This is a genomic window from Janthinobacterium sp. GL_088 (assembly GCF_057837845.1).
In genome coordinates this window covers 4,275,757-4,333,427 of record NZ_CM174453.1, presented here as the reverse complement: position 1 = coordinate 4,333,427, position 57,671 = coordinate 4,275,757, and the positions used below count along the sequence as shown (strand labels likewise).

Genomic DNA, 57,671 nt, shown 5'->3' with positions numbered 1-57,671 from the left:
GTGAATTCCTATGTCGATGTCAAGAAGTCTGGCGGCTGGTTTTCCAGCGACAAGAAGTCCACGAACCTCACGGCCATGGGAGCGGAAACGAACGACCAGTTTACCAAGATCGTGCTGGGCCTGCGCACGAGCATCGTCTCGGCCGCCGACTTGCTGGGAATGGACGGCGATGCCTTTACCTCGCAGCTGAATTCTTTCGTCGTCAACCTGGGCAAGATCAGCCTGAAGGACTTGAAGGGCGAGGAAATGCAAAAGGCCCTGGAAGCGGCTTTTTCCAAGCTGGGCGACGATATGGCGAAGTTCGGTGTGGGCGGTCTGGAAAAATACCAGGCCGTGGGCGAGGGCTATCTGGAAACCCTGGCGCGTGTGGCCAACAACTACATGCAGGTGTCGGACGTGCTGGCCGTGCTGGGCAAGTCCTTCAACACCTCCGGCCTTTCCGCTGTGGCGCTGAGCGAAAGCCTGATTCAGGCGGCCGGCGACCTCGATACCCTGACCAGTGGTACCAGCTTTTTCGTGCAGAATTTCCTGACCGAGGCCGAGCAGATGGACCCGGTCACCAAGTCGGTGCGTAGTGCCATGGCGGCGATGGGCCAGTCCGGCGTAACGACGAGCGAGCAATTCAAGGCGCTGGTGCTGGCGCAGGACTTGAATACTGCTGCGGGCCAGGGCATGTACGTGCAGTTGCTTGCCATCGCCGAGCCGTTCAAGAAGGCGGCCGATTATGCTGCGGACCTCAGCGTCGCCTCGGGTGAGCTGGCCACAGTGAACAAGACGGCCAGCGACATCGCCAGCGAACGCAAGGATATGCAGCAGCAGTTGAACGAACTGACGAAAACTGAAGCGCAGCTGCTGGCCGCGCAGCGCGCCAGCATCGCCGATAGTAATCGCGGATTGTTCGACCAGATCCAGGCCGTCAAGGCGGTGACCAGTGCAAAGGATGCGCTGGCCAAGGCGTATGAAACGGAATCGGCAGCGGCCAAGTCGGCGCTGGAGAAGTCGAAATCGTGGGTGGCGACCTTGAACGGGCTCAATGCCAGCATGGCGCTGGGCGCACAGTCGACGCTCACGCCGGAGCAAAAGTACGCCGAGGCGCGGGCGCAGTTCGAGAAGACCCTGGCGGCCGCAAATGCCGGCGACACGACTGCGCAATCGGGGCTGTCCGCCGCCGAGCAGGCGTTTCTGACGGCGTCGCAAGTGGTCAACGCCTCCGACGCCCGCTATGCGGCCGATTACGCCCGCGTGGTGGAAGCGAACAAGGAAGCGTTGAAATGGGCGGCCGCGCAGGTCGACGTGCAGCAGGCCAGCCTGGATGCGCTCAATGCCCAGGTATCGGGCTTGATCACCATCAACGACAGCGTGCTGACGGTGGCACAGGCCATTGCCGGCCTGCGGGCGGCGATGGGCGGTGCGGCGGACCTGGGCGTGAAACTGAATAATCCTCCCGTGGTCGCTGCACTTGCCGCGATGACTTCTCCCGTGACAGCGGCGGTCTTCGACCCCGTGCGCTACTCGTCGGCGGCGAACGTCGGCTCCGACGTACTGGTGGCCGAAATCCGCGGCCTGCGCGAAGACAACCAGGCCATGCGCGTGGAGCTGGAAGGCTTGCGCGCCGACCAGCGGGCGCAAACGGGCGCCACCATCCAGGCCACCTTTGAATCGAACGCCAACGCCGCCAGGACGGTGGTCGATGGCGTGGACAAATCGTCCCGGGCATCCGCCTGGGCCAATGCAGTGAAAGGAGAATACGCATGACCGATGCGCAATTTCAGGAATGGCTGCAAAGCCCGTCGGCCATCCGCATGGTGCTGATCGAGGCGCAGGTGAATGTGGCCGGCAGCGAGGTGACGCGATATATCGCTTCGCGGCCCTACGTGACCGGGCCGCTTGAGGTGCCGGCGAATACCGCGTACCAGCCGCTGGCCAAGGGCGGCCTGGCCTTCACGGAACAGGTCAGCCTGTCCGGCGAGGCGGGGTTGTCGGGCGGCGATATCGAACTTGATAACGCCGACGGCGCGCTCGATGGCTGGTTGGACGACGTTTGGATGAACCGGCCGCTCAAGGCCTGGGCCGGCGATGCATCGTGGCCACGCGCCGACTTCCGGCTGGTCTTCGACGGCATCATCGCCGACGTGGCCAGTGCGGGGCGCGAGTCGGTCAACCTGGTACTGCGCGACAAGCTGCAGCGCCTGAATACGCCGATTTCCGAGGCGAAGCTGGGTGGCACGACGCCGAACAAGGACGCCATCCTGCCGATACCCTTCGGCGAGTGCCACAACGTGACGCCCTTGCTGACCAATCCCGCCACTTTGGAGTACGGTTTTCTTGGCGCGGTCGAATCGACGTTTGAAGTGCGCACCAACGGCAAGCCGATTGCTGTGGCCTTGAATGACCAGGCGGGTCGCTTCAACCTGACTACCGATCCGTTTTCCACCACGATCACGGCCAGCGTGCAGGGTGACAAGGGCGGCGGCTATGCGCCGCGCATCGCGCCGCTGGTGCAGCGCATCGCCACGGCCTATGGCAAGGCAGCCGACCGTTTTACCCTGGCGGACCTGGACTTGGACAACCTGACCGCTTTCGATGCGTCCCACCCGCAACCGGTGGGGCTGTATGTAGCGGATCGCACGAACCAGGCGCAGGCGATTCAGCAACTGGCGGCCAGCGTGGGCGCCCAGGCGATCATGTCGCGCACCGGCCAGTTGCGCCTGGTGCAGATCGCGTTGCCGGCCGCCGGCGTGCCTGTGGCGATCGGTCCGGAGCAGATGCGCGAACGCTCGCTGCGTCCCGCGCAGCGTCTGCCGGTGACGGCCGCCGTGAAGATCGGCTTCGACCGGAACTGGACGCTGCAAGCCGCCCTGACGACCAGCATTCCGCCCGCGCATGCGGATTTGTATGCCACCGAATGGCTGACGGAAACGGTGGTCGACGCGGCGGTGCGCACGCGTTACCGCCTCTCCGACGACCCGGTGCAGATCGATACGTGCCTGAAGACGCGGGCCGATGCCCGCGCGGAAGCGCAGCGGCGCCTGGCCTTGAGCAAGGTACCGCGCACCATTTACGAATTTGATGGAGAACCCGAGATGATGATGCTGGAACTGGGGCAGCCCGTGCAATTGCGCGCTGAACGCTTTGGCTTGCAGGACGGCGTGCCGGGCGTGGTGGTGATGCTGTCGCGTTTCTGGCTGACGGGCCGAGTGACGGTGGGGGTGCTGGCATGAGCGCGATAGTGGGGGAACGCGACAGGCTGATCATGAATACCGTGCCGCGCTTCGCGCCGGCCAACGACCGCGTGCTGCTGCTGGCTGCCACGGCACAGGCGTTCAAGGTGGCCGCCACGACAATTGCCGCTCCTGCCAGCATCGATTTCACGGCAGGCCTGGTGAATATGCAGGGCCAGGTGACATTCACCGCCAGCAACGCCAGCGTGCTGACGCGCGTCGGCAACGTGGCCACGCTGACATATGCCGGCATGGTGGGCGACAGCGTGACGGTCACGGCCAGCATCGTGGCCGACGGCCTGACTTACACGGCTAGCCAGACGGTCAGCAAGATTTTCGACGGCGTGACGGGAAACTCGGCACGGATATGCTACAGCAAGACCAGTTTGCTGTCACTGGCCAGCGCGCCAGCGACGCTCAGCACGCAGGGCGCAACATCCTATCCGCCGGTTGATACCTGGGGCGCCGGCACGGTGTGGGAAGGTTCGCCGCCGCTGTTTGGCGCCGGCGAATCGCTGTACCGTTCGGACGGTATTTTTAATCCGGCCAGCGGCACCACCAAGTGGTCGGCGCCGTATTTGAATGCGCTCAAGGTGGGGCAGCTGAGCGCGATCAGTGCCGATCTTGGCAAGGTCACGGCGGGCGATATCTACAGCGCGACGCTGCATGGTGGTAGTGGTTATCCCAATAATGCCTATGCATGGCCAAGCAATGGCGGTAGCGGCTTCCACCTGAGCGAGAACGGATTGCTGTTTGGCAATCCAGGACTGGGAAAGTATGTGCAAATCGATGCGGCAGGAAATATCTACGCACCAGGATTTTCCATCGTCAATGGCAGCGCCGTTTTTAGCGGCAACCTGGACGGCGTCAAGGGCACCTTCTCGGGAGAGCTAAAAGCGGCGAAGGGCAGCTTTGCCGGTGTGTTGGATGCAGTCAAAGGAAAATTTTCCGGTGAGCTGGACGCTGTGAAAGGTACATTCTCTGGCGACCTTTCATCTGCGCGCGTGTCTGTTGGCACTGCCTCCGCTGCAACGGCATTTTTTGAACCCGGTTATCCATCGATTTCCCTGCAGTCGTCCGCATCCGGAGTATTCATTGAGGCTTCGTCGCTCAATTCCGCGGCTGTATTTACGAATCTGGAAGTACTGTTCAAGCACAACGCTCCAGGGTGGCCTGCCGCGCTCCGTATCCGCTCTGGCACCGTTTTCTTTTCAATCGTTTGCACGGCGGTGGTCGACGATCAACTGAGCATCTGGTACCGCATCAATGGCGGGAACTGGCTCTGGATGAGCGGAGTCCAGGAGCGGCAGGGCGGCGATGGCCCTGCCGCAACCGTCTACGGACTTACCTTGGACATCAACGTGGGTGACACCGTCCAGTTCGGCGTTTCCGGCACCAATGCTTACCTTACCGCTGCGGACAGAGGCAAGCTCTATGTTAAACAATGTCAGGCGATTGTGATCGCAAGGAATTTTTAATGGAAACAATCATTGTCAACAGTGACGGCACTCAAACAAACGAGCGCACAGGAAGGACGATACAGCCCCAGCCCAGCGAGCATCACGAATACGATGCGAAGGCAGACATATGGATAGATGCAAGAACGCTGGATAGCGTCAAGGCTGCTACCTGGGCGCGCATCAAGCAGGTGCGCGCGCTTGCCGAGTCTGCGGATTTTGTTTGCTGTGGCGCCATGTATCAGGCTGACAAGGACCGCATCGTTGGAGCCGCGCAGCTGGCCCTGATGGCGCAGGCTGCCGGCCAGCCATATAGCATCGACTGGACCTTGTCTGATAACACCAACCTGACACTCGATGCGGCCGGAATGATCGCCGTCGGCGCCGCGCTGGGGGCGCACGTTGCCGAGGCGTTCGCGATTGCTCTTCAGTTGCGTGGACAGATCGCCGCCGCGACTTCCTTCGAAGAGCTTGATGCCATCGTTTGGCCAGTGCAGGGGGACGCATGAGCAACTTGCGCATCATTTACGACAATGCCGGTGATCGCGCGGTGTTGACGGCATCGAGCCAGGCTGGTGCGTTGGGACCGAACAACCTGCAGCGCGAAGGTAAATCTTCAGTGCTGCGTTCGGTAGGTGCGACGCTGACCATCACGGCGATCTGGTTGATTCCAGAAATCGTCGGTGGTGCGGCCCTGCCGTTTTGCAACCTGACCTCAGGGGCTACCATCCGCGTGCGCGGCTACGTCGAGCCTGGCGACGTCGCGTCTGCATTCGATACGGGTGTCATGCCAGCATGTGAGTATGCGAGGCTGGGCATGTGGGATTGGGGGGCACTGCCGCTGGGCTTGAATGCCTATAGTTACGGCGGCGGTACCTACGCCCGTTGCTGGTTCCAGATGCGCAGCATCAGGAAACTGGTGATTGATCTGAGCGACCCCGACAACCCTGCCGGCTACATTGAGGTCGCGCGCCTGGTGGCGGGCGCCTACTGGCGGCCCGAACAGAACGCTTCGTATGGCGCGGGTGTCACGCCGGTCGATACCAGCAGCCAGTACCGCAATGGCGCTGGCGAACAAAGGGTGGAGCGGGGCGTGATGTATCGCAAGCTGTCGCTGGCGCTTGATCACATGACGCCATTGGACCGGGCCGAGTTGTGGCGCATCGTGCGCGGCAACGGCTTGTCGCGTCCGCTTTTCATCAGCCTGTTTCCCGACAGCGACGATGTCGAGCTGGAGCAGGCGCATCAGGTGTACGGCCGCCTGGCCAATCTGGCCGTCATCACCACGCCATCTTTACAGGCATATGCCACTAACATCGAAATAGAGGAGTTGTAATGAGCGATTTTTTTTACTATGGCCAGAAGGATACTATCCAGCGTTTGAACGAGCTGGCGGGGCGCGGCGCTGTGGTGGCGTCGTATGCGCCGAAGGTGGGCATGTCGCCGGTGGGCGGGCCGAATGGATTCATGAATCCGGTGTGGCTTGATCCGAACATCCCAATTGCAACAAATTCTCCTGTGGCGGTGGGCGTTACCAATAAATATGGATACAGCTACATTGGACAAAACCCCCCGACAGACCTCTGGTATCGGATTGCCACATTTGCCATGGATAGCAGCTCCAATGCACAGCATCTGCGCATTGACGGGGTATTGAATGATAGCTGGGCAGCAAACGCCAGTTCCCCCTTCGTCCTCATGCTGGGTGTCCGGGGTGGCTTTTACTACGATTCGACGTTTAATGGCACCATTTCGATAAACGCGCGGATACAGGTTTTTCAGCAAGTAAACGGAACTTTTGAGGTGTACTTGAATTTCCGAGCCGGGACGTTTGGTTCGGCGTCATTTAGTCTGCAGGGCTTTACCGCCACAACATACGCACAGCCAGTATCAGTGACAGCGACGCCCGCTGGAACAATGGTGTATGACTCGGGAAATACTGCGGCCTATCCGCCAAGATACAGGGGGTTTGCACCTGCGGAGACTAATACATCTACTGCAGCCACTATGTTCAGGTCTACCGTATTTGTTGGAAACGGTGGCACCAGCACATCATTCCTTAACTCGGGCAGCGAAGAAAATACAATGGCCGGTGGCGCATATCGGAATATGCTGACACTGGGTATAGGCGGTATAGCTGGGCTTGCGTATCCGGGAACATTTCATTGGGATGTTTCTGCCGGTAACAACGTACCATACTATCAGGGCTATCGTATGCGCCTCAAGGCCTTCGATGCTGGTTCTGGAAATCACTCTGGAACATTGCTTTCCATCTCAGGAGATGGGCAAATCTATATACCGCGACTTCGGGCGGGTACTCCGACTGAAGTAGCCGCGACTTATTCCCATACCATAGCGCAGGATGGGGTGCAGGGCGCTGATATTTTGGTTGTGTCTAATTCGGCTGGGTTCCGAAGGTGCGATGGGGACTGGGGTAACACAGCGAACGCAGCAATGATCGTAATGGCTAATACTGTCACTGGACGCAGCAGTAATAACAAAGGCACGGTCAATACGATGGGTAATGACTATGCTGAATATATTTTCAAAAGCCCGATGTGCGGCATCGTAGCTCCAGGCCAGATTGTCGGTATCACTGCGGGAAATAAGGTCACCGATCTGTGGGCCGATGCCGTTATGTTCTCGATCAAATCGACCGCACCCTCGTTTGTTGGTGGTGATTCCTGGGCGAATGACGTAGGGCAGCGCCCAGCGCCCCAGGCAGGGCCTGTGCCGACTCAACCCCTCCGCAGTAAAGATGTGGTCGCGCAGCAGGCAGTACCTGGCACCAACCCACCCGAATACGAGGACGTGGTAACCGAGCCGGGCGACAGCGACGACGAATGGGCGGTAAAGCAGGCCACCTATGGTGCTGCACTGGCCACCCACAACGTCGCCGTGCAGCAGGACGCCGAAGCCATGGCCACCTTCGACGCGGCGCTGGAAGTTGAGCGCCAGAAGGTCGACCGCATCGCCATCGCCGGCCGCGTGCCGGTGAACGTGCTGGGCGCCCAGCCGGGCGACTACATCGTGCCGGTCCAGGACGGCGCCGGCATCATGGGTATTCCCGTCTGCAAGGCAGACCTCACGCATTCGCAGTACCTCGATGCCGTCGGTCGCGTGATATCGATTGAACCCGACGGCCGGGCCTATGTGATGGTCAAGGTCGTGTAGCAAAACAGCAGTCACCACAAACCCGCTTCGGCGGGTTTTTTCATTTCCACCACCTGAAAGGCAACCATGGCCCTCGAAACTAGCGCCGACGGCGCGTTGAGTTTCCGCTCGCATCTTGTGTAGCAAATGGGGTTGTCATGACGATCCCGCCGCTGATCCCGCCTGTCGTGATGGGCTGCCCAACCTCCGACCCGTCATACGATCCCAGCGGCGGCACCAATCGCTGGCGCGCCGAGTTCTATCGGAGCATGCGGCGCCACACGTCCGGTACCGAGATAGTCGAGGTGATGGTGCCGAGGCAGCGCTGTTGATATACCGCCACCGAGCCTATCGGCGTTACCACTGGGTTGATTTCACCAACCACTTACCTCATCCTGGAAGGGGCAATGCTGCCATGAGAAATCTTCGCATCATCCACGACAATGCCGCTGATCGCGCGGTGTTGACTGCATTAAGTCAAACCGGCGAACTGGGCCCGGCCAACCTACAGCGCGACAGCAAGAATGCCGTGCTGCGCGCCGTCGGCACGGCGCAGACCATTTCAGCTATATGGCCGACACAGGAGTCCATCGCCTGCGTGGCGCTGATTTCCACCAATATGACCAGTAGCGCGCGCATGCGCGTGCGCGGTTATGCCCGGCCGGGCGACGCCGTGCCGGTATTCGACACAGGCAGCATCTTCCCGTGTCCAGCTGCTGTGCATGGATCCTATCCTTGGGGTGTGCTGCCGCTCGGCTGGAACGCTTACCAGTGGGGCGGTGTGAACACCTGGCCGCGCGGCGGCGGCTCTGACGGCGTGACATGGTTCGCGCCGGTGCGCGTGCGCCAGATAGTGATCGACGTGTCTGCGCCACAAAGCCCGGAAGGCTACCTGGAAATCTCGCGTCTGGTGGTGGGCAACTACTGGTCACCGCAATATAACGCCGATTACGGCGCCCAGTTGCAGACGCAGGATAGCAGTGAAAATTACCGAACGGGTGCAGGCAACCTGAAAACCGCGCTGGGCACGACTAGCGACAAGCTGAGCATCAATCTGACGCACCTGACACCGATGGACCGCGCCCGCTTCATGCGCATCCTGCGCGAGAACGGCAAGGGCAAGCCGATGCTGTTCAGCCTGTTCCCGGAAAATCCGGATCCGTTGGTAGAACAGGACTACATGCTGTATGGCAAGGTCAGCAATATCGATGCTGTGGCTACGCCGTACTTTGACACTTATTCTGCCGCACTACAAATTGAAGGAATTTAAATGGCTGATAAATTTTATGACGGTATGCCTAACGTCAACGAGAAATTGAACGAAATGGATCGGGCATTTGCGGCGGGACCGTACAATGCGCTGCCACTGACGGGCGGCAATTTATCTGGGCCGATCGTCAGCTTCAGCAGTCTTGCATTTGTGACTCCTGGCGCCCCGGCCCCCGGGGACGCGCCCACGATGCTGCGTGGTGCGGCGCATCAGGGAGGAACATCGCCATCGCTGGTGGCGGCGCTAGGGGTCGGGGGGACAAATGGTTTATCGTATCAGGGGCAGTTCAGGTGGTACACGTCATCTGGTCGGCCCACATCTAATGGCACGTACACCTGCGTGTCATACGACCTGCGCCTGCGTGCAATTGATGTCAAGAGCAACTTGGAAAGTGCTGATCTGATGGTCATCAGCGGGGCAGGAGATTTAGCAGTTCGAGGCACCCTGTCTTCATCGGCACGGATCGTTTCCAGTGCGATACAAGTCGGCCCCATTTCAGCGATGGAGAGCGAAAGTATCATAGGAGGAGGGGACCAGTCGCAGGGGAAGATTAACCTCAGGATCCCAAACTGCACGACGTTCTATGTTTCGTCAGGGGCAATGGGTTCCGCTTCGGCGTGTAGCGCGTCTATAAATGCGAGCACCATCACGGGGCGTAGCATTAACGTCAGCGGGACGATCAACGCTGGCGGCGCCGACTATGCAGAGTACATGTTCAAGGCACCTGACTGTACAGTCATCGTACCAGGTCAGTTGATCGGCATCGGCGCGGATGGCAAGCTTACCGATCGCTGGGCCGAGGCCATCTCGTTTGTCGTGAAATCCACCGATCCCTGCATGGTAGGCGGCGACAAATGGTCGCAGCGGCTCGGTCCCCGTCCGCCATCCGTGACGCGTACCCCCGGTAGCGTCGAATCGCAGCTGGTCAGCGAGGCGCAACCAGCTGTCGAGGCCGTCTACGATGGCCTCACCCTGATCACGCCGGCGATTCCCGCCAAGGCTGCCGTGTATCGCGAAGTGCCGCTCGCGGGCGATACCGATGAAGAGTGGGCAGCGCGGCAGGCTCCCGGACTTGCCTTCGACGCGGCACTCGAAGCGCTGCGCCAGATGGTGGACCGTATCGCTTTCGCCGGCCAGGTGCCATGCAATATCCAGGGGGCAGTTCCAGGCCAGTTCATCGTGCCGGTACAGCATGGTGATGGCATCGCAGGCACTGCTATCAATGAGGAGGACTTGACACTCCAGCAATACATGCGCGCCATCGGCAAGGTCATCGCAATCGAAGACGATGGGCGCGCCCGTGTAATCGTGAAGGTGGCATAAAGATTGTGCTTGCAACATCCAAACCCGCCTCGGCGGGTTTTTTCATTTCCACCACCTGAAAGACAACCATGGCCCTCGAAACCACCGCCGCCGGCGGCGCATTGATCAAACTGTTTGGCGTGCCCGTGCTGGCCGGCGCCGCCGCCACGTCGCTGGGCTTCATGTTCATGTGGCCCCAGTCCACCAAGGAGGCATTTATTCGTTTTTGTTCCAGCATTATCATTTCCACCTTTCTCGGTCCCGTGCTCGTGGCCGCCGTGCTGTCGTGGTGGCCCAGCCTGTTCGACAGTGCAAAGACCGTGGCGGGCCTGTACGGCGGCGACCCGGCCACGGGGTTTTTGTTCATCGCCGCGCCGCTGATGGTGGCGGCAGGCTTGCCCGCTTGGTGGGTGCTGGGCGCCTGCGTGCGCTGGTTCGACAAGCGGCGTGGCAAGGATATCGGCGAACTGGCGGCTGATGCGGCCGCTGCAGTCAAGGATGTGCGGGGCATGCTGTGACAGGCGCGCAATTGATGCAGATCATGCCCTTGGCCGGCCGCCGCGCTACGCTGTTCCTGGCGCCTTTGAATGCGGCGATGGCCGAGTTCGATATTGATACGCCGCTGCGCCAGGCGTCGTTCCTGGCGCAGGTGGGCCACGAATCGGGACAGTTGCGCTATGTGCGCGAGCTTGCCAGTGGCGCGGCTTATGAGGGGAGGGCGGATCTGGGTAATGTGATCGCTGGCGATGGCGTGCGCTTCAAGGGACGGGGCTTGCTGCAGGTGACGGGGCGCGCCAACTATGCCGCGTGCGGTGTGGCGCTGGGCCTGGACTTGCTGGCGGCGCCGCAGTTGCTGGAAGCGACGACTTTCGCGTGCCGCTCGGCGGGCTGGTTCTGGCAATCGCGCGGCTTGAACGGCCTGGCCGACGCGGGTGACCAGGAACGGGTGACGCGCCGCATCAACGGTGGCGTAAACGGCCTGGCCGAACGTCTGGCCTTGTATGTCGTCGCGCGCAAGGTGCTGGCATGAAGCCGTCGTTGACTATTGTGGCCATGCTGTTGTTGCTGGGCGCGGCCGTGTTTTGCGCGCAGCGCTGGGGACGCGAAGCGGGCCGTGCCGCGTGCGCGGCCCAGGTGCTGCAGGTGCAGGGCGTGTTGCGGCGCCAGAACCAGGCGCTGAATGCCTTGCGGGAAGAGGGCGTGCGACGGTCGGCGCGGGCAAGGCAGGCGCTGGCCACAGCGCAGGCCGGGCAGGCAGACGCGCAAGCGGCAGCGGCGCGCATCCTGGCATTGCAGCCCGAAGGCGATGCCTGCCGCGCTGCCGAGGCGCTGATCGCCCGCGAAACGGCCGGTGGAGCCGCTGGCGGGACGCCATGAACGCGGCAATGACGAGTGTGGCGCCGCTGCTGTGGACCACGCTGTGGGCCTGGAACTATTGGCGTGCTTGCTTGCCGGCCTGTTTATGGGCTTGCCTGCTGATTTGCCTGCTGGGCGGCTGCGCGGCAGGCCGGCCGGCGCAGGAAGCGGCAGTAGAAAGGTTGCCCATTGCCGTGCCCTGCAAGGTTGCTCGTCCTTCGGCACCCGTCTTGCCAGCCGTGCCGCAGCACGGTATTTTTGCGCAGGCGCAAGCCTTGCTGGCGCGCGAGCAGTTGCGCGCGGCCTATGTGCGGCAGCTGGAAGCGCTCGTTGATGGCTGTGCCGGCAGCTAGCACAGGCCGGTAATTCAGCGATGTCGGCGCCTGCGCTGCGGCTTGTTTACGTGCGCCGCGCGCGATTTCCTGGCCGTGTGCGCTTGCTCAGCCGTGCCGCACACGAGATTTTTGCGCAGGCGCCAGCCGTGCTGGCGTGCGAGCAGCTGCGCGAGGCCTATGTGCTGCAGCTGGCAGCGCTCGTTGATGGCTGTACCTGCAGCTAGCACAGGCTGGTATTCGGCGACGTCGACGCCTGCGCTGCGGCTTGTTTGCTCCGCGCGCAATCCCTTGGCAGCGCGCGCCGGCTATCGTGCTTGGCTTGCGCTTGGCTTGGTCTCGGCCTGGCATCGGCCTGGTATTGCACAGGCTATTGTTACCTCGCGCCAGTCTCGGATGGGGCTTCCGCTGCCGCCGTCTGCTGCTGCCTTCTGGTGCAGCTGCGTGGTGCAGCGCGTCGTGGCGCGCCAGAAAACAGTGCACCACAGCGCGTTCAGCGCCTGACTTTCTTGGCCGCGATGATATTTCGGCACAATTTCTGTATACAATCATCGCTGGCACGAAGCGTGCATGGCTTGTTGGAGTCGTCCCATCCAAGGAGCTTCGCATGCATCATCGGCCGCTAATGTCTTCCTGTCATCCCGTTTCTTGTCCCGTTTCTCTCTTGCTTTTCCCTTTCACCTGCGCCCGTCCGGGCCGTGGTAACCCAGGAAATGGAGCGTAAATGGCCACTCCCCGTCTGAAATCCATCCACCGCAGCGTGCCGGGCGCCACGCCTGCCGCGCCATCGCCTGTCGATGAAATATTGCCTGCCGGCAAGCTGTTCACCCTGGGCTTGCAGCACGTGCTCGTCATGTATGCGGGCGCCATCGCCGTGCCGCTGATCGTCGGCCGCGCCCTCAAGCTGCCGCCCGAGCAGGTGGCGGCATTGATCAGTGCCGACCTGTTCTGCTGCGGCCTCGTGACCCTGATCCAGTCCCTGGGCATAGGCAAGTACTTCGGCATCCGCCTGCCCGTCATGATGGGGGTGACCTTTGCCGCCGTCAGTCCAATGTTGGCCATGGCGAACAATCCGGCCCTGGGCATCACCGGCATCTTTGGCGCCGTGATCGGCGCCGGCGTCGTTTCCATGCTGATCGCTCCCTTCATCAGCCGGCTGCTGGCCCTGTTTCCGCCCGTGGTCACGGGCAGCATCATTGCCGTGATCGGCGTGTCGCTGATGCGCGTGGGCGTGAATTGGGCCATGGGCGGGCCGCCTGCCATGGCGCAGATTGCCGATCCGGCCTTCCTCAAGATGGCCGCTGCCGCCACGGCGGCGGGCTTGCCGGCGCCGCCCGGCCCCGTGCCCCTGATCGCCAATCCAGGCTACGGCGCGCTGGATAACATGGGCATCGCCTTCTTCGTGCTGGCCATCATTTTGCTGGTGGCCAAGTATGGTCGCGGCTTCCTGTCGAATATCGCGGTATTGATCGGCATCATCGCCGGCACGGCGCTGTCGTTTGCGCTGGGCAAGGCCGATTTCGCCAAGGTGGCCAGCGCGAAGGCCTTCGCCATCGTCACGCCCTTTCAGTTCGGCATGCCGACCTTCGACGTGGTTGCCATCGTCACCATGAGCCTGGTGATGATCGTCGTCATGATCGAGTCGCTGGGCATGTTTCTGGCGCTGGGAGAGATGACGGACAAGTGCATCACGCAGGCCGATATCAGCCGCGGCTTGCGCGTCGATGGCCTGGGCACCCTGATCGGCGGCATCTTCAACACCTTCCCGTACACCTCGTTTTCGCAAAACGTGGGCCTGGTGGGCGTGACGGGCGTGCGCAGCCGATGGGTCTGTGTGGCGGCAGGCCTTATATTGCTCGTCATGGGCGTGATCCCGAAGATCGCGCAGACGGCCGAAGCCGTGCCGGCGTTCGTGCTGGGCGGGGCAGGGCTGGTGATGTTCGGCATGGTCGCCGCCACCGGCATCCGCATCCTGGCCGGCGTCGATTACAAGAGCAACCGCAACAACCTGTTTATCGTGGCCTTGTCGATCGGCTTCGGCATGCTGCCGCTGGTGGCGGAACAGTACGCGCAGCACATGCCCAAGGCCCTGTCACCGTTGCTGCACAGCGGCATCCTGCTGGCCGCCATCGTCGCCGTGCTGCTCAACCTGTTCTTCAATGGCCTGGCATCGCAGGAAAAGGCGCGGGAGCAGGCGCGCGAGAACACCCATGGCAGCGAGTGAGGCGCCGCCCGGTGCCATGAATGCGGGTTAGCCGGGCGGCAGAGTCCTCAGCACCACGCAATTGCGCCCCGCATCCTTGGCCTGGTACAGCGCGGCATCGGCCAGGCGCAACAGGGCGTCCGGATCGGCGGTACCCGGCGCCGACTGGACCGCGATGCCGACGCTGATCGTCACCTGCTGCGCTTCCGTACTCGCGTGGACGATGTCCATGTCTTCGATGGCGCGCCGCAGCGCTTCGCCGATCTGGCGCGCTTCGTCCGCGCCCGTGTTTGGCAGCACGATCGAAAATTCCTCTCCGCCGTAGCGTGCCGTCAGGTCGCCTGCGCGCCGCATGCCGGCCGCCAGCGCCTGCGCGACCCGGATCAGGCATGCGTCGCCGGCCTGGTGGCCGTGACGGTCGTTGAATAGCTTGAAGTAGTCGACGTCGAGCATGACGACGGCAAGCGGCTGGCCGACGCGCGTGGCACGCGCGCATTCGGCGCGCAGCACGTCGTCGAAATGGCGCCGGTTCGACAGGCCGGTCAGGCCATCGGTGATGGACAGGGTCGCCAGCTTGCGGTTGGCGTCTTCCAGCTGCCCGGTGCGTTCGGCAACGCGCCTTTCGAGGGTGTCATGCAGCCTGGCGCTGGAAATCGAGATCATCGCCTGCGCGCCGAGCATGCGCAGGAACGCCACGCGTTCTTCCGTAAACGAGGCGTCGGCCAGCCGATTCTCGAAGTACAGGATGCCCTCGATCTGGCCGCCGTGCCGGATCGGCAGGCACATGACGGCGCGCGGCAGGTGCGACTGCACGTACGGGTCGGCGGCAAAGCGCGAGGCGCCCGCGATGCAGTCTTCGATCACCTCCGCGCCAGTGCGGATGACGTAGCGCAGCAGCGACAGGGGGAATTGCGGGTCGCTGGCGGCGTTCAGGTCGAGCTGGCGCGCTTGCAGGACGGTGACGCCATCGTCATCGATATTGGCTTCCAGCCGGTAGCTGCCTTCGGACAGCAGCAGCAGGCGCGCCACCTGCCCGCCGGCGTTTTCGCACACGATGGCAATGAGGCGTGTCAGCACGTTGCGCAGGCCGACTTCGTTCGACAGGATTTGTGCTGCCTTCAGCAGCGACACCAGGTCGAGCGCGGAACTGCCGTGCGTGTGGGAGACAGAGTGCCGCTGCGTGCCGCGGCCCTCCATCCTTGACAGCAGCGCAGCATGACGCTCCCGCAGCTGCGCCACCTTGCCGTCCGCGCCCCACTGGCCGTAATGCGCGATGGCGTCCCGGATGAAGACGGCGGCCACGCGCGGCTGTCCCTGGTCGCACCAGCATTCGCCGCACAGCTCATTGCCCAGCGCTTGCATGTTGACGTAGCCGGCCACGCCGGCTGCGTCGATCGCCTGCTGGTAAAGGCGCGTGGCCAGCTGCAGGTCGTCCCGGTAGCGTGCCAGCTCGGCCATCACCAGCAGGTGCTTGGCGGCGCTATTGTCCGAGCCTTGGCTGGCCCATGTGGCGAGATTCGCCTGCAGCGTGCCGATCACGGTCAGCACGGCGCCCGCGTCGGGACGCCCAGGAGCGCGCCGCACCGCGCGGATCAGGATCAGCGCGGCGTAGAAGCTGCACTCGGCCACCTTGGCCTGGCCGCGCATGATCTGCGTGACCATGCCGAGCTGGCCGGCCAGCGGTTCGGCGTCGGCGCCGTCGAACAGGTAGGCGTTGCGGATTTTCCCCTGCAAGAAGTAGGCGCGGTACAGCTGCGAGTCGCCATATTGTGCGAGGAAGCCTGCCTCGCTGAAGGTCGCATCGTCGTAGCTGTCATGACGGGGCAGGAGGCCCGTCAAGCACTTGATCGGCTGGATAGCGGCGGCGACACAGCAATCGGCCATCGCCTGCTGGCCGTTGGCGCGCATCAGCGCCAGGTCGTGCTCGATGTCGTGCATCAGGTGCGGCAGGTAGTCGCCGAGGATGATACGGTCGGTGGCGCGCACGGCCGCCACCACGCCGACCTGCACGAAGTCGGCGATTTCCAGCGCCCAGCCAAACGCTTCCTCGTACAGCGCGTCGGAGCTGCGCAGCGGCTGCGTCCAGTGGTTGCTGAGCGCGCCGAACATCAGGCCCGTGAGCGTGCGCGTCTGCAGGTTGGCACGGCGCCTGGCCAGCGCCATCGCCATCGCGCCGAAGTCGTAGCCGCGTGCGATGTCGCCGCTGTACAGCGCCAGCATCATCGCGTAGCCGACATAGGCGACGGCGCTGAAATCGCTGTTCCCCCGCTGCATGGACAGGCGCGTCATCGACACCACCATCAGCGCGCTGAGATCCTGCTGGCCGGCGTAGTAGCTGGCCATCCACAGTCCCTGCATCATCTGCATCGCGGCCACCGCGTCCGGTTCGCACATGTCGGCCGCCGCCAGCAAGGTGTCGGGCGCCTGCGCGCCAGGCTGCCGCCCGATGTCGGCGAGAATCTCGGCGAAGCGCGCCTTCATGTGCGCTACCTCATGCGGAATGTCGATGTCCAGCTGCGCCAGGCCGTCGCGCTGCACGGCGATGGCGTCGAGCAGGCGGCCCTGTAGTTGATACTGGTGCGCCTGGATGGCTATGCAGCGTACCTGCAGCAAGGGGTTCATGGTACGGGCGCGCACCAGTGGGTAGATCGCCTCGGCGGCATCGAACTGGCCACACAGGTAGGCCGCTTCGGCGGCGCCGAGCTGCAGTTCGAGCCAGAGGCCGGCGTGGGCATTCCAGGCGTCCGCCGGCAGCAGGCCGAGACCGATTCGCATGTGCTCCAGGGTGGACTGGAACGCGGCGGAACGCCGTGCCTTGACGCCCGCCTGGAGATTGAGCGTTGCCAGCTGCACGCGCTCGCCCGCATCGTCGATCAGCGCGCGGCCGGCGTTGAGCTGCTCGACGATGTCAAACAGCGCCTCGTCCTGGCGTTCCGGCGGCGTATGCCGCAGCAGCAAGCGGCCGAGGAGAAGATGGTTGGCCGCGCGCGCACCGGCGTCGGCGACCAGGTAGGCGGCCTGCTGCACCCGGTCGTGCAGGAAGCGGTAACTGACGCCGCTGCTGCCGGCGGGGGTGTCGCCATTGACGTATTTATAGCGCTCGTCGAGTGGCTGGATCAGGCCCGCCCTGAGCGCGGGCCACAGGTCTTGCTGCGTTTGCCGGGGTGCGCGGTCTACTGCCAGCGCGAGCGTGTCGAGCGTGAAGCGGTTGCCGCTGGAGGCGGCCAGCTGCAGCAGGTGCTGCGTCACGCTGGGCAGGCGGCGGATTTTTTCCAGCAGCACCTCGACCACGTTGTCGGCGTATCCGGCCTGTTGTATCGCGGGCAGGTCCCAGTCCCAGCAATCGTCGGCGGGCCGGTAGCGCAGGTGGCCCGTCTCGTTGAGCGCAGCGAGGAACTGGTTGAGGAAAAAGGGATTGCCAGCCGTCTTGCGGTAGCAAATGCTGGTCAGTGGCGCGCAGTAAGGCGCCGCCACGCGCACGGTGGCCGAGACCATTTGCGCAACCTGCGGCTCGGTCAGTGCGTTCAGTACCAGCGTCGACAGGCGTACCTCACGGGCGATCAGCTTGTCGCGCAGCGCGATGAGCGGATGCGCGGGGCCCACTTCGTTGTCGCGGTATGCGCCGATGAACAGCATGCAGCTCTTGTCGCAGGAGACCATGAGCAGCTCGATCATCCTCAGCGTGGCAGCATCGGCCCATTGCAGGTCGTCGAGGAACAGCACCAGCGGATGCCCGGTGCAGGCGAAGACTTCGACGAAGCGGGGGAAGAGGCGGTCCAGGCGCCACTGAACCTGTGCCGGCGCCGACGCGGGCAGCGGCTCGGTGGGACCGACGATCAGGGCCAGCTGGGGAATCAGTTCGACGATCACGCCCACGCCGCTGCCCAGGGCCTCGTGCAGTTTTGCGGACCAGTGCCGCAGCGTTTCTTCTGGCTGGTCCAGCAACTGGCGCACCAGCCCCTGGAAGGCCTGGATCAGCGAGGCATACGGCACATCGCGCTGGAGCTGGTCAAATTTGCCCGACAGGAAGCGGCCGCGCCGGGCGATGATGGGCTTTTGCACTTCGTTGACGACCGCCGACTTGCCAATGCCCGAATGGCCGGCCACCAGCAGCATCTCGCAGGTGCCGGCGGCACTGCGTTCAAACGCCGCCAGCAGCACGGCGATGGCATCCTCGCGCCCGTGCAGCGTCTGTGGCACGAGGAAGCGGCCGTTGTGGTCGGACAGTTTGAGCGCCTGCGCCGGCTTTTTTGCGCGGCACGCTTCGAGGTCGCTGCGCAAGCCTTGCAGGCTCTGGTAGCGCTGATCGGCATTTTTTTCCAGCAGCCGCTGGATGATCGGCAGCAGCTGGCCGGGCAAGTCTGCCAGCGCCGGGTGCGACCAGTCGGGACTGCGCGCAATGTGGCAATGCACGAGTTCCATCTCGTCGCCCGCCTCGAACGGCGCGTGGCCGGTCAGCAATTCGTACAAGGTGGCGCCGAGCGCATAGAAATCGGCGCGCCAATCAACGCGCCGGTTCATGCGCCCGGTCTGTTCCGGCGCCATGTAGCGCAGTGTGCCTTCCAGGGTCTGGGGATGGGCGATGCCGTGGCTTTCGTAGGGCAGTTCACAGGCGATGCCGAAATCGATCAGCTGCAGCAGGCGCTGCTCGTCATTCCACACCAGATTGGAGGGATTGATGTCCTTGTGGATCACGCCGTGATGATGGACCTCGTCCAGCGCCGCGCACAGTTGCAGCGCGATGTCGAAAAAATCGTCCAGCGCCAACGCGGGCTGCGACGGCGTCCTGCGCGCCGCCACCTGCGCGCGCAATAGCTGGTCGAGCGCCAGGCCGCCGGTATCTTCCTGGATCATCGTCCAGTGCCCGCCGTGCAGCTTCAACGCCAGCGGATGCGCCACGCCAGGATGGCGGCAGCGGCGCGCGATCGCATACTCGCGCTTGAATTGTGCCAGTTGCTGAAAGGAGGGGAACTGCTGATTCGGCATCTTGACGATCAGCGCCGTGCCATCGGCAGTCCGGGCGCGGTAAACCCGCGAGCGGGTGCCGCTGTGCAGCTGTTTGATGATCTCGTGGTCGAAAAGGGAGCGCATGGGCTGGGCTTGGCGGTACACAGACGGTTGCGGGAGCCCTGGGGCGCACATTTCGGAGCATTAGTTGATTGTAAGTATTATATCAGTAGGGAGTCGCGGGGGAGGGAGCGGGGCGATGGGCGCTGTTGTAAAAACGTCAGCGGGGGGGCAGGCGAGTGCAGGAAGGGCGCGAGATGACAGCAGGGAGCTGCGGCGCATCGGGTGGACCGTGCGCCGCAGCCTTATCAAGTCAGGACCAGTTTTTGAGTTATGCACGTCCCAGGGTTGGGTCGCTTACGGAATCCTTGCCATTCTCGATTCGCCCTGCGACGCGGCGCCGGAAAGTCTTCTGAGTATTGCAGGTGACCGAGAAGTCATACCAGTTGCCGCTGTCGGCCAACGACCAGTGAAAGGATCCCACCTCACCGGCGGCTACCTCGATGGTCCAGCCCTCCATGCATATCATTGCTGCGTCCTGCCTGGAAGTTTATTCGTCCTGTAATCGATAATATTGATTAAAAGCAGCTTTTCAGCATTGAAATCATCTTATCCCTGGACCCGGACAAGCTGCGCCAGGTCATGCGCGAAAGCAAGGGGCCGGGCAACGTTCGCAAGCTGTTCATGTGTGCGCCGAATGGCAAGAGGGATGGTATCCAGACCCCCGCCACACCTGTCTTCTATACAGCAGGGCTCTTTGGACTCAAATTTGCGTGATGGTCGAAGGCGCATGAGGACTGACGGTTTTAGCCTATGTCTTGGTGTCTGTACTCCAAGCATCATTTATCTTCACACTCTTGCATCATTGCCGGGTATTGCGACCTCAGGACATGGCACAACCTTGTGACGCTAGTGCACGCTCTTCATCAACACCAGCACGAGGAACACGCCAAGCACGAGGTTGGCCACCAGCAGCAACATGCAAGTGCGCCACAGCGCACCCCATTTGCCCAGGCTGTAGGTGCCGCGTAGCTGCAGAAACATGTGCAGGGGCGGCGCCAGGCACACCAGCAATGCGATCAGCCAGCCCTGGTTGAGCATCGCCAGCGGTATCAGCACGGTAAACAGCAAGGACATGAAGCACAGCGAGTACAGCACGAACACCGCATGGTCGTACATGGCCACGCCAGGCTTCCAGAAAAACATCAGCCACACGAAGGGCAGCGAGATCGGGATCAGCAGGAATGAGAACTTGTAGGCCGTGTTCTTGAACTTGTAAAACGCCAGCTCGGGATTCTCTGCGGCGTGATGAACGCTTTTTTCAAACTCCGGAAACATGGCGTTGGGATTCGGCGGGCTGGCCGCGATTTTGGAGGCAGTCTTGTCGAACCAGCCGGGCTCTGTCAGCTCAAGTGCCTCCTCACTGGTCGCTTTTTCGGGTGACACGACGTGCAGCAGGCGTTGCTCGGCTTCGTGGTGCAGCTTGCGCGAAACGGCCAGCGCCTTCTCGACACCAGCGACGCCGACATCGGCCTTGCGGGCCGCCTCCAACGCCAGCTCATTGCGCTCGACCTTGAGCTTTGCAGACGCGGCGTGATTGGTCAGCGAGGCGATATTGGCATCGCGGGTGAGAAGCTGGCCTCCGCCGAACGAGGTAGCGAAAAAGGTCAGGAACACCATGAACAGGAATAGCGCGAGCGGCGAAACATAGTTCTTGCGCTGGCCATCGATGTAGCGGCGCGTCAGGCGGCCAGGAAAGGCCACCAGCAGCGGGATCGTCTTCCAGCCCTTGGCGTCGAAGTGCAGGATGCCGTGCACGACTTCTTCGGCCAGGTGCAGCAACGAATGGTGGACGTGGGCCGACTGGCCGCAGGCCTGGCAAAACGCGCCGCCCAGCGGCGCCTGGCAGTTGGCGCAGTTCGCAACGTGCGCGGCACTGGCCGGCTGCGGCGTTTTATCGTCCTCAACCTTGCTGGCCGGCATACCTGCCATCGCCAGGGCGCCGACCGCTTTCAGCTCACTCATCGTGCAACTCCCACCAGGAAAATGGCTGATTGTGCAACAAGGCGCCTGTATGTTCAAGTAATACTGGTAAAAACGGCAATCGGTACGCTGCCGGACAGTGCCGCAGCGGCACCGCCAAGGCCATCGAGCATGCCTTCAAGCGCTGGCCGGGGCTGCAGCCCGAGCGAGGGGCAGGTCCGACAATCGCTGGCCTTGATCGGACAAAGGCGAAGAGGGGGCACGCGATTTGACGCACTTTGAGCGGCTTTTCGTGTGCTTAGTTCCACGTGCTGTGAATGATGACTTTCATGCCATGAGCCACTCTATGAAATGGCACATGCGCTACCAAATTATAGTGGGCACTATATTGATCCGACCTGTAAATGCCGGCTGTAATTGTAGAGAGCTGCTGGATTTTTAATGCAGATATTTTTTTGGTGGCCGCCACATAAAAACGCAGCCACCGCATCATTGAACTAAACGGTTACGCCAGTGTTGCAGCCGATATAAATCCATGCATTATTAGTCGCGTTCACACCCAACAAAGCTGCGGAGTAACCAGTACCCCAGTTTTGCCCCGAATTCCAGGAGCCGGCGGCTGAGTTGGTTATCTCTGTCGCACTTAACCATGCTCCCGGATTACTTGGCGGATTGCCACTGTATATGGCAACGGCAAGTCTTACCATGCCTGGAAAGTTTTCTGACCAGTTAATGTACGCCTTGCCTTGATATTCGTGAAGAGTAATGCTGAAGCCGGCTGAAATGCCAGCAGACACAGGATTTATGTTACTTGCTTCTACCTGTTTTAAATCGAAAGATTGGTCGCTCATTTTTTATGCCTCTAATGTTAAATTGATTGGATATGAAATAAATATCAAAGGCCTATGCTGCATGGCCGATCAGAAAACATATTAAAAACATCTACATCTACATCTACATCTACATCTACATCTACATCTACATCTACATCTACATCTACATCTACATCTACATCTACATATGAAAATGAAGAAAAATTCAAAAGAGACCGCAATGTAATATTTTATGTTTAATGTTGGCTAATAGCTGATGAAATATTTCATGGGAGTTGCTATCGATTTTGTACTTGCTCTATGAAAGTTTTTTGGGATGAATAAATTATTGATTCATGTTATCAGTATAAAATCTATGAAATTACACACATTTACACAAATAAGAAAATATTTTTAATTAAGTACGGAGGCCGGAATCAAAGATTTTTGCATGCCCTGAAAGACCTACCGTGAGCCACTCTAAATTGTTGGAACTCTTGCATCTATCCTCTATCGAAAACCGTCACGATGATGGCATCCTTGGGGCGTTAGGATGCATGACATGAACACTAGGATCTACGTAAACAATCTCACCTCAAGGAAGTTGCGTACCAGGTTGATCATCCACTTATCTCATCGCAGAATGGGAGCGAGGTGAAACACGCCGGGCGACGGCGGGCAGACGGCTCGACCACGGCGCTATACCAATTACATAATTGGCTAGCGGTGTATTCGCCAAGGCATGGGGCCACGGGTACCGATCGAATGCGTCGCCGCAGTTTTTCCCGACGACCATGCCACTGTCGGCGCCGCGCCGGACTTCGGTCTCGCGTTCCGACGCCCAGGCCTCGGCCTCGGTACTGAATGTTTTACATTCCCGTGTGCGGAGGATGGCGACTACTGCCCGCCAACCGCCAACCCGTTTCCTGAATGAAGCCATGCATCCCGCTCGTTGAGGCGTAATCAGGCGTAAATTTGGCGTAATCGCTGCTGGTTTTTGTCGGGTTTAATATGGGGTAACAGGAATCTCGGGACGTAAAAAAAGCCATTAATCCCTGGGGTTTAATGGCTTTTTCAATGTTTCTGAATTCTGTGCGCTGGTGCCCGGAGCCGGAATCGAACCGGCACGCCCTTACAGGCGGGAGATTTTAAGTCTCCAGTGTCTACCAGTTTCACCATCCGGGCAGCGCGGCGAGATTCTAGCACAGGTGATGCGCATCACGCCATCCTGCGCCTTAGCCGTGCAGTCCGGTTTTATCTACCCGCCATCAGAACGTCGCCTTGAACTGCACCCCATACGTGCGTGGTTCGTTGATGATGCCTGTCAGGTTATCAAAATCGATGGCGCCCAGCGACTGGATCTGGTTGGTGATGTTGCGACCGTACGCGGAGAGTTCATAGCGATCCCATTTGTAGCCGACGCGCAAGCCGCCTTCCAGCAGTTCCTTGGCCTTGTATTCCTTCGCTTCGTACAGGAAGAAGTTGTAGCTGGTGCGATAGGCCCAGTCCGTGTAGGCGTAGAACTCGCCATTGGCGAGGGGAATGCTGTACTTCAAGGTGAAGTTGGTTTGCCATTCCGGCGCGCGCGGCAGCGGGTTGCCGTCGATGTAGGCCGTGCCCTTGAAAGGGCCCAGCGGATCGGTGACGGTGCAGCCGCTGGCCGGGTTGTTTTGCGCGTTGCCGCAGCTTTGCACGAACAGCTTCTTGTCCTGGATTTCCGTGTGGTTGTAGCTGCCGCCCAGGGTCATGCTGAGCGAATCGCTGAGGTTAGCCTGGAAATCGAGTTCCACGCCACGGCCCGTGGCCTTGTCGGCGTTGATCAGCTGGTTCATGTTGACCGCGCCGCTGCCGGCCGTCAGTTGCTTGTCCTTGACGCGGTACTGGAACACGGCCACGCTCAGGCGCGCGCGCTTGTCGAACAAGTCCTGCTTGATGCCGGCCTCGACGGACAGCGCTTTCTCGGCGCCCGCAAACGAGGGGCGGTCGGCCAGGCCGTTCAGGCGGCCCTGCATCGATGGTGCGCGGTAGCCGGTGGCGATGCGCGCGTAGGCGTTCGTTTCCGGCGTCAGCACATAGGTGCCGCTCAAGTCCCAGCTGATGTTGTGCGAGGTGTCGTTCAGGTTGAAGGGGCCGGCCGTGGTCGCTTCTACCCGCTTGGCGGAGAAATCCTTCTTGTCGGTCGTGTAGCGCAGGCCGGCGCGCAGTTTCAGGGCGTCCGAGACCGTGTAGTTGAGCGAGCCGAAGGCCGCGTACGACTTCGAGCTCTGGTTTTGCGTGGCGTAGGCGCTGTTTTGCGGATTGCCTGGCGCCAGGCTGTCAAAGCTGATGCTGTCGATCTGGATATCTTCCTTGAAGTAGAACAGGCCGGCTATCCATTGCAGCGGGCCGCGGGCAGATGATTCGGCGCGGAATTCCTGCGAAATCTGCTTGTGGTTGGGAATCACGTCGGCCGTTTCCACGACGAAGGGGATGAAGCCGGGACCCATCGGCGGCGCGTACACGGCGCCATAGCCGCCGTCGACGTCGGCGCGGCTGAAGAAATCGAGTTTTTCGTAGCCGGTGATCGAATGCAGGGTGACGCCGGGCAAGTCCCATTTCAGGCGCATGCTGCCGCCCTTGGTTTTCAGGTGCTGGCGGTTGATGCCGTCGGTCGGGTAGTTATCGTAATCAAAGCCGTCGACCAGGTCATTCGTGCCCTGTTTCAGGATGTTGGCACGGAACAAGGTCGCCGTGCCGTCGAGGTTGCGCGCATGCACATTGAACAGGGCCGTGAAATCGCGCGTGGGCTTGACCAGCACCTGCAGGCGGGCGGCGCTGTCTTCATAGCCTTCGAAGTCGCGCGTGCCGGTCGGGCGCGGGTTGTGCACGCGGTCGTCGCGGCGCTGCGTCTGGCCGGAAAAGCGCAGGGCGACCGTGTCGCTGACGGGCACGTTGAAGGCGCCTTCCAGGTTCTTCATGCCATCCTTGCCGAAGCCGCCGCTCAGGTAGCCTTCCGTCTTGAAGACGGGTTTGGCGGAATCGAACTTGATCACGCCGGCCGGCGAGTTACGGCCGAACAAGGTGCCTTGCGGGCCGCGCAGCACCTCGACCTGATCGACGTCAAACACGGGAAAACCTTTCAGCATGGCGTTTTCCTGCACCACGTCGTCCATCACCAGGCCCACGGGCTGTGAGGCGTTCAGGTCGAAGTCGGTATTGCCCAGGCCGCGAATGTAGAAGCGGGGAAAGGTGCGGCCGTAATCCGATTCGACGGAGACGCTGGGCGAGCGGCTGTTGAGGAAGCGGATATCGGCGCCGCCGGCCGTCAGGGTGTCGAGCTTGTCGCCTTTCAGGGTGGCGATCGACATGGGCACGTCCTTGATGTTTTCCGCGCGCCGCTGCGCCGTCACGATCACCGTTTCCAGCTGGCCGGGACCAGCCTGCGCCGCCGGAGCGGCAGGCGCCGGGACGCTGTCCTGTGCCTGCGCCATCGCCTGCAGGGGAAAGGCGGCAGTGATTGCCAGGGTAATCAGGGTGTGGCGTACGGTGCTGGCATGCGGTGTCATCATGAAACGGCTCCTGTCGGTCAAGGTTGTTCGTAAGGTCCAGGCAGGCGCAAGTCCGCTAGACGAAAAATCATGCTAGCACGGAAAGTTTTGGTATTCATGCCATTTTCCAGTGACAACCTTTCATATCCATTTCGACTGAATACGCGAATAAAATCGTATTTGTCGTCAATATCGGGCGGGTGCATAGTGGGATGCCGCCAGGCTTGTGCCTGTGCAAAGGACACCGAGATTGCCAGGCGCACTCCCTGCGGAGGCACAAAATCAGGGCTGATGCGGTGATGCCAATCGCGTCCGGATGTGGGAAATACAACAGGGGAGTGCTGCCTTTTTTCGCGAGTGCCTTGTTGCCGGAATGCGACAAGGTTTCCTGGCTGGCAGGCTGCGCTGAGCCAGTATTGCCTTTCATGCATCGCCACCTATATTCGCAGCAGCGGGCGCCTGGCGGCTTGTGTCAGGCAGCCGCACATTGAGCGGACAGGTCAAATGGGGAACGCACCCGCGCCCGATACATTCAGGCAGGCGACCTTGTCGCTGGAAAAATACTTGATTTGTCCCAGGCCGATGGCGTAGCAGCCGTCGCTGAGCGGGGAAATGGGGCCGGTGAGTTTTTCACCGCTGATCAGGGTCACTACCCAGGGCGTGGTGGCCGGTTTGCCCGCGTGGGCCAGTGCGTGTTGTACCAGGTCTGACATGCTGCCTCCGATGAAAATCAAAGCTTGATGATAGCAGTGCTGGAGCAGCCTATCCTTGTGTGCACGGGCCTGTAGCACGGGTACGACAGAGGCAATCCTGGGCATCATAAAATATTTGCAATTATTATGTTCATAATTGCAATGCTTTGGTATAGTTGATAATTACTCGAGGAAAGAAATCCTGCGAGAAATAATACATTTTTTATATCTTTTCTGTTGCAAGGTGTGCATTTCAGCGGCCACCAGGCACAGTCTCCCTGAAAGCCGCACCATGTCCAGCCAGTATCATGACGCACCGCCCCGCTTTTCCATGCCCCCGCCGCCGGTTACCAATACGCCGCTGGAATTCATGCCCACGCACGATCTGTCCTTCTGGGACAGCGATGTGACGCCAGGCTGCACGGTGTCGCTCGATGCCGCCGTGTCGTTCAAGGATGGCTACCCCTCCTTGCGCATCGACCTGCCTGCCGGATTGCCTGCCGGTACTGTCGTCAAAGTGGGAACGACAGGCGCTGCCGGCAAGGGCCAGCCGCGCATCCCGTTCAACTGGGACTTGCAACGCTTTTCCTTCGCCCTGCGCTCGACGAATGCCGCCATCATGCAGACGGGTGGCATGATTTACCTGGGGAACAGCGATTACAGCAGTTTCTGGTCCGGCTTCCTGAATGCCTTGCATTATGGCGGTTCCGCCGCCGCTGACACATTGATGTTCGTCGACAATGCGTGGTGGGTGCCCAAGCTGGCCACGCCGCTCGATTGCGAGGGCACGCCCACGGCACAAAACCTGTCGCGCGGGAAATTTACCGTGCAGCTGACGGCAGCCACGACGCAGCCGGAAACAATCTGGCTGGGCATGCTTGCGGCGTTGCCGAAGCGTAAATTGCCCACTGTCATCTTGTCCTTTGACGATGGTTATGCCTCCTGGGATACGTATCTGATGGAGCGGCTGAAATATTATGACTTGCCGGCTTCGTTTGCCATCGTCACGTCGCTGCTGGGGCAATCCGATTACATGTCGGCCGAGCGCATGAAGGCGCGTTTCGACGATCCGTCGCGCCTGTTCGACTTTACCCTGCACCAGAGCGTGCACGACAATGTGGCGGTACAGGGTTCTGCCCAGTACGTCACCGCACTGCAGGTGGGGCGCGACCAGATGCGCGCGGCCGGTATCGGCGGCGATGGACCATCGCACCACGCGTGGGTCGAATCGTTGTGGACCAATACGGCCATCGACGCCATGCGCGCCGCCGGCTTCCTGTCGGCGCGCGGCGCCGGCTATACGGCAGAGCGCGGCTTTGACCAGGTGTTTTTCTCTGGCAATGACAAGGATGCGTACATCCTCAATACGTCCCTGGTCAACCTGACAAACGACGCCAGCTTTGCGCAAGTCCAGGCGGCGATCCAGACGGCGGTGGACGACGGCAGCTTTGTGTTTGTCAACGGCCACGATATCGTCAGGACGCCAACGTCCGACTACCAGACTTCGTATGCTGTCATCGATGAGTTGCTGGCATGGCTGGCGGGGCAGGTGGCTGCCGGCGCGCTGCAAGTGGTGTCGCATAGCCGCTGGTTTGCCGATACGACGGGCAGGGTGACGGACCGTCGCTGATCGCCGCAGAAGAAGGCTGCGCCGGCGCCTTACGCGTCGGCCAGCAAGTTCTTCGGCAGGGCTACCGACACCAGTTTCCAGCGCCACAGGCCGTCGCGCGTCAGGGTCAGTTCGCCGATATGGCTTTTGCTGTGGGCGCGCTGCACCACGACGCTGTCCCAGGAGGTGTAGCGCAGTTTGTAGTCGGGCTTGGTGTTGCGCTTGCGGCCGCTGATGTCGCTGACCTTGGCGATCGGTTTTTCGTAGCGGTCATTGAGCTTCATCAAGGCGACGATGCCTTCGGGCATCAGCATGGTATCGAGCAAGGGATCGATGACGTCGGGACTGATGTCGTCGGCCACTTCGGGTGCCGAAAACAGGGCGTGCAGTTGCTGCCCCAGGCTGCCGCGCAACTGGAGCAGGTCGATATGCGCAGCCAGGGCCTGGCTATCCTCGTCCATGGTCGCCGCGCGAATCTTGTTCATGGTGAAATACGGGCTGCCATAGAAGACGCCGGCCAGCGCGACCAGTGCCACTACAGCGAGAAGCATCATTCTTTTCATCGTGCGATCTCTCGGATGCCTGGCGACCCGGTGCGCCTGAAGTGTTGGCATTCTACATAATATTTCCCAAAGTCAACATAGCGGTTTAGGTAAGTGTTGTTTTAGATCAAGTTTCGTCAGAGTAATTCTGGCGGCAAGGTAATGTCCGTCAGTTTCCAGTCCCAGATGCCATGGCGGCGCAGCAAAAACTGGCTGGCGGCGGGACCGGCGCCGCTGCGCCGCAACACCACTTCGTTCCACGAGCGGTACGCCATGCCGAAGTCGTGGCGCTTGCCGTCCGTCCCCTGCTTGCCGTGCAGAATCAATACCGTGATGCCGGGCGGCGAGACGATGGTGTCGAGCATTTCCTTGAAATCGTCTTCGCTGGCCGTTTCGCCGGCCGCCCGCAACTGGCGCGCCACGCTGGCGCGCACGGCGGGCAGGTCCGCCTGCTGCGCCAGGTTTTCCAGGCGCACGGATTTCGCCGCGATGCTGATGCGGTACATGGCGATGTAGGGGCTGACCCAGGTGAAGCCGATAGCGGCGACGCTAAAAATGATCGCGGTGGCGTACTTTCTTTTCATGGTCCGTATTTTTGTATGAGCTGTGCCGCCGTGATTTTACCCGGCCAGGGGCGGTGGATGGTGTAGCATTCGTGCCGGCGCGGACCATCGCGCCGCAATATTGAGGACAACCATGAATATCACTATCAATCAGGTGCTGCAGTCGTATATCGACCCGCTCACCGCCAGCGAGTACGCGGCGCTCGAGCGCAGCCTGCTGGCCGAAGGCTGCCGCGACGCGCTGGTGTTGTGGAACGACGTGCTGATCGACGGGCATAACCGCTACGCCATCTGCCGCCAGCACGGCATCGAATTCAAGACCATCCAGAACACCAGCTTTACCTCGCTCGACGACGTCATGCTGTGGATGATCGACAATCACCTGGCGCGCCGCAGCGTGTCGGACTTCCAGCGCGGCGTGCTGGCCCTGCGCAAGAAGGAAATCGTCGCCGCGCGCAGCCCGGCGCCCGTCAGCGCCCAGGATGCGCCGGAAGGTGAAAACGCGCCCAAGCCACCCATGAGCACGCGCGAAGAAGTGGCCAAGGCGGCGCGGTTGAGCAGCAACCAGATCAGCCAGATCGAGAAGATCCAGAAGGCTGCCTCGCCGGAACTGGTGGAAGCCGTCCGTTCGGGCACGATCTCCATCAATGCGGCGGCCACCGTGGCGTCGCTGTCGCCGGAAGAGCAGGTGGCGGCCGTCGCCGGTGGCAAGAAGTTATTGCGCCAGGCGGCCAAGGAAATCCGCGAACAGCGCGCCGCCACGCGCACGCCGCGCGAGCCGAAGGCAACCCACGTATCGCAGGATACGCCGGAAACGGGCAACGAGCCGTGGGCGGAGAACGCGGCCCAGGCGCCGTCCGAAGCGGAACGCCTGCGCGGCGAGATCGCCAGCCTGAAACAGCGGGTGGCGCAGCTGCAGGCGGAAAATGTGGAGTTGAACCAGCGCATCGCCGCTTTAATCGACGCATCCTGACTATTGGAGTAGTGCATGCCAGCTCGCCGTGCCTTGTTCGCCGCCATCGCCTGCGGCGTCGCCGCCGCTCCTCCGGTGCTGGCGGCGCCCGCCGTTTCTGTTGCGGACATGGCGCGCTGGCAGGCGCAGGCGGCCAATGTCAGCATCGCGCGCGATACGTGGGGTGTGCCCCATGTGACGGGCAAGACGGATGCCGATGCCGTCTTTGGTCTGATGTATGCGCAGGCCGAAGACGATTTCCCGCGCGTGGAACTCAATTACATCAACGCCATGGGCCGACTGGCGGAAGTGGAGGGCGAACGGGAGCTGTACCGCGACCTGCGCATGAAGCTCTTCATCGACCCGCTTGAGCTGCAGGCGCAGTACCGCGCCAGCCCACCGTGGCTGCGCAAGTTGATGGATGCGTTTGCCGATGGCCTGAATTTTTACCTGGCCACGCATCCGCAGGTGAAACCGCGTCTGATCACGCATTTCGAGCCGTGGATGGCCCTGAGCTTCAGCGAGGGCAGCATCGGCGGCGATATCGAATCGATCAATCTGGCACAGCTCGAAGCGTTTTACGGCCAACAGGCCAGGCCGGCCGCCGTGGCGCTGGCCAGCGTGGAAACCGGGTTGGCGTCTGGACTGGAGCCCGAGCCGAGCGGCGCGAACGGCTTCGCCATCGCGCCCGCCATCACGCAAAATGGCCACGCGCTGCTGATGATCAACCCGCACACCTCGTTCTACTTCCGTCCCGAAGTGCAGGTCACCAGCGGCGAAGGCTTGAACGCGTATGGGGCCGTCACCTGGGGCCAGTTCTTCGTCTACCAGGGTTTCAACGAGCGCCTCGGCTGGATGCACACCTCGGGCGGCGGCGACGTCATCGACGAATACCTGGAAAGCATCGTCGACCACGATGGCGCATGGTTCTACCGCTATGACGGCGGCCTGCGGCCCTTGAAAGCCGTGGCCATCACCTTGCCATATAAGCTGGCCAACGGCGCCATGGGCAGCAAGACCATCACCGTCTACTACAGCCACCACGGCCCCATCGTGCGTGCGCAGGATGGAAAATGGGTGGCGGTGCGCCTGATGAATGAACCGTTGAAGGCATTGACACAATCGTACACGCGCACCAAGGCGCGCGATTACGCGGCGTTCTACCAGACGATGGAACTGCGCACGAATTCGTCGAACAATACGGTGTATGCGGATGCGGACGGCAATATCGCCTACTTTCACGGCAATTTCATCCCCATGCGCGACCCGCGCTTCAACTGGAAGCAGCCCGTCGACGGCAGCGACCCGGCCACGGAATGGAAAGGGCTGCACACGGTGGCGCAAACCATCACCCTGTTCAATCCGAAGAATGGCTGGATCCAGAACACGAACAACTGGCCGTATTCGGCGGCCGGCGCCCACAGCCCGCGCCAGCACGACTATCCCGCCTACATGTCCGTGTATGGCGAAAACGCGCGCGGCCTGCATGCCGTCAAAGTCTTCCAGAATAAAACAGGTTTTACCCTCGACAGCCTGATCGCCGCCTCGTATGACAGCGAACTGACGGCCTTCGAATCCTTGCTGCCGCCGCTGTTCGCGGCATACGATGCGCTGCCGGCCGGCGACGCGCAAAAGCTGGCGCTGGCCGACAAGGTGGCCTTGTTGCGGGCCTGGGACTGGCGCTATGCGCTGACGTCGACAGCCACCTCGCTGGCCGTGTTCTGGGGCCAGGAACTGGCGGAACTGACGGGCAAGCAGGCGCGCGAGCAGGGCGTGCCCGTGGTCGATTTCCTGGCGACGGACAAGGTCACGGCGGCGCAGCGGCTGGCTGCCCTGGCGACGGCGGCGGATAAACTGCAGCGCGATTTCGGTAGCTGGCAAACGCCGTGGGGCGAGATCAACCGCTTCCAGCGCCTGACGGGCGACGTGGTGCAGCCGTTTGACGATGCGCAAGCCAGCTTGCCCGTGCCTTACGCGTCGGGCAACTGGGGCGCGCTGGCCGCGTATGGCCAGAGCAGCAAGAGCACGACGCGACGGATCTATGGCGAGCGCGGCAACAGCTTTGTCGCGGCAGTGGAATTTGGCCCCCGCATCAAGGCGAAAAGCATTCTTGCCGGCGGCCAGAGTGGCGACCCGAAGTCGCCCCACTTCAAGGACCAGGCGGCCATGTATGTGCGGGGCGAGTTCAAGGAGGTACTGTTTTATCCGGAGCAGGTGGAACAGCACCTGGAGCGCCGCTACCACCCTGGAAAATAAGCGCCGGGACGATCAGATTGCGTCGAGCGCCGTGCGCAGGTCATGGCGCAAATCCTCGATATCCTCAATCCCCACCGACAGCCGGATCAAGCCATCGCCGATGCCCAGCTTTGCCCGCTGCTCGGCCGGGATGCTGGCATGCGTCATCAGGGCCGGATGCTCGATCAGGCTTTCCACGCCGCCCAGGCTTTCGGCCAGGGCGAACACTTCGCAGCGCTCGAGGAAGCGGCGCGCGCCGGCCAGGTCCGTATCGAGGTCGATCGAGATGATGCCGCCGAAACCATCCATCTGGCGCTGCGCCAGCGCGTGCTGCGGATGCGATTCCAACCCCGGATAGAACACCTTGCGCACTTCCTTCTGCTGCTCCAGCCACTGCGCCAGAGCCAGGGCGCTTTCGCAATGGCGCTGCATGCGGATGGCCAGGGTCTTGACGCCACGCAAAGCTAAAAAGCTGTCGAACGGGCCGGCAATCGCGCCTACCGAGTTTTGCAAAAAGCCCAGCTGCTCGCGCCATTCCGCCTGGCGTTCTTCCGCGCCGACGATGGCGATGCCGCCGATGATGTCCGAGTGGCCGTTCAAGTACTTGGTGGTCGAATGCACGACGATATCGAAGCCATGTTCCAGAGGGCGCTGCACCAGCGGGCTGGCGAAGGTGTTGTCGGCCACGGCGATGATGCCGCGCGCGCGGCAGATGTCGGCGATCGCGCGCAAATCGGCCAGCTTCAGCATGGGATTGGTGGGCGTCTCCACCCATACCATCTTCGTTTCCGGGCGCAGCGCGGCCAGCAGGTTTTCCGGATTCGTCAGGTCCACATACGTGAATTCGTGTCCGGCCGAGCGGCGGCGCACGCGCTCGAATAAACGGTAGGTGCCGCCGTACATGTCGTCGCCGGCGACGATATGGCTGCCCGCATCCAGCAATTCCAGCACGGAGGAAATAGCGGCCAGGCCCGAGGCAAACGCGAACGCCGCGCTGCCGCCTTCCAGGTCGGCCACGCAGCGCTCGAGCGCCCAGCGCGTGGGATTGTGCGAGCGGCCATAATCGAGGCCCTTGTGCACGCCGGGGCTGTCCTGCACGAAGGTGGAGGTGGCGTAAATGGGAGGCATGATGGCGCCCGTCGACGGGTCGGGCGACTGGCCGGCGTGGATGACGCGCGTGGCGAGGCGGCTCTTGCGGGGAATGTGCTGGCTCAAGATAGTGTCCTGCGTAAGTGGTTGAGAAGGTCGAAGCGGGTGATCAGGCCATAGAAGGCGGCATCGTCGGCGACGACGGCCGTCAAGCCCCGGTCCAGGGTGGCGCGCAAGGCGGGCAAGCCGCTGGATGGCGCCAGGGTTTCGATCTGCGTCGTCATGGTGGTGCCCACCAGCGACGCGAAATGGGCGGCGTCGCCGGAGACGTGCAGCAGCAAGTCCGATTCGTCAAGAATGCCGACCAGCTGGCCTCCGTCGATGACGGGCAGCTGCGCCAGGTCGCTGGCGCGCATGCGGTTGAAGGCCGTGAGCAGGGTGTCTCCCGGCGCCGCGCTGACGACGTCGCCCTCGTCATAGCGGCGTCCGATCAGGTCGCGCAAGTCGCCCGAGAGAGCGCGTTGCAACAGGCCCTGGTCGCGCATCCAGCCGTCGTTGTAGACCTTCGACAGGTAGCGCGTGCCCGTGTCGCACACAAAGGTGACGACGCGCTTTGGCGTCGTCTGCTCGCGGCAGTACTTGAGGGCCGCGGCCAGCAGGGTGCCGGTGGACGAGCCGCCTAAAATGCCTTCGGCAAGCAGCAGGGCGCGCGCGGAATCAAAACTTTCCTGGTCCGTGATGGTGTAGGCTTTTTTCACGCTGTCCATGTCGGCGATCGACGGGATAAAATCTTCGCCGATGCCTTCCACGGCCCACGAGCCGCTCGTGTCCGACACTTTGCCCGTGTCGATGTATTCGGTGAGGATGGAGCCTTGCGGGTCGGCCAGCACGAATTCCAGCTTCGGCTGCGCCTTGCGGAAGTAGCGGGTCAGGCCCGTCAGGGTGCCGGACGAACCGACGCCGACGACGATGGCGTCCACGTCATGGCCGCTCTGCTCCCAGATTTCAGGGGCCGTCGTCGTTTCGTGGGCCAGCGGATTGGCGGGATTGTTGAACTGGTCGGCGAAGAAGGCGCCCGGCAGCTCGCGCGCCAGGCGCGCCGCGTAATCCTGGTAGTACTCGGGATGGCCCTTGCCCACGTCCGAGCGCGTGGTGTGCACTTCGGCGCCCAAGGCTTTCAGGTGCAGCACTTTTTCCGTCGACATCTTGTCGGGCACGACGAGAATCACGCGGTAGCCCTTGATGCGGCCGACCAGGGCCAGGCCGATGCCGGTATTGCCGGCCGTAGCCTCGACGATGGTGCCGCCCGGCTGCAGGCGGCCGTCCGCTTCGGCCGCTTCGATGATAGACAGGCCGATGCGGTCCTTGATGGAACCGCCGGGATTTTGCGATTCCAGTTTCAGGAACAGCTGGCACAGGCCCGTGTCGAGCCTGGTCACTTCGACCAGCGGGGTATTGCCGATCAGCGTGTATAGCGCTGGCGGCTGGGGTGGGGATGGCATTCGATCATTCATGGTAGCTCCTGTCAGAGAAACAACGGCTCCGGATTGTGTCCCGAGCCGCCTTCCGTGCCGCGCAGTGTAGGCGGGTGGACGAGTGCGGCGAACGAATGTTTATATGCTTGCATATGCGCCGTTCGCATATCGGCTGCAAGGTTCGCGCTTCGAGTATGCGCCGTTTTTTACCCGCTTGCCGCGCCAAAGACACGACTATTAAGCTGCCGCAAGCCCGCCATTGCGATTTATAATCACGCCTCGAAAAGGTACTGAACAGTATCCTGAAAAACCAGACGAACAGGGCAGGCGGCAGTGGCAAAACTTTATTTCCGGTATTCCGCGATTATTCACCCCTATCCCAATACACACATTGGAAGGTGAACTCTGATAAGCGAAGAGGAAACCCGCAAATCCAGCGAAAATGTTCAAAATTTCGTTGCTCAAATGCATTGATATATTCATTGCTATACCCTATAGTGCCAAACTATGTATCGGGTAGCAACGTCGCGGACGACGCCACCCGCAAGAAAGATTGCTAAAATGTCCAGCCTTCACTATAGATTTTCAGCCATGAATGCCGGTAAGAGTACTTACCTGCTTCAAGTAGCGCACAACTACAACGAGAACGGGATGAGAGTCCTGCTCCTGACATCTGCACTTGATGGCCGCGATGGATATGGCGTAATTGCATCGCGTATTGGACTCAAGAGCGATGCGACGACCTACAGTCCAGAAACTGACTTCGATGTGCTATTGCAAGATGCTGATGTGTCCTGTGTTCTTGTGGATGAAGCCCAGTTTTTGTCTGTTGACCAAGTCCATCAGCTTCATAAGTGGGTTCATACTAGGAATACCCCGGTCATGTGCTTTGGTATCCGCTCTGATTTTCGGGGCGACCCGTTCCCTGGCTCAGCGGCGCTCCTCGCTTTGGCTGATAGTCTTGAAGAAATTAAGACTATCTGTAAGTGCGGCAAGAAGGCCACCATGAATATACGAACGGATGAAAATGGAGTTCGGGTTCGTGAGGGAGACCAAGTTCTCATTGGGGGAAACAGCCGCTATCGTCAAGTATGCGCAAGGTGTTTTTACAACTGATTCATGAAGTCCTTATCTCTCTCCGGGGGGGGGCTTTTGTGTTTTGGGTTGCCTTCTCACCGTACACATCTCAATTGTTATGACCATTACTGGACCGAGATGTGAGGCCTCCGGCTATCCTTTTCTGTCCGTATAGTCCACGTCGAAGGTCGAAATGTTCGTCTCATCCAAAATTCGTGTCTTGACGGACGAGACCGGCGCGTACACAGATTTGCCTGGCCTGCTGACGCCAGAGGGCGTGTTGACACCTCTACTCGACTACTGCCTTACCCGTGCTCACGACAGAAGCCTCGTTTGGATGTGGAAAGTGGTCCGGTCAGTGCAGATGTTCCTTGAATACATGCACGTCAACCCGTTCGAACGGGACACGCATGTCTTATTTCGAAACTTCGCGCAGCGGCTCTACACCGGCACCTTCGACTTGAAATCGGGCCTCGACCCAAGCTGGCTGGCTTGGCCAGCTCGTTCCGCAGCGGACGCACAACATATAATTACAGACCTCACCTTTTTCTTCGAATGGCTTGGCGAGGAGCGGCCGAATGCCGCTCAAATCAATCCGAGATATGTAGGTAATGCATTTGACCGGGCATGCGACGGCGCTGCTTACAATCATCGACGTGATGCTGGAATGCTGGGCCATACTTGGGGAGCCAATGCCGCTTCGTCGTCCGCGGGCTTTAGGGTGCGGGCACAACGACGGCCTCGGGTAACCAGTTATGACCCTCCTGCGTTTCCAGACGATAGGTTCAGGGAACTGCTTGATACCGGATTCAAAGTTGGTACTCGTTATGATTACCGGGGCATCCTCATAAGCTTGCTTTGTCACGGCGCAGGTTTTCGGGAATCAGAGCCTTTCCATCTCTACATCGAAGATGTCGTTCCGGACCCTTCAAACCCAAAGTCCGCCTTAGTTCGCATCCATCATCCTTCGCAAGGCTTTTCTCCCCATGGCTGGCGTGACGCAATGGGTCGGGAGCGTAAAGCAAATAGGGCCACCTATTTGGCCGAGCGGTTTGGGTTGCTGCCTCGCAATCTGATGTTAAGCAATCAGTCAGCCGGTTGGAAGGGGGGACTGCACGATGGAGAATACTATAAAGAAGCCTATTGGTTTGAGCCCGAGCTCGGGGAGCTGTTTTTGACCGTGTGGAATAAATATTTGCGCACAGTGGCGTTAGTCAACAGGACCCACCCCTTCGCCTTTATCAACCTAAGCAGGGAGCCAATTGGTGATATGTACACATTGAGCCAGTTTAACAAGGCGCATGCTCAAGCGTGCAGGCGTATTGGCTTAGTTGTGCGCAAAGACCTAGGCACCACTCCGCACGGCCACAGGCACGCTTACGGACGTCGTCTCAAGAGTGGAGAAGTGAGTGTTGCCTTTTTGCGTAAGTTCATGCATCACAGCTCTGAAGAGAGTCAGAAGGTGTACACCACCGCGACCGCTCAGGAAACCCGAAACGCTCTTTTAGTCGCGGCGGAAAAGTTACGTATCGCACACCCAAACTTAGGGATTTCAGTCCCACCTCCTTTGAAATGGCTTGGCCTAGATGACATTTAAACCCCAAAGCCCGTCTAAAGTTCTGGAGACAATATTAACGACGATAACTTCAGTCCCGCGACGGAACAAGTTGTCCGCGATAAACGCACTGTGCGATGCTCGTTTCCAAGCTGGAGAGCAGGATTTCTCTGTTAGTCACATCGGACGGCTATGCGAAGCGGGAAATATCATTTCCGCCAGGGGTTTGTATAACAAGGGTTGCGACGCATATCGGGACTTAATTGGTGCATGGGCAGCATTCGCCGAGCCAATGTCCGTTGACGAGCTCAAGCAACTCCCCGAAAGTCACCCAGAAGTCGTACTGCGAAAGCTGCTTGCAAAAGGAAGTCGCGCCCATAAGCAGCGGAGTTTACGCGCGTTGAATGATGTTTGTCGCAAACATCATGGAACGGGTTCATTGGATTTCGGGTTTGGAAAAATCGGCAACATCTGTGAGCAGGAAGGAATTCTGAAGCGGGCAAGTTTAAAGAGCAAAGATTTCGAGGACCACCGGAATTTGATTCTCGCTTGGGACGCGTTCGTACGGCCGTGGTATGCCGAAACGGCAAGTCCTGCGGTACCTGCGAAACGTGTGCAGAAAGCACACGACCTTGAGTTAACATGGGTATCACGTGACCACCCAGACTTGGCGGAGTGGCGGGCGCTAGCTGTGGAATGGCTCAAGGGCGAGAATTCGGGACTTGGCCATAGAATGTCTGCGATAACCGCTTTTTTCGACATATATTTGACGCACCCTGCGGTGCCGAAGCGGCCGAGGGACCTGCTATTGCGTGGGGGGCAGTTCCCTGAGTACAGAGAAACGGCTTGTCCAAAGTCGAGTGCAAGTGTTAGCTATAACAACTGCATTCATGAGATGATTAGTTGGGTACTTTTGAAGGACTTCAGTCTAATTGCGGATGACGGCGCACGCGTTGTTTCCCCCGCATTTCGTAATCCGGTACCTCTCATCAGGAGCGTCGGCAGAACATACGTTTCAGGTGAGAGCGCTCGTTCCCCGTTACCTTATGGCTATATTGACGAACTTCGCCACATCTTGGCTGCTGGCCCTCACTTCAGGGATTGGACCTTCGCGCAACAGGCCCTTGGAGCTGATATTGGCGAGAAAGGCGCACCGGGTGGTGACTGGTTTGACGTCACTGAAGACATGGTTGACCGCAACGACCCAGACTGCGTACTGCGAGTACGGCCAAGGTCTAACAAGAACAAACGCAAGAATGTGCTGCAAATGTGGAGCCCGGTTAGGTGGGTAGCCTTGATGATTAAGCTCCTCCTGCCGCTGCGAACGGTCCAGGTTCGTCTTCTGGACTCTGGAGAATTCGACACCTGGATATTTGCAAAAGGCCAGTGGTCGCTTAATTCGAAAGCAGAAGCATTTGGCAATGGCCGTGGGCAGCGGCGACAAGGTGTCTTGCGTCGACACCAAGACGAGCATGACGAGTCGAAGGAGGATGTGCTGCTCTACATTAATACGAATAAGACAGCGGATATAGTCAAGGATGGCCCGGACAAAGGATACGAAATTCCATGGCACGTCTCACATACTCTCATCGAAAACGTCTATTACTGGATTGAGAAGTTGCGTGACTGGCAGGTGAAGTACAACCCGATTTCCCGCACGACTGCCTGGAACGAACTCGATGGTCGGCATATCGTGCTTAAGAGCCAGCCACAGCTATCCAGCTACCCCAATGCATGCTTTCTTTTCCGTCAAGCCGAAGGCTACGAAGGGGAGCAGCATCTGCCGATAACCGATGGCATCTTGGGGAGCGCTTGGTGCAATTTGCTTGCGGAACTTCAAACACGACTGGCTTCGAGGGGGGAAGTGCATGCGAATGGGGCACAAATACGTCTGGTTTTTCAGGATAATAATGGACGACTGAGCACGCAGTTTCCAATGCACAGTTTGAGGGTGTCGCTAGTCACCGCCCTGGCCCTGGATGGCGCAGTCCCGTTCGCAATCTTGCAGAAGTTATTAGGGCACAGCCGGCTGCTGATGACCCTTTATTACACCAAACCGGGAGCTACGCGAATCAAATCGGTGTTGACTGAGGCCGATAAAAAGCTGTCAGCGTCCAAAGAGAAGAGCATCAGCGATTTCTTGCTTTGTGTCGAACATGAAGAGTTGGTTGAGAAGGCCGTTTGTAATAGCCAAGCAGCTTTAGCCGCATCACTTCCCGAACATCCTGCGTCCCGAAATGCCGCCGGTTGGATGCTCCTCCATCATGGGTTATGCCTAGCCGGGGGAAACAACAGTGAGCTGGAAGATAATAATAAGGCTGGGGGATGCTATAACGGTGGCGCAAACATTGGTTCAGACAGCAAGCCCGTATTCGGTCCTGTCCCAGGTGGTAGCCGAAATTGTATACGGTGTCGGTGGTTTGTCACCGAACCACATTATCTGCCATCGTTAGCCGCACATTTCAACACGCTCGCCTATCACTTTGACGAGGCGCGAAACAAATCGATGGCTGCCGAGCAGACACTACAGGAACTTAAGCGACAGAAGGCGCGCATGGAGACGACGCCAGACGGTCCGTCTTTTATGGAGCATAAAGTACTTCGCGATGCTGAACGTTTATGGGAAACCACAATCAAGCGATTTAGCGATTTAGCCGAAGACTTAGTGGCTTGCTGGCGTTTGGTGGAACGGTGCCAAGTCCTACTAAATGCGCCACAGGGCGACGCGCAGCAGCTCTTGGTGCATGGCGCCGTTGGGCAAGTGCGGGCTATATTTGAAGAAACTGAATCCGAGCTACTGCAACTATCGGGTGTGTGCGAAAGCTTGGAGTTGTACCCCGACCTTGATGCTGATAAAGCGGTAATTCGACGTAGTCAGCTGCTTGACTCTGCGCTTTATAACGAAGGTGTACCACCAATGTTCATGAAGCTATCCGAACGTGAGCAACTGTTGGTAGGAAATGCATTCTTGCAGCGCCTCGCTATTGAGGCGAATCCTGAAAATCCTGCTCTCGGCAAACGAGAAGTGATTGAGCTCATTGATGCCGGAAAACGACTCGGTGAGTATCTCGGCATCGACTTGAACGAAACTTACTTAGCCACGCTTCCGAGCCACTTCAACCGTATCAGAGTCATACCAATTAAGAGAATGATAGATGAGTCCAAAAATTAGCCACCCTGATGCGTTGTTGGATGAGCTACTTGCAAAGGGTGGGCGACCACTAAAACTGCGCAATCTCCGCGCAATCCATGAGCTCTGTCGCAGGCAACATGAAGCTGGCTTACGAGACATTTCCATATCAACTATAGGAAAGCTATGTGAGCGTGACGGGTTGCTCGCGGCCCGCGGGCTTTACAATGTGGGCATGGCCGATTACAAGGTGTTGATTCAGGCTTGGTCTGCTTTCGCCGGCCCGGCAGCGCCAAAGCCTCCGAAGCAACTCGCCAGTGAAGACTATCTCAGCCGCATCGATGACCCTGCTATCCGCTCAATTGTCCAAGGGGTCATTGTAGAAAGAAATAAGCTTAAAGCACAGCTCAATACGCTAAAAGCGGCTACTACTATCGTTGTGGACCGGAGGCCGACATTGCAAGGAAGTAATTCCTCCTTCAGTACAATTTTTACCGATTCAGAGCGCAAGGCTCTGCTCAAGGCAGTCTCTCCGGATTTTCTTGAAAGTCAAGGATGGCGTGAGGCTAACTTTGGCGAGGTAGTCAACTCCAAAGGACGGACAGTGTTTGACCCCGGCTTTGCGACGGCGGTAAGAAAGATGACGGGCCGCTGACGCAAAAGTATGGGATTGTAGTAAGGAAACATTTAAAAGGATTTTTTTGAAAATGTTTTGCAATTAATATTTTGCTACCCGCAAGCAAGGTCCACTGCGTCTCCGAGCAATCAAGACACGAACTAAGTTGATAACATTCGCGCAAACCGTCGCTGTCTTCGGTCACGCCGACGGTGTCGCAGCATATTTGATGAACTGACGCCCATCTTTATTCTTGGTTTTAATGAGAAGGTCGACCGCAAGGCGGCCTACGACATCTCGCAATCTGGCACCTATTACAAGGTCGATTCATCCTGTAGTAAAGCCCTTGTCAAACAAGGCCATGGCTTACGCGATTGCTGCGTTTCCCCGAGTCTCATGCCGCCTCTTTTGCGCTCCTGGCGTATGCATCGAGTTGGCTGAAGTGCCATGAGCCAGCAGCGTTCCTAACCGCGCTGCTGAACAGTCAGCCAATGGGGTTCTACTCGCGTTCCTCCCTCGTACAGGATGCCGGCCGTCACGGCGTCGTGGTACGCCCTGTAGATGTGTCCGTTAGCAACTGGGATGCAGAGCTTGAATCCATTGCAAAAGGCTCGCAGCCGGCCGTTCGCCTGGGCCTCAACAACATCAAAGGCCTCGAGCAAGAGGCGGCCTGGCGCATTGAGGAGGCACGGGCCATCCGGCAGTTCGAAACCACGGCCGACCTAGCATCACGGGCGAATCTAAATGCAGGCCACCTTAACGCACTGGCGAGCGCCAATGCCCTGGAATCGCTGTCAGGCAATCGTCGCCAAGCATTGTGGGAGGCAGTGCCAGTGTGCCTGACAAAGGCCTTTTACGGTCCGCTACGGTGATTGAAGAGCCGGTCGAAATGGATGCACCGAGTGAAGCCGAAAATATCGTGGCCGACTACCGGCACTTGGGCCTGACGCTGGGACGGCATCCGCTCGCGCTACTGCGCCAAAGACTCTCCGCCATGAAGTTCCTCCCGGCAGAAATCTTGAACCAATTCGACAATGGTCGATTAGCCCGCGGCTGCGGCATCGTCACGGTTCGCCAGCGACCGGAGACCGCCAAGGGGGTGGTATTCGTCACCATTGAAGATGAGTCCGGTACTGTGAACGTCATTTGCTGGCCCAACCTTGTCGAGCAGCAGCGCAAGGAGCTGATGGGTGCCAAGCTACTTGGCGTCTACGGTGTGTGGCAGTGCGAGCGCAACGTACGGCACCTAGTCGCAAAACGGCTTGTGGACCTGAGCCATATGCTCGGGGAGCTGGACACCAAGTCACGGAATTTTCATTGACGTCTGAGGACGAAAGACTTCCATCATCGACGAAAAAATTCGGCGGACGGTTTATGCTCTGAACCGGAAGTTCCGGGATTTCATCACGAATGCCAGGAAATGCTGGCAGTTGCCCAGCACAACACAGTCGCTCAACTCTGTTTATTCATTCGGCCTTTTCTCTTGGCCTGCTGCGCCCGTAACTGACTTTCATTTAGGCGGTCATGCGTCAGGTAATGCACCTCACACAGGATGCGATACATAGAGAAGAATTCAGTCACAGCGAAATGTAACTCGCCTGCCCATGACAACCGCCCCGCATCATCGGCTGCAAACTGCATTATCGGTTTGATGTCAGCACGAACATGGAAGACATTGTTTCGAAAGTTCCTAAGAGGGTTTTCGTGTAGCTTAATCAGTCGTGCTACCTCCTGCCATTTAGGAATGGCTTCAAGAAAACTCGCTGGACGACTTTTCGTCAGCAAAACCCACATGCTAAGTTTGTCAAACCCTTCACACGTCGCATGAAGATAGCCCAACCAAGACGAAAAATAGATACGAAAATTGACTTCATCCTCTTGGCTCAGGTCTTTACTTTTCTCCAGCTTACTCAAAAGCTTTTTATAATTTTCTCGCATCAAATCCGCCGCCAAAAAACTATGCGCATAGACGCAAAGAACTTCGTCTTGGTCATGATGCGGCAGAGAGTCGTTCGGAATGTCTTGGCTTATTTCGATTGCCAACGTACGCTTAGATTCCGTCGCGTAGTAGAGGATATACCCAGAAGAAACGAGAGAACCTGACTTTACAGCAGCGTCGAAGCTTTTTTCGATTGCATCCTTAGTTTCGAATCCATACTTCGCACACTCCGAGCCGGCAAATTTAACAAGCCGCCACGTATCAAATCCGTCTATCTCACCCATACTGCCGAAATCGAAGTCAACCGAGCCCGAGGGGAGGTCGACCAGGCATCCATTGCCATGTTTGTAGTAGCTAACACCTCCCTTAAGGTCGCCATGAGTAGGAATGTTGGTCTCAACCCAGCCGCGCGAAGTCACGGGGAGCGGAATTCCAGACCGTTGGAGGAGTTCGACAGCTGTGCGCACACTGGCTTGATAATCCGAGATTAGTTTTTTGAGCTTTTTGTCCATGAACATGCAGGTATTGTGCTTCGCAAAGTGAAGCAATTTTTGACGTCGCGTGCTGACAGATGGCGTACAGCCACCGGCGTTGCCGCAATTAAAACCCGGGAGTCCTCTTCGGTGCGGACGCGGTCAATGCTTCCAGTGCCTTAAGACGCGAGATTCTCGCGCGTCTCCGGGTCATACCAAAGCTACTACATCCAGAATGTGCCATGCCGCAGCACCGCAATCGAACGCCTTTACGCAAGTTGCCGGCGCGCATACCGCCAGACCTCACCTCCACGTGCTCACCGCAGTGGAGGTTTTTCATGTCGGTCGGGGCGAATGCGCGCTGTTTTAAGCAATCAGAGGCGCGTAGGAAGGACTGGTAGCCCAGCAAATTTCGGCTCGTCTAGCAGTTTTGCCTTGTACTCTATTAGCTCATTGTCCGCGACATCGAAACGGTTCAGCCATTCCTCCGCAGCTCGACCAATCAACCGCGGCTCGCTCCCAGCGGATGCGTAATGCATCCGGACTTTCGGCGTGCGGATGGGCTTGAGGAGCATATTGGGAAGCACCAACCGCGCGGGCATCGGCGAGTCAGCAGGTGCAGCTTCTGGTTGGGCGCCGCCTTGAATTACAAGTCCAGTCCCATAGTCGAATAGGCCAAACCAGTCAATCGGTAATGCCGAACGAATGGCCGATATACCTCCGACTTTTTCCACATAATCATTGTCTATCGCTGTGAGCCAGCCTACTGTTTTAACGCCCAGGTGCGCATTGACTGCGCCGCTAACAAGGTTGCCGGCATCAAACCCTCGGAGCTTGGAAGTCAGGAATGCCTCGAATGCCTGGTTCTCGTCATAGCGAGCGGCCGACAAAATTAAACTGTGGCCGCCGTACCCGTGGACGGCACATAGGCGTCGGGCGAAGCTCACGAAGAGCGTCTGGAAAAGTCCGGGATTTTCTTCGACGAACAAAATGGGCATGCTAAACCGCAGCCCGCATAAACCCCAGCCTCCCATTTCCGCCCGCCAAGCGGGGAGCCCGACGACCTGAAACTCCCATGGACCCGCGTCTTGGGCCTGCACGCCACTCGTGTAATGAAAACTCACTGCGTCGTCTGCATCCATACGCACCAGCATTTTGTTCAGCGGTTTTGCCTCCGCGTAGGCCATCTTATCCGGCCCTTCCGGCGGGTCTTCCCGGTAGAGCCAGGTGAGTTTAGGCTCAGCCTTGGCCTGGAACTCTTCGAAGCAAGCGCTGATGGCATCGCGAACCGCCGGGAGATGCGCATCCTTGAAGAAGAGCGTGCCAGCGATTGCAGGCACGCTGCCGACATAGTCCTGTGGCCCCTGCTTAGTGAGCAAGCCTCCAGGTACATTCATTGCATCAGCGTTCTCGCGCAGAAGTTCCAGCAAGTCCAATGGTAATTCAGTCATGTTCAGTCCTTAATACGCGGGCAGGCCACCAAGCGGTGGCCGTTTCGTAACAACAACCATATAGATTAACCTAAGAAGAGCGGCTGCCTTCCCGAGCTGCTCGACCGGGATTTTTGAGGGCTCGAGCTCGGCCCGGTCGCAGTCGCACTCATCAGATGCCAACGGCACCATTTTCATTTCGTCTCCGGCGATGACGATATAGTCCTCTCGCTGGCGGGGGCGGAACGGGTCTCCAGGGAATTTTATTTCCACGACTTGTTTGATATTGTCCTGCGTTGGAGGCTTCGTCGGGTCCTTGACGATAATGACGTCAGGCCTCCGTGTGTAGCCCCGACCTGGCTTATAAGGCACAGGGTGGCTTGAGTCTTTCGGCCAAAGTGTCTTCGTCCAGCCGGGCCATAGGGTTCTGCTCTTCGTATCCACGACCTTATCCAGAAAAGGCTCTGGCGGCCGTTTCGTCATATCGTATGTGAACTCTGCCTTGTATAGACTTCGGTGGTCAAGAGCCACATCGAGAGCTTTCAATCGAGCCGAGACGCATTCTTGTTTCAGCGACCGGCCGTCTGCACCGATTGCCGGCATGCTTTTGCATTTGCACACGGCCGAGCACAAGACCTTCTTGTCAGAGAAATCGAGCTGCGGCTTGTTAATCGGCACGACGGTCGTGGCGCCTTCCATGCTCATGCCTCCCACGGCCAACGGCGCTTGCCCTACGGGCGGGGTGTTATTCGGCCTTGTCATGCGTCACCATCCTGAATCAAGTCGAATGCAAGCGACTCAAGGCCGTCCCGTTCCACCCACTGGGTAAAGCCCTCATCGTCCGTACTGCCCGTGATGTACTGGCCATCGGTCGACCTTACGCGTACAGCCAAGCTGCGCACGGGGTCACCTGTTGTAGCGTCGACCACCTGAAAGCGGCCGCGAAAGCGTTCAGTTTCATCCGCCACGGGCTCATCTTGATACCTGCTGGCCAACCCGGTGTGGATAATACCAAAGCCCTGCATCAGGGCCATTGGTGGGAGACTGCCGTGGGCGCCCGGCGCGGCGCCGCCCGATGGTGTCGTAAGGGTGCACAGCTGGCTCGAGAGTAGCGTGGCGCCACAAGCAGTCTTACAGCCATGGTAGGCCACGGCCTGGCCCGCATCGATGAGGCTGGTGTCACCTTGGCTGATGGGAAACACTCCCTTGCACCGGGGGCAAGAGACCATATCACCGACACGAGCCCAGCCTTTGCCATGAGTATCCGATAACGGTGAGCAGGTGACGACGGTGCCGCCGTGGCTCGTCTTATCGCCCAGCACGATTACGGGATTGCTCAAGATTTTTTCCTTTCAATATTTTTTATGCAATATTAGCACAATTGTCAATCTCGACGTTTACGTCACCTCTATGCTGTGGTCGAAATCCCATCGCGAAATGCCGTCGGCCGGCAACTCGCATTCTGTGCGGAGGTTCGCAGACTCGCCCCCTAGTCGGGCTTCTTTTCAAAACATGCTTTTTGACCGATTCAGATGGCTATCTGACACAAAAAAATTGATAGCGTCGTACCCAGACCCAGATTGAGCTATCTCGTGGCCACCGCCGTGGGTGTGCCGAGCCGGGTTAATCGATTGAGGATACCGGCGCGTATTCATCGTCGCCTTCTAGGCCGACAACTCAACGCTGGAGTATGATGGCGAGAGGCTAATATCGATGCAAAAGGCACTATGAATATTGAACTCGGCGATGAGCCGCAAGACGAATTGGAAGCGGCACTCTTTGCCGCGCTGCCATTAGATTTCCCACGTCCAAGCAACTTAGGGGCCGTTTCAGGCGCCCAGCCTAAATTTTCCATGAATCGGTACCAAGGCCGTTTCTACAGCCCTGGCTGCTCGCCGCCGGAGTTACTCGAGCGCTGGAACAACTGCGAAGACCTTGCGCAACAACTCGCCGTAACGTCCCTTGACTCCAAGGCCGGGAAACGCTCGCACATGTCAGAGACTGAGATTCTCGACCAATATTTGCCGCGGCTAATTGCAACGGGTTGGGTATCCGAGCCAGAGGCCAAGTGGACAATGCGCCGAACCGCCGAACTAGTCGGATGGCAGGTTCCTCCATCCGCATCCCCCTGAAACAGCAGTACATGGCGATGTTAATGCGCCCACATCCTTACCAAGCCGCCGCGAGCTAAACAAAAGCCGCCGTCGGGCGGTTTTGTTAATCCCCTCCTAGACTCAGGCCGCCATCGTCTTCGGCGTTGCCGTCTCGTTCTGCCACTTTTCGAAGACATTTTTGAAAGCACGCGCCATCGGTGCTTCTTCAAAGTGGTACATCGACGGCGCAAACTCCTTGAAATAGCGTTCGCGCAGGTCGGCCCAGCTTAGGACGTCGAGAGGCAGGTGCTCACAGGCGATAGCCTCCTCGATGACATGCTGGCGGTCGCTGCTATTAGCAAAGACATCTCAAATGACTACCAGCGCTTTGTTGCGGTACCGGACTATCCTATCAGATGCTGAACACGTACACTTGTTGCTCCCCAACGAAAGATGTGAGTCATGAAGTCCGATACTAACGTCCGCTCGCAGCTATCACGATATAAGTGGAAGCGCCTCGCCAACGAAGCTTTGACTAACGCGTTCCGTTTGCGACGCGACGCCAATCTCTTGTACGACGCAGGTTCTTATCCATCGTCGTATCAGTTAGCTGTACTGTCTCTGGAAGAGCTTTCGAAAGCTTGTTGGGTTGAACACTACTATTACTCATCTCTCACAAACACAGGTTTTCCTAACGCAGATTTTGAGCAAGAATTTCTGAAAATTCTTTATTTACATGGGAAGAAGCAGTTCGCCTTCATCGCACCAAACGAATTTGAGTATCCAATCGCGCTCATTGACCTCATCAAGAGCGGAGGTTTTGAACGGCGTAAACAACAGGCCGTATATGTCGGCTTAGATAGAGATAGAAAAACTGTTCACGTCAAGAGTCGTATTTCCGTACCAAGGACAACGATTTCGCTACGAGAAGCGAAGCGTCTGATATCTTGGGTTACCTCCGAGTTCGTGTTCATGATGGACCGACTTGAGGAATCGGGGGACTACTTTGGCGTCCCAGGAATGGACGAAATCCTTCGCTCTCAAGATGCTCAAGACGCAAAAAAATGGCCACATAAGTCTCGCACTAGGTCGCGTAGTCATCAAAAATCGCACTTATTGCGCCATAAAGAAGTCTTTGAGGCCGCGGCACAGGCTTACTTGGAGAAGCAAGCACAAGGAACTTCATAAACAAACCGCCACAGGGCCGCCAGAGTTTACTGAAGTTGCAACTTGACTATCTACCTTTGGCAGTATTCGGCTGTCGCCATACAACGTAACACCTTGCTCGCTTAAGGTCTTGCATCTTGTTGTGTGATGCTACACGCTTCTAGCTGCCGCCACCGTGCGGGCTTTTCATCTTGCTGGCGCGGTAGCGGGAGAAAGGGCTGGAGGCGCGGCAATGGCAGCCGGTGTCGGTTGAACGGCCGTCGCCGGTGCGGCCGCCTTAGCTTCTCGTACACCAGCTGACAAATAAACAGAGATTGGTAGGCCGACCACAAGAATCGCCAGGACCGCAAACGAACCTATGCACCTCGGCCATGCTGCGCCAAATATAGTATGCAAAGAATATCCGGCTACACATGCAATGTCCAGAAGTCAAATTTTCTATACTGACAATGAAAAAACGATGGACGTCCATATTCCAAAATGCCGGATAAAATCAGACATCAGCATTCAACTCGAAGAACGCCATGTGCGTCAACTACGTGACTGTTTCACGGCAACTGGCCTTCGACTTCTTCCGCACTTCCATGGAGGAAAGCGACGATTGGCGTGATGAGCTTTACCAGGACTACGTTGGCCCATTCATCGTTCATGACGAGGCCGGCCATCGCAAAGGTCTGACCGGCACATACGGGTTCGTCCCCAATCCGCACATGCCACCCGGCCAGCGCCTCACGACGATGAATGCCCGTGCGGAGACAGTTGGCCAACTGAGGACCTATAAATCCGCTTGGGCCAAGTCTCAACTTTGCCTCGTTCCAATGGTCCGCTTCTTCGAGCCAAACTGGGAACAATCAACGCATGTGCGATGGTCTATTGGAATGGCCACCGGCGAACCATTTGCCGTCGTCGGCCTCTACCGGGAATGGGTCGAGGAGGGCGGGCAGAGAACATATTCGTTCACCTAGCTGACTATTAACGCCGACGACCACCCCTTCATGAGTCGCTTCCATCGACCAGGCGAGGAGAAGCGTTCGTTAGTCATTGTCCCAACCAGCGAATACGACGAGTGGCTTGGTTGCAAAGACCCAGAACGCGCGAGGACATATCTTCAGCCGTATCCGGCCGACCTGATGTGTGGAGAGCCGGCACCGAAGACACCGGTTGTCAAGCAACGTGAACTTTTTTAAGCTGAACATTGTCGTTAAAGTGATGAAACGAGCAGGTTCACGCACTGCAACCCGCGAAGCGGCCAGCCGCCGCCTTGAGGCTCACCGTTTAGCGAAGTTCATCCTGAGGTGCCGACGTCTATAGCCGCGTGGTGCAATTTGTTCCTCGATAGCTTGCCACGTCTACCTCTCGCAGAGGATTGCCTAAAGTCAACAACGGAGCGCACGCCATGTTGGACTTGGCGACAGTTATACCCTATAGTCAGCGCAAAACAGAGTTCGCTAGTTGTGAATCCATTTCATGCAAGTTTTGCGAACGTACTTATTATTGGCCCGACCGAACAGTTGGAAGGCGGAGGTACGCCGTCGCGACACTTCGAAGTCAACTTGTCTGTCCTCATGAACTCGAAAACTACTACCGCTAGCGCTCCGACCACCGACACTGACTTGGTGCGAGCGAGCAGAGATGGCGACCAGTTCCACTACCACTGGGCCGCCCGCCACTGCCTCTCTCTTCTGCCTGGCGTTAGTGACTTGGTTGCCATTTCCATTGAAGGTGCATCGGCCATCGAGGGGCCTGGCTCGGTCAACGAAGGTGATGAACTTATCGATGTGGGGTTCTACTTTGGCAGCGAGAGGTTTAAGGAGGCACGCCTCGTTCGCTATGTGCAGTTGAAGCACTCAACGAAGCGTGCGCATGAACCTTGGACTGCTAGCGGGCTGAGCAACACGCTTAAGGGCTTTTCAGAACGGTTTGCGAAGCTGCGTGAGACGTTCACGTGGGATGAACTCAAGGACACCTTGTGCTTCACCTTCACGACCAACCGTCCCATCGATGAGAAAGTGATTGAATCGCTCGAGGACCTCGCAGCGGGCAATACTGCGCGACACCCTTCAGTCGTGACGACGCTGCTGGGGTATATAAGAGGGCCAGATAGTGAGACGGCAAAATTTTTCGAGCTCTTCTCAGTTGAAGCGGGCGAGCCCGACCTCTGGAATCAGCGTAATCTACTATTCAAAGACGTAAGAACATATCTGGCCGAGACTGACTCGGACGCGCCGCTTCAGCTCAAGGAGTTGGTGACTAAGAAAGCTACAACTGAGCAAACTTTGAACCCATCTATCCGTCGCCTGGATGTACTTCGTGCGCTCGGGACTGATGAAGCGGACCTTTGGCCAGCAAAGTGTTTGATTGCAGGCCCTGCTGATGGCGCACTTCCGCGGGAGCAAGAGCGAGAGATTCGCGCGATTCTGGAGTCCGCAACTCACCCTGTCGTCCTGCATGCAGAAGGTGGCGTCGGGAAGTCAATCCTTGTGTGGCAGCTTTCCAGGTCGGTCCCCGAAGGTTCCGTCGCGGTGCTTTACGATTGCTTTGGCGATGGGCTTTATAGAAGCGCACAACACTACCGACACCGAGAAAAGGACGCGCTTCCTCAAATAGCAAACGAGCTTGCCGCTCAGGGATTGTGTCATCCGTTGATTCCAGTTCGCGGAACGGATAGCAAGCAGTACATGCGCGCATTTGTGGCAAGACTGGCTCAGGCTGTCAGTTTGCTTCGGGCCAAAACTCCCCTTGCCAATCTCTTTTTGATTGTCGATGCTGCGGACAACGCAGTTATGGCAGCTAGAGAGTTTGATGATGCGGCCTTCGTGCCCGACCTCATTCGCACGGCGATGCCGGATGGCGTGAAGCTTGTGTTCAGCTGCCGGACCCATCGGCGTAACTATTTGCAAGCACCTCCTGACGCGATTCACGTTGAACTTCGCCCGTTCAGCCGTGAGGAGACAGCTAGACACCTAAAGATATACTATCCAGACGCGACTGATAGCGATGTAGCCGATTTTGGTTTCTTAAGCAGTTCCAACCCGCGAGTTCAGGCGGTGGCACTGAGCCGTAAGCTGTCATTAGAGGACATGTTGAAGGCGTTAGGGCCTTCACCCTCGACAGTTGAGCGGGCTATCGCCGACCTGCTGGCGCAAGCGGTCGAGAAGCTAAAGTTTCGAGAAAGCCATGTCGAAGCTGAGCAAATTGAACTAATCTGCCAAGGCCTAGCCGTGCTACGGCCACTGGTTCCAATTTCAGTTCTTGCTGAGATTTCAGGCACCACTGAAAGCGCAGTAAGAAGCTTCGCCTATGACTTGGGGCGACCGTTGCTGGTGAAAGGTGGAAGCCTTCACTTCCTAGATGAGCCATCGGAGACTTGGTTCCGCCAGAAATTCCAACCTGATAAGGAAAAGCTGGCGACGTTCTTGCATCGCTTGAAGCCCCTAGCAGCCACTAGCTCCTATGTAGCATCGACGATTCCCCAACTGCTGCTAGCAGCGGGGAAAATGGATGAGCTGGTCGAATTGGCCCTCTCTTCTGAAGGCCTGCCCACAGCGAACCCGCTCGAACGTCGTGATGTAGAGGTGCAGCGCTTGACCTTTGCGCTGAAGGCTTGCCTACAAGAGAAACGCTACGCTTCAGCAGCAAAACTAGCACTCAAGGTAGCCGGTGAACTCGCCGGGGTCGCGCGCCAGAATAGCCTCATGCAGGGAAATACAGACATCGCGTCTGCGCTTCTTTCTTTAGACCGTATCGACGAGTTGGTTTCTCGGCGCGCATTCCGAGGAACTTGGACAGGCGCTCATCACGCCTATGAAGCGTGCTTGCTGGCGGGGCGTGTGGAATTCCTTTCTGAAGCACGAAGCCGCTTGAGGATGGCGATTGATTGGTTATATTCGTGGGCAGGCATGCCCCAGGAAGAGCGTGAAAAATCGAACGAGCATGTCGACACCAGCGACATGGCCGAACTGGCGATGGCCAAGTTACTATCGGAAGGAGCGGAAGATGCTGCCAAATTTCTCAAGGGGTGGAGTCCAAGACGGCTGTCGATGACTGCGGGCGGCATCCTGGCACGTCGCCTTGTAGACCTTGGACGATACGATTTGCTTGACCAGATGGCGGAACACGGTGCGCGTGATATCTGGCTAATGCTGGGATTGGCCGTCGAAGCGTGCAAGGGTGGTCACACTCTTCCGGTCAAGCCGGTGGAGTCGCTCATGAGTGCGCTGGCGAGCCGCCGAATTCAACTTCATGACCCGGATAGGTCGAATTCCAACTGGAGCGTGATTAACGGTGTCACATCCGCTGTTTTACAAGCACTACGGGCGCTGCCTCGTGATGACGTGGAATGGGCGAAGGTCATACGTCGCTACCTGCCAGAACATCCGCCCATAGCGTTGACGGCGCGTCACGGTTCGGATAGGCCAGTGATACTGAGGGCGTATTGCCTAGAGGCCGCTTTATTGGGCAGGCAACTCGTGCTTATTGATTTAGCACCAAAAGAAATCCGTGAAGAACTGGAGAAAAAGCCGAACCATCACAGCAGAAGCTCCGAAGCCGAAGCGTTTGAAAGGTCTACAGGAGGTGTCTTGGCTTGGTTCCGCCTGACGGCGGAGATTGCGTGTGGGAAGGTTCCGCCCGCGTTCAATGTGACCATCCAAGAGGCGCTCAATGCGACGAAAGCTGCTAGGTCTAAAGATTACTACAATGTCTTCAACTTAGAGCAAATCGCGGCACTGGAATGGATACGAGCGATACGTGATGCGTCGGTATCGGACACCACATCCCTGGACGCATTTCTGAACTGGTTTAAAGATAAGACAGACGCTTTCGGGACCACCGCCATGACGGCTATCTGTCGCTTGGCAGCCCGCAAAAAGGCCCTAGAGAGTATTGCGCTCGAAGTGTCTGTCCGGGTCTATGAAGCTATAGAAAATAACCGTGAGCACGCTGAAACCAGAGTCGAGTCCTACCAAACTCTTGCGCGCGCCATTTTCCCGACCAGTAAAGCGGAGGCCCGTTCCTATTTCGAGCGGGCGGTAGAGATTTCAAGCCGCATCGGGGAGGAGAACTCGGACCGCTGGGGGGCGCTGCTTTGCCTCGCCGAGGCAAGCGGAAAGAACAGCTCAGCTCGACCAGAGTCCGCCTACAGGCTGGCACGAGGCGCAGAGCTAGCGTACGATTATGTCGAAAGAGACAAGCATTTCGACTGGTACCACACCATTGATGGGTTACTGAGCTTATGTCCGGCCTCCACGATAGCAACTCTGAGCCGTTGGCGAGACCGGAAGGTAGGCTATGCAGACAAACTTTTGAAAATCGCAGTTGACCGCTCAGTGGCGCGTGGCTTGCTGCCGCCCATTGCACCGATTGCGCTATGCCCAATTGGCGACGAGTGGGCACGGGCAGAGGACCTGGCGAAAGCTCTTGAACACGAGTCTGCCAAGGATGTTCAGCGTAAAATTATCGATGTTGGCTATCGCTATCTTAGGTTCAGTTCGCCGTCCGAGAGCGACCTTGAGCGAGTTTCAACGTTGGCACGCGCTTGTGACTTCGAGGCTTCCGACCTTGATAGGCTTCTCGCGGCAGCGAGAGAACCCACGACTGATAGCGGGAATTCCGTAGGGCAGTACGTGCCGCAAACGTCGGAGAAGCGCAACGCCCCCGATTGGAGTGCTCTTTTCGAGGGAGTTGACCTATCAAGCTCCGCGGAACTTCTTAGCGCCTACTTGCTACTGAAAACCTTCGACGCGCCTTACCAGATTTATGAGTTCTACACAGAGGCACTGCAGCGATGTGGCTTGGGCGGCGCCGCCGAGTTCTGTCTAGCCGTCGCGCAGTGGCCGGAATTTGGGAACTATGAATTAAGGCATCTCTTAGATGTGCTCCGGAAGCAAAGTACTAAGCCGGTCGCTTTGCGCAAGGCGATGGCAGACGTAGCGCTAGCCGTATGTAAAAGAAGCCCAGAGTGGGCTAAGAGGCGGAGGTGGGGCAGCTCGTTCCCTTACCGGCAGCTCATCAGCGAAGGCATTGTGACCGATGACCAGATTGTTGAAGCTACGCTTGAAGGATTTCTTTTCAATGTCACGACGCTTGACTCAGGAGAGCTCTTTCAGATGCTGGAATCGCTGTCTCACCTTTTGACGAGCGATGAGGCCGACGATGCGCTGCACTTCGGACTGTCACTTCACGAGCTGGACATACGTCCCGAAGATGGAGACGGTCCTTGGAACGATGCCATGAAGCCGGACGGTAGCTGCGAGGGGGCAGTAGCTGGTTATCTCTGGGCCGCTTTAGGCTCACCAAGTACTTCTGTGCGCTGGCAGGCTGCACACGCCGTGCGGGCGACCATCGAGCTTGGTTGGGGCCCGGTACTGACTGCGCTCGCGAAAGTAGCAGCCGCCAGTGGGCCGGGCGCTTTCGTTGATAAGCGGTTTGTCTTTTACGAATGGCATTCTCGGCTGTGGCTCAACATGGCGCTAGCTCGGTGTGCGGCTGAGCACCGTGACATGGTGCTTTTCTTTGGCGATTATCTCCTATCGTCAGCCAAGGAAGAGCACGTGCTGCTGCGCCATTTCGCAGCCGCCGCCTTGCGCGAACTACCTGAAATCTTGGGTGACGGAAGCACGTTGGGCGACCCTGAGAAAATCAACGCAAGTGAATTACCGCTCGTTGAGGATTCTTCCTATCGAGAGCCAGAGACAGAGCCCGAGGCATCGGGCGACGAGACTGACGCGGCATCGGATGAGTATCACTTTGGGATGGACATTGGCCCATATTGGCTTACTCCTCTGGGCCGAGTCTTCGGTATCTCGCCAAATGGAATTGCCCGCCGCGCCGCCCAAGCCATACGCGAACGTATGGGGGGCCTACCCACTAGGCACAACCGCGACGCGCGCTATAAGCATGGCGTGTTTACACACGAGCAGACTAGCCACTCACATGGAACCATGCCTCGCGTTGAAGACCTTGCGGCGTACAGTGCATATCACGCAATGATGATAGTGGCCGCGAGGCTGCTTAAAACCCACCCGGTCGGCCAGGCGACCTACAGTATCGAGAATGAATTTGATGAATGGATTGAGAATCGGATTCTTACGCGCAACGACGGCAAGTGGGCGGCGGATAGACGCGACCCGCAACTTACCATGGCTCCCCCAGCGCCGGAGAGATACCGTGACAAAGAATGGCGCTGGCAGATAACCACTGACCATCTCGACAGTCTTATGGAGACCGACGAGGGGTTGCAGGTTGTAGCCGGGGACTGGACAAGCGGCATAAGTGAGTCCGTGGAGACCGTTTTCGTGAACAGTGCATTGGTGCCAAAGCGCTCTGCGGCAGCATTTCTCTGCGCAGCGCAAACCACATCGGACCCCCAAGGCTACTTCTTCCACTTTGAGGAAGACCAATTGGTGCTGGGCGAAAACGAGGCCATGAGGTCTACTGACGAAGCTCCTGAACCAGCATCGGAGATGTACCAAAACGGTCAATTCAGACTGCGTCGGTGGAAGTCTGACCGAGGCGAATCCTCGGGCGTTGACAAATACGACCCCTGGGGTGAGCGCGTACGTGTTCCCGGCGAAGAGCCGACCGCAGCCACCATCTCAACGATGGGCTTGCGTTCCGTCGACGATGGGCGTCGATGGGTGACCGAGAGCGGTGCGCTCATGCGAAGTGAGACATGGACCCAGTCGAGCGGTTACGGTCGCGAACAGGAAACAATTCCGGGTACCCGCTTGAGCGCTGACAGAGCTTTTTTGAAGGAGCTCCTCGCCGCCAATCCAGGGTACTCCCTTGTCGTTGGTCTCAGGCTGCATCGACGCGTTCCGCGTTATGGTTCAGATAACGATGACCTTAGTTCATACGTGCCCCCTTACAACCGCTACTACCTAATTGAAGAAGATGGAATCATTAAAACGCTCAAGAGCAGTAATTGAACTCGGCAAGCGGCTTATCGCACAGCTGAAGCTTGGAGACGACGAGCTTACTCAGTGGATGGCGCACGTGCTAGCTGAACGCATTCACAACGTCGAGACTGTCCCTCCTGAGGAGAGAATCGCGGCACAGAACTCCTGTGCGGAATTGGTCTTTCAGCTGTGGGCGCAGAAATACAGCCTACCCGCTCGCCTTCGTCCCTTTAAGAAGTTGGAGCCACTCCTGCGGACGCTTGACAAGCTTGATGCCAGCAACGGGCCGCGATTTCGCTTTATGCACGAGCCTCCCACAGACGTTGAAGTCGAAGAGGGTGTCGCGAAGATGCTCGACTTAGCCGTGACACTCGACGATACGGCGCGGATTTTGGTGCAGTACATCTTGGCCATGGCGGCTGAGCAAGCCTCAGAAGAATTAAAGCCTTGGATAAAGAGCGCCACCGATGCGGATTTGGATGTGACGCTCGAAGCCCGCATTGTCAACTTCGTTGACAGTGGCCTCGACTGTTTCTCGGACGACGCGAAATTTTCCGGCGAAACATTGACAAAAAAGATAAAGGCGCTGGAGATGTTTGCATCTCTAGCCGCTTCCCATGCAGCAGACTTGAGAGCAAAGCACAATTTGCGGGTCGATGAAGTGAACGACGCCGAATCTAATGATGAATGACGGAACCGCTGGCACTGTGGCGCGACGGGCGGACGAAAACAGCTTTGCAAGTGTCAGTCATCGTTAGCTTGGCCATACATAAACGACGGAAACTGGCCTTAAGTCCCCGTTTGCACTGGCACCCTGAGGAGCCGCTCTGTGCCATTTGCCGTCGTCCGCCGGTTCCCCCTAAACGGGCGCTTATAGCTACCGCTGCCCCACCAAAAATATCGGAACTTACTTGATTTCTTCGTAGAACAACGCATCCAGCATCGCGGCTCTGTTATTCCACGCCTTGGCTTCCTTCTCGTTGCTAGGCATGGCCGAGTTCCACCATGGCGACCCTTGAAGCCTCTTCACAACTTCAGTCCAGTACCTCTCATAATCCAGCTTATCCGCTCGCTTCATGCCGACATCTTTTGCCAGCTTCTTAAGGTTGGCCCCGTCCACGCACAAGAAGGTATCTGGCCGTTTCATGGATAGTAAGCGGGTGGCGGTCCCGAGACCGTCTCTTCCATTGGGGAAGGCTTTGAGGTATTCGGTGATAAAAGTGTCGTACTCAACCTTGGTTACAGCCCCTTTAGAGGGGATGGAATCTAGTGCGACGGAGAAGGCTGGCTCGCTCGCGTTCATCCGCTTGTAGAACTTGCCAGCTCCGACCATGCTGCCGAACCACTCGGAATTCATGATAACCTTGCTTCGCAGGCCCGCGATTCCAAGCCGTTCTTGGAACGGGATGTCATTGAAGTGCTGGTAGCTTGCGAATTCCCGGGCCACGGTGTCCAGCAAAGCAATGCGTTCATCAAAGCCATGCGTCTTGTCTTCCTGAATCCGTGTGTAGAA

At 58.6% G+C, this 57,671-nt stretch carries 41 protein-coding genes, 1 tRNA gene and 1 pseudogene (2 of these 43 only partly in view); 27 read left to right on the top strand and 16 right to left on the bottom strand.

Annotation, left to right across the window (positions count from 1 at the left end; translation table 11 throughout):
* From AC3IQ7_RS19320 to AC3IQ7_RS19255, 14 genes are all read left to right on the top strand, one after another.
* Nucleotides 1-1,755, top strand: partial view of a phage tail length tape measure family protein gene (locus AC3IQ7_RS19320; protein ID WP_489207066.1) — the final stretch only. It extends 2,838 nt beyond the left edge of the window; 1,755 of the gene's 4,593 nt are visible here — the last part of the coding sequence; the start codon falls outside the window, past its left edge; its stop codon occupies nucleotides 1,753-1,755.
* Complete coding sequence (locus tag AC3IQ7_RS19315) at nucleotides 1,752-3,221, top strand: hypothetical protein (protein WP_099378778.1); 1,470 nt, start codon at nucleotides 1,752-1,754, stop codon at nucleotides 3,219-3,221. The genes AC3IQ7_RS19320 and AC3IQ7_RS19315 overlap by 4 nt, the downstream gene beginning before the upstream one ends.
* On the top strand, nucleotides 3,218-4,699 hold the full coding sequence (locus tag AC3IQ7_RS19310) for a hypothetical protein (RefSeq protein ID WP_489207065.1): 1,482 nt from the start codon (nucleotides 3,218-3,220) through the stop codon (nucleotides 4,697-4,699). Before AC3IQ7_RS19315 ends, AC3IQ7_RS19310 begins: the two co-directional genes overlap by 4 nt.
* Nucleotides 4,699-5,187 (top strand): DUF4376 domain-containing protein, encoded by a 489-nt coding sequence (locus tag AC3IQ7_RS19305; RefSeq protein ID WP_489207064.1) that lies wholly within the window; start codon nucleotides 4,699-4,701, stop codon nucleotides 5,185-5,187. The genes AC3IQ7_RS19310 and AC3IQ7_RS19305 overlap by 1 nt, the downstream gene beginning before the upstream one ends.
* The gene (locus AC3IQ7_RS19300) at nucleotides 5,184-6,014 is read left to right on the top strand and encodes a hypothetical protein (RefSeq protein WP_489207063.1); all 831 of its coding nucleotides are present in this window, start codon (nucleotides 5,184-5,186) and stop codon (nucleotides 6,012-6,014) included. The genes AC3IQ7_RS19305 and AC3IQ7_RS19300 overlap by 4 nt, the downstream gene beginning before the upstream one ends.
* On the top strand, nucleotides 6,014-7,852 hold the full coding sequence (locus AC3IQ7_RS19295; RefSeq protein ID WP_489207062.1) for a hypothetical protein: 1,839 nt from the start codon (nucleotides 6,014-6,016) through the stop codon (nucleotides 7,850-7,852). Before AC3IQ7_RS19300 ends, AC3IQ7_RS19295 begins: the two co-directional genes overlap by 1 nt.
* Before the next feature lie 394 nt (nucleotides 7,853-8,246).
* Entirely contained in the window at nucleotides 8,247-9,101 is an 855-nt protein-coding gene (locus AC3IQ7_RS19290) for a hypothetical protein (RefSeq protein ID WP_151096289.1), read from the top strand.
* A complete protein-coding gene (locus AC3IQ7_RS19285) occupies nucleotides 9,102-10,424 on the top strand; it encodes a hypothetical protein (protein ID WP_478309132.1) in 1,323 nt (440 codons plus the stop codon).
* A 68-nt stretch (nucleotides 10,425-10,492) separates the two neighbouring features.
* On the top strand, nucleotides 10,493-10,921 hold the full coding sequence (locus tag AC3IQ7_RS19280) for a hypothetical protein (protein ID WP_034785835.1): 429 nt from the start codon (nucleotides 10,493-10,495) through the stop codon (nucleotides 10,919-10,921).
* Between the two features lie 14 nt (nucleotides 10,922-10,935).
* A complete protein-coding gene (locus AC3IQ7_RS19275; RefSeq protein WP_489207061.1) occupies nucleotides 10,936-11,433 on the top strand; it encodes a glycoside hydrolase family 19 protein in 498 nt (165 codons plus the stop codon).
* Nucleotides 11,430-11,780 carry a hypothetical protein gene (locus tag AC3IQ7_RS19270; RefSeq protein WP_489207060.1) on the top strand — a complete coding sequence of 117 codons (351 nt, stop codon included), beginning with the start codon at nucleotides 11,430-11,432 and terminating at the stop codon, nucleotides 11,778-11,780. The genes AC3IQ7_RS19275 and AC3IQ7_RS19270 overlap by 4 nt, the downstream gene beginning before the upstream one ends.
* On the top strand, nucleotides 11,777-12,112 hold the full coding sequence (locus tag AC3IQ7_RS19265; protein ID WP_158301247.1) for a hypothetical protein: 336 nt from the start codon (nucleotides 11,777-11,779) through the stop codon (nucleotides 12,110-12,112). Before AC3IQ7_RS19270 ends, AC3IQ7_RS19265 begins: the two co-directional genes overlap by 4 nt.
* A gap of 50 nt (nucleotides 12,113-12,162) precedes the next feature.
* Complete coding sequence (locus AC3IQ7_RS19260; RefSeq protein ID WP_158301248.1) at nucleotides 12,163-12,318, top strand: zinc-binding metallopeptidase family protein; 156 nt, start codon at nucleotides 12,163-12,165, stop codon at nucleotides 12,316-12,318.
* A 497-nt stretch (nucleotides 12,319-12,815) separates the two neighbouring features.
* Nucleotides 12,816-14,315, top strand: a complete 1,500-nt coding sequence (locus AC3IQ7_RS19255) for a nucleobase:cation symporter-2 family protein (protein WP_489207059.1) — start codon at nucleotides 12,816-12,818, stop codon at nucleotides 14,313-14,315.
* Between the two features lie 27 nt (nucleotides 14,316-14,342).
* Here the strand turns inward: AC3IQ7_RS19255 and AC3IQ7_RS19250 are convergent, their stop codons facing one another.
* The 7 genes from AC3IQ7_RS19250 to AC3IQ7_RS19220 form a co-directional block, all read right to left on the bottom strand.
* Entirely contained in the window at nucleotides 14,343-19,385 is a 5,043-nt protein-coding gene (locus tag AC3IQ7_RS19250) for a diguanylate cyclase domain-containing protein (RefSeq protein WP_489207058.1), read from the bottom strand.
* Nucleotides 19,386-19,632: 247 nt separating this feature from the next.
* Entirely contained in the window at nucleotides 19,633-19,821 is a 189-nt protein-coding gene (locus AC3IQ7_RS19245; protein WP_158301250.1) for a phospholipase domain-containing protein, read from the bottom strand.
* Between the two features lie 389 nt (nucleotides 19,822-20,210).
* Nucleotides 20,211-21,326, bottom strand: a complete 1,116-nt coding sequence (locus AC3IQ7_RS19240; RefSeq protein ID WP_489207057.1) for a DUF3667 domain-containing protein — start codon at nucleotides 21,324-21,326, stop codon at nucleotides 20,211-20,213.
* A gap of 455 nt (nucleotides 21,327-21,781) precedes the next feature.
* Nucleotides 21,782-22,135, bottom strand: a complete 354-nt coding sequence (locus tag AC3IQ7_RS19235; RefSeq protein ID WP_322427820.1) for a hypothetical protein — start codon at nucleotides 22,133-22,135, stop codon at nucleotides 21,782-21,784.
* Between the two features lie 1,059 nt (nucleotides 22,136-23,194).
* Nucleotides 23,195-23,281 (bottom strand) — tRNA-Leu (locus tag AC3IQ7_RS19230).
* An 83-nt stretch (nucleotides 23,282-23,364) separates the two neighbouring features.
* Entirely contained in the window at nucleotides 23,365-25,641 is a 2,277-nt protein-coding gene (locus tag AC3IQ7_RS19225; protein WP_489210483.1) for a TonB-dependent receptor, read from the bottom strand.
* 482 nt (nucleotides 25,642-26,123) lie between these two features.
* The gene (locus tag AC3IQ7_RS19220) at nucleotides 26,124-26,336 is read right to left on the bottom strand and encodes a hypothetical protein (RefSeq protein ID WP_010399127.1); all 213 of its coding nucleotides are present in this window, start codon (nucleotides 26,334-26,336) and stop codon (nucleotides 26,124-26,126) included.
* A gap of 271 nt (nucleotides 26,337-26,607) precedes the next feature.
* Between AC3IQ7_RS19220 and AC3IQ7_RS19215 the strand changes: the two genes are divergently transcribed.
* On the top strand, nucleotides 26,608-27,945 hold the full coding sequence (locus tag AC3IQ7_RS19215) for a polysaccharide deacetylase family protein (RefSeq protein WP_099378791.1): 1,338 nt from the start codon (nucleotides 26,608-26,610) through the stop codon (nucleotides 27,943-27,945).
* A gap of 29 nt (nucleotides 27,946-27,974) precedes the next feature.
* Here AC3IQ7_RS19215 and AC3IQ7_RS19210 read toward each other — a convergent pair whose 3' ends face one another.
* Nucleotides 27,975-28,478, bottom strand: a complete 504-nt coding sequence (locus tag AC3IQ7_RS19210; protein WP_489207056.1) for a DUF2939 domain-containing protein — start codon at nucleotides 28,476-28,478, stop codon at nucleotides 27,975-27,977.
* A gap of 125 nt (nucleotides 28,479-28,603) precedes the next feature.
* Nucleotides 28,604-29,050: a DUF2939 domain-containing protein gene (locus AC3IQ7_RS19205; protein ID WP_099378793.1), complete on the bottom strand. Its 447-nt coding sequence runs from the start codon at nucleotides 29,048-29,050 to the stop codon at nucleotides 28,604-28,606.
* Between the two features lie 112 nt (nucleotides 29,051-29,162).
* Between AC3IQ7_RS19205 and AC3IQ7_RS19200 the strand changes: the two genes are divergently transcribed.
* Nucleotides 29,163-30,002, top strand: coding sequence for a hypothetical protein (locus tag AC3IQ7_RS19200; RefSeq protein ID WP_489207055.1), 840 nt, complete (start codon nucleotides 29,163-29,165; stop codon nucleotides 30,000-30,002).
* A 15-nt stretch (nucleotides 30,003-30,017) separates the two neighbouring features.
* Complete coding sequence (locus tag AC3IQ7_RS19195; protein ID WP_489207054.1) at nucleotides 30,018-32,237, top strand: penicillin acylase family protein; 2,220 nt, start codon at nucleotides 30,018-30,020, stop codon at nucleotides 32,235-32,237.
* Between the two features lie 12 nt (nucleotides 32,238-32,249).
* On the opposite strand, the gene AC3IQ7_RS19190 is transcribed toward AC3IQ7_RS19195, so the two are convergent.
* Both AC3IQ7_RS19190 and AC3IQ7_RS19185 read right to left on the bottom strand, forming a co-directional pair.
* Entirely contained in the window at nucleotides 32,250-33,431 is a 1,182-nt protein-coding gene (locus AC3IQ7_RS19190) for a trans-sulfuration enzyme family protein (protein ID WP_489207053.1), read from the bottom strand.
* Nucleotides 33,428-34,819 carry a pyridoxal-phosphate dependent enzyme gene (locus tag AC3IQ7_RS19185; RefSeq protein WP_489207052.1) on the bottom strand — a complete coding sequence of 464 codons (1,392 nt, stop codon included), beginning with the start codon at nucleotides 34,817-34,819 and terminating at the stop codon, nucleotides 33,428-33,430. The genes AC3IQ7_RS19190 and AC3IQ7_RS19185 overlap by 4 nt, the downstream gene beginning before the upstream one ends.
* A gap of 522 nt (nucleotides 34,820-35,341) precedes the next feature.
* Between AC3IQ7_RS19185 and AC3IQ7_RS19180 the strand changes: the two genes are divergently transcribed.
* The 5 genes and pseudogenes from AC3IQ7_RS19180 to AC3IQ7_RS19160 form a co-directional block, all read left to right on the top strand.
* Nucleotides 35,342-35,896 carry a thymidine kinase gene (locus AC3IQ7_RS19180; RefSeq protein ID WP_096236041.1) on the top strand — a complete coding sequence of 185 codons (555 nt, stop codon included), beginning with the start codon at nucleotides 35,342-35,344 and terminating at the stop codon, nucleotides 35,894-35,896.
* 154 nt (nucleotides 35,897-36,050) lie between these two features.
* Nucleotides 36,051-37,454: a gamma-mobile-trio recombinase GmtY gene (gene gmtY, locus AC3IQ7_RS19175; RefSeq protein WP_489207051.1), complete on the top strand. Its 1,404-nt coding sequence runs from the start codon at nucleotides 36,051-36,053 to the stop codon at nucleotides 37,452-37,454.
* Nucleotides 37,444-40,584 (top strand): gamma-mobile-trio integrase GmtZ, encoded by a 3,141-nt coding sequence (gene gmtZ / locus AC3IQ7_RS19170; RefSeq protein WP_489207050.1) that lies wholly within the window; start codon nucleotides 37,444-37,446, stop codon nucleotides 40,582-40,584. Before gmtY ends, gmtZ begins: the two co-directional genes overlap by 11 nt.
* Nucleotides 40,568-41,197: a gamma-mobile-trio protein GmtX gene (gene gmtX / locus AC3IQ7_RS19165; RefSeq protein WP_489207049.1), complete on the top strand. Its 630-nt coding sequence runs from the start codon at nucleotides 40,568-40,570 to the stop codon at nucleotides 41,195-41,197. Before gmtZ ends, gmtX begins: the two co-directional genes overlap by 17 nt.
* A 344-nt stretch (nucleotides 41,198-41,541) precedes the next feature.
* Nucleotides 41,542-42,479, top strand: a pseudogene (locus AC3IQ7_RS19160) (helix-hairpin-helix domain-containing protein); the annotation flags it as partial.
* Nucleotides 42,480-42,610: 131 nt separating this feature from the next.
* Here the strand turns inward: AC3IQ7_RS19160 and AC3IQ7_RS19155 are convergent.
* The 4 genes from AC3IQ7_RS19155 to AC3IQ7_RS19140 form a co-directional block, all read right to left on the bottom strand.
* Nucleotides 42,611-43,609: a DUF6896 domain-containing protein gene (locus AC3IQ7_RS19155; RefSeq protein ID WP_489207048.1), complete on the bottom strand. Its 999-nt coding sequence runs from the start codon at nucleotides 43,607-43,609 to the stop codon at nucleotides 42,611-42,613.
* Nucleotides 43,610-43,944: 335 nt separating this feature from the next.
* On the bottom strand, nucleotides 43,945-45,021 hold the full coding sequence (locus AC3IQ7_RS19150) for a type VI immunity family protein (protein WP_489207047.1): 1,077 nt from the start codon (nucleotides 45,019-45,021) through the stop codon (nucleotides 43,945-43,947).
* Between the two features lie 9 nt (nucleotides 45,022-45,030).
* Nucleotides 45,031-45,699: a VRR-NUC domain-containing protein gene (locus AC3IQ7_RS19145; protein WP_489207046.1), complete on the bottom strand. Its 669-nt coding sequence runs from the start codon at nucleotides 45,697-45,699 to the stop codon at nucleotides 45,031-45,033.
* A 59-nt stretch (nucleotides 45,700-45,758) separates the two neighbouring features.
* On the bottom strand, nucleotides 45,759-46,340 hold the full coding sequence (locus AC3IQ7_RS19140; protein WP_489207045.1) for a PAAR domain-containing protein: 582 nt from the start codon (nucleotides 46,338-46,340) through the stop codon (nucleotides 45,759-45,761).
* A gap of 387 nt (nucleotides 46,341-46,727) precedes the next feature.
* On the opposite strand from AC3IQ7_RS19140, the gene AC3IQ7_RS19135 reads away from it, so the two are divergent.
* The 5 genes from AC3IQ7_RS19135 to avs3b all read left to right on the top strand — a co-directional run bounded on the left by AC3IQ7_RS19135 (nucleotide 46,728) and on the right by avs3b (nucleotide 56,849).
* Nucleotides 46,728-47,132: a hypothetical protein gene (locus AC3IQ7_RS19135; RefSeq protein WP_489207044.1), complete on the top strand. Its 405-nt coding sequence runs from the start codon at nucleotides 46,728-46,730 to the stop codon at nucleotides 47,130-47,132.
* Between the two features lie 423 nt (nucleotides 47,133-47,555).
* Nucleotides 47,556-48,281 (top strand): AbiV family abortive infection protein, encoded by a 726-nt coding sequence (locus tag AC3IQ7_RS19130; RefSeq protein WP_489207043.1) that lies wholly within the window; start codon nucleotides 47,556-47,558, stop codon nucleotides 48,279-48,281.
* A gap of 503 nt (nucleotides 48,282-48,784) precedes the next feature.
* Nucleotides 48,785-49,225: an SOS response-associated peptidase family protein gene (locus tag AC3IQ7_RS19125; protein ID WP_489207042.1), complete on the top strand. Its 441-nt coding sequence runs from the start codon at nucleotides 48,785-48,787 to the stop codon at nucleotides 49,223-49,225.
* Between the two features lie 360 nt (nucleotides 49,226-49,585).
* Nucleotides 49,586-56,188 carry an AVAST type 3 anti-phage nuclease/ATPase Avs3a gene (gene avs3a / locus AC3IQ7_RS19120; protein ID WP_489207041.1) on the top strand — a complete coding sequence of 2,201 codons (6,603 nt, stop codon included), beginning with the start codon at nucleotides 49,586-49,588 and terminating at the stop codon, nucleotides 56,186-56,188.
* Nucleotides 56,154-56,849 (top strand): AVAST type 3 anti-phage protein Avs3b, encoded by a 696-nt coding sequence (avs3b, locus tag AC3IQ7_RS19115; protein ID WP_489207040.1) that lies wholly within the window; start codon nucleotides 56,154-56,156, stop codon nucleotides 56,847-56,849. Before avs3a ends, avs3b begins: the two co-directional genes overlap by 35 nt.
* 216 nt (nucleotides 56,850-57,065) lie before the next feature.
* Here the strand turns inward: avs3b and AC3IQ7_RS19110 are convergent, their stop codons facing one another.
* Nucleotides 57,066-57,671, bottom strand: partial view of a phospholipase D family protein gene (locus tag AC3IQ7_RS19110; RefSeq protein ID WP_489207039.1) — the 3' portion only. Its footprint extends 627 nt past the window's final position; 606 of the gene's 1,233 nt are visible here — the last part of the coding sequence; the start codon falls outside the window, past its right edge — the gene reads right to left on this strand; it ends in the stop codon at nucleotides 57,066-57,068.

Coding starts and splice junctions, on each gene's coding strand:
- AC3IQ7_RS19310 (WP_489207065.1), top strand. CDS start 3,218: ATGAGCGCGATAGTGGGGGAACGCGACAGGCTGATCATGAATACCGTG.
- AC3IQ7_RS19125 (WP_489207042.1), top strand. CDS start 48,785: ATGTGCGTCAACTACGTGACTGTTTCACGGCAACTGGCCTTCGACTTC.
- AC3IQ7_RS19135 (WP_489207044.1), top strand. CDS start 46,728: ATGAATATTGAACTCGGCGATGAGCCGCAAGACGAATTGGAAGCGGCA.
- AC3IQ7_RS19225 (WP_489210483.1), bottom strand. CDS start 25,641: ATGACACCGCATGCCAGCACCGTACGCCACACCCTGATTACCCTGGCA.
- AC3IQ7_RS19205 (WP_099378793.1), bottom strand. CDS start 29,050: ATGAAAAGAAAGTACGCCACCGCGATCATTTTTAGCGTCGCCGCTATC.
- AC3IQ7_RS19240 (WP_489207057.1), bottom strand. CDS start 21,326: ATGAGTGAGCTGAAAGCGGTCGGCGCCCTGGCGATGGCAGGTATGCCG.
- AC3IQ7_RS19195 (WP_489207054.1), top strand. CDS start 30,018: ATGCCAGCTCGCCGTGCCTTGTTCGCCGCCATCGCCTGCGGCGTCGCC.
- AC3IQ7_RS19210 (WP_489207056.1), bottom strand. CDS start 28,478: ATGATGCTTCTCGCTGTAGTGGCACTGGTCGCGCTGGCCGGCGTCTTC.
- AC3IQ7_RS19315 (WP_099378778.1), top strand. CDS start 1,752: ATGACCGATGCGCAATTTCAGGAATGGCTGCAAAGCCCGTCGGCCATC.
- AC3IQ7_RS19265 (WP_158301247.1), top strand. CDS start 11,777: ATGAACGCGGCAATGACGAGTGTGGCGCCGCTGCTGTGGACCACGCTG.
- AC3IQ7_RS19305 (WP_489207064.1), top strand. CDS start 4,699: ATGGAAACAATCATTGTCAACAGTGACGGCACTCAAACAAACGAGCGC.
- AC3IQ7_RS19250 (WP_489207058.1), bottom strand. CDS start 19,385: ATGCGCTCCCTTTTCGACCACGAGATCATCAAACAGCTGCACAGCGGC.
- AC3IQ7_RS19275 (WP_489207061.1), top strand. CDS start 10,936: ATGCAGATCATGCCCTTGGCCGGCCGCCGCGCTACGCTGTTCCTGGCG.
- AC3IQ7_RS19200 (WP_489207055.1), top strand. CDS start 29,163: ATGAATATCACTATCAATCAGGTGCTGCAGTCGTATATCGACCCGCTC.
- AC3IQ7_RS19280 (WP_034785835.1), top strand. CDS start 10,493: ATGGCCCTCGAAACCACCGCCGCCGGCGGCGCATTGATCAAACTGTTT.
- AC3IQ7_RS19300 (WP_489207063.1), top strand. CDS start 5,184: ATGAGCAACTTGCGCATCATTTACGACAATGCCGGTGATCGCGCGGTG.
- AC3IQ7_RS19295 (WP_489207062.1), top strand. CDS start 6,014: ATGAGCGATTTTTTTTACTATGGCCAGAAGGATACTATCCAGCGTTTG.
- AC3IQ7_RS19130 (WP_489207043.1), top strand. CDS start 47,556: ATGAAGTCCGATACTAACGTCCGCTCGCAGCTATCACGATATAAGTGG.
- AC3IQ7_RS19285 (WP_478309132.1), top strand. CDS start 9,102: ATGGCTGATAAATTTTATGACGGTATGCCTAACGTCAACGAGAAATTG.
- gmtX (WP_489207049.1), top strand. CDS start 40,568: ATGAGTCCAAAAATTAGCCACCCTGATGCGTTGTTGGATGAGCTACTT.
- AC3IQ7_RS19180 (WP_096236041.1), top strand. CDS start 35,342: ATGTCCAGCCTTCACTATAGATTTTCAGCCATGAATGCCGGTAAGAGT.
- AC3IQ7_RS19155 (WP_489207048.1), bottom strand. CDS start 43,609: ATGGACAAAAAGCTCAAAAAACTAATCTCGGATTATCAAGCCAGTGTG.
- AC3IQ7_RS19150 (WP_489207047.1), bottom strand. CDS start 45,021: ATGACTGAATTACCATTGGACTTGCTGGAACTTCTGCGCGAGAACGCT.
- gmtY (WP_489207051.1), top strand. CDS start 36,051: ATGTTCGTCTCATCCAAAATTCGTGTCTTGACGGACGAGACCGGCGCG.
- AC3IQ7_RS19215 (WP_099378791.1), top strand. CDS start 26,608: ATGTCCAGCCAGTATCATGACGCACCGCCCCGCTTTTCCATGCCCCCG.
- AC3IQ7_RS19185 (WP_489207052.1), bottom strand. CDS start 34,819: ATGAATGATCGAATGCCATCCCCACCCCAGCCGCCAGCGCTATACACG.
- AC3IQ7_RS19290 (WP_151096289.1), top strand. CDS start 8,247: ATGAGAAATCTTCGCATCATCCACGACAATGCCGCTGATCGCGCGGTG.
- gmtZ (WP_489207050.1), top strand. CDS start 37,444: ATGACATTTAAACCCCAAAGCCCGTCTAAAGTTCTGGAGACAATATTA.
- avs3b (WP_489207040.1), top strand. CDS start 56,154: ATGGAATCATTAAAACGCTCAAGAGCAGTAATTGAACTCGGCAAGCGG.
- AC3IQ7_RS19220 (WP_010399127.1), bottom strand. CDS start 26,336: ATGTCAGACCTGGTACAACACGCACTGGCCCACGCGGGCAAACCGGCC.
- AC3IQ7_RS19245 (WP_158301250.1), bottom strand. CDS start 19,821: ATGGAGGGCTGGACCATCGAGGTAGCCGCCGGTGAGGTGGGATCCTTT.
- AC3IQ7_RS19235 (WP_322427820.1), bottom strand. CDS start 22,135: ATGAGCGACCAATCTTTCGATTTAAAACAGGTAGAAGCAAGTAACATA.
- AC3IQ7_RS19255 (WP_489207059.1), top strand. CDS start 12,816: ATGGCCACTCCCCGTCTGAAATCCATCCACCGCAGCGTGCCGGGCGCC.
- AC3IQ7_RS19145 (WP_489207046.1), bottom strand. CDS start 45,699: ATGGAAGGCGCCACGACCGTCGTGCCGATTAACAAGCCGCAGCTCGAT.
- AC3IQ7_RS19270 (WP_489207060.1), top strand. CDS start 11,430: ATGAAGCCGTCGTTGACTATTGTGGCCATGCTGTTGTTGCTGGGCGCG.